Origin of the sequence: Clostridium algoriphilum (assembly GCF_020443705.1) — a bacterium.
Classification (GTDB): domain Bacteria; phylum Bacillota; class Clostridia; order Clostridiales; family Clostridiaceae; genus Clostridium_AD; species Clostridium_AD algoriphilum.
On record NZ_JAIZZK010000018.1, the window covers coordinates 1 to 57013 of the forward strand.

At 30.2% G+C, this 57013-nt stretch carries 68 protein-coding genes, 4 pseudogenes and 1 riboswitch (1 of these 73 cut by a window edge); of the genes and pseudogenes, 24 read left to right on the forward strand and 48 right to left on the reverse strand.

Features of this window, described 5'->3' with window-relative positions:
* Window positions 1-132: 132 nt before the first annotated feature.
* The 3 genes from LGK95_RS13275 to LGK95_RS13285 form a co-directional block, all read right to left on the reverse strand.
* Window positions 133-303 (reverse strand): hypothetical protein, encoded by a 171-nt coding sequence (locus tag LGK95_RS13275; RefSeq protein WP_226125273.1) that lies wholly within the window; start codon window positions 301-303, stop codon window positions 133-135.
* Between the two features lie 311 nt (window positions 304-614).
* Complete coding sequence (locus LGK95_RS13280) at window positions 615-803, reverse strand: hypothetical protein (protein ID WP_226125274.1); 189 nt, start codon at window positions 801-803, stop codon at window positions 615-617.
* 267 nt (window positions 804-1070) lie between these two features.
* Complete coding sequence (locus LGK95_RS13285; protein ID WP_226125275.1) at window positions 1071-1301, reverse strand: hypothetical protein; 231 nt, start codon at window positions 1299-1301, stop codon at window positions 1071-1073.
* A gap of 574 nt (window positions 1302-1875) precedes the next feature.
* On the opposite strand from LGK95_RS13285, the gene LGK95_RS13290 reads away from it, so the two are divergent.
* From LGK95_RS13290 to LGK95_RS13305, 4 genes are all read left to right on the forward strand, one after another.
* Window positions 1876-2061: a hypothetical protein gene (locus LGK95_RS13290; protein WP_226125276.1), complete on the forward strand. Its 186-nt coding sequence runs from the start codon at window positions 1876-1878 to the stop codon at window positions 2059-2061.
* Between the two features lie 182 nt (window positions 2062-2243).
* Window positions 2244-2417 (forward strand): tyrosine-type recombinase/integrase, encoded by a 174-nt coding sequence (locus tag LGK95_RS13295; protein WP_226125355.1) that lies wholly within the window; start codon window positions 2244-2246, stop codon window positions 2415-2417.
* Window positions 2417-2605 carry a hypothetical protein gene (locus LGK95_RS13300; protein WP_226125277.1) on the forward strand — a complete coding sequence of 63 codons (189 nt, stop codon included), beginning with the start codon at window positions 2417-2419 and terminating at the stop codon, window positions 2603-2605. The genes LGK95_RS13295 and LGK95_RS13300 overlap by 1 nt, the downstream gene beginning before the upstream one ends.
* Window positions 2574-2951 (forward strand): VOC family protein, encoded by a 378-nt coding sequence (locus LGK95_RS13305; RefSeq protein ID WP_226125278.1) that lies wholly within the window; start codon window positions 2574-2576, stop codon window positions 2949-2951. The genes LGK95_RS13300 and LGK95_RS13305 overlap by 32 nt, the downstream gene beginning before the upstream one ends.
* A 102-nt stretch (window positions 2952-3053) precedes the next feature.
* Here LGK95_RS13305 and LGK95_RS13310 read toward each other — a convergent pair whose 3' ends face one another.
* The 7 genes from LGK95_RS13310 to LGK95_RS13335 form a co-directional block, all read right to left on the reverse strand.
* Window positions 3054-3554 (reverse strand): DNA methyltransferase, encoded by a 501-nt coding sequence (locus tag LGK95_RS13310; protein WP_226125279.1) that lies wholly within the window; start codon window positions 3552-3554, stop codon window positions 3054-3056.
* A gap of 351 nt (window positions 3555-3905) precedes the next feature.
* The gene (locus LGK95_RS13315; protein ID WP_226125280.1) at window positions 3906-5555 is read right to left on the reverse strand and encodes a diguanylate cyclase domain-containing protein; all 1650 of its coding nucleotides are present in this window, start codon (window positions 5553-5555) and stop codon (window positions 3906-3908) included.
* Between the two features lie 43 nt (window positions 5556-5598).
* Entirely contained in the window at window positions 5599-5721 is a 123-nt protein-coding gene (locus LGK95_RS22445; RefSeq protein WP_264174560.1) for a hypothetical protein, read from the reverse strand.
* A 69-nt stretch (window positions 5722-5790) separates the two neighbouring features.
* Window positions 5791-6195, reverse strand: coding sequence for a helix-turn-helix domain-containing protein (locus LGK95_RS13320; protein ID WP_226125281.1), 405 nt, complete (start codon window positions 6193-6195; stop codon window positions 5791-5793).
* Window positions 6196-6343: 148 nt separating this feature from the next.
* Window positions 6344-7801, reverse strand: a complete 1458-nt coding sequence (locus tag LGK95_RS13325; protein WP_226125282.1) for a glycoside hydrolase family 32 protein — start codon at window positions 7799-7801, stop codon at window positions 6344-6346.
* Between the two features lie 60 nt (window positions 7802-7861).
* Window positions 7862-9322 carry a PTS transporter subunit EIIC gene (locus tag LGK95_RS13330; protein ID WP_226125283.1) on the reverse strand — a complete coding sequence of 487 codons (1461 nt, stop codon included), beginning with the start codon at window positions 9320-9322 and terminating at the stop codon, window positions 7862-7864.
* Window positions 9323-9359: 37 nt separating this feature from the next.
* Window positions 9360-11546 carry an alpha-galactosidase gene (locus tag LGK95_RS13335; protein ID WP_226125284.1) on the reverse strand — a complete coding sequence of 729 codons (2187 nt, stop codon included), beginning with the start codon at window positions 11544-11546 and terminating at the stop codon, window positions 9360-9362.
* Window positions 11547-11819: 273 nt separating this feature from the next.
* On the opposite strand from LGK95_RS13335, the gene LGK95_RS13340 reads away from it, so the two are divergent.
* Complete coding sequence (locus tag LGK95_RS13340) at window positions 11820-12650, forward strand: AraC family transcriptional regulator (protein ID WP_226125285.1); 831 nt, start codon at window positions 11820-11822, stop codon at window positions 12648-12650.
* Between the two features lie 360 nt (window positions 12651-13010).
* On the opposite strand, the gene LGK95_RS13345 is transcribed toward LGK95_RS13340, so the two are convergent.
* Window positions 13011-14114, reverse strand: a complete 1104-nt coding sequence (locus LGK95_RS13345) for an alpha/beta hydrolase (protein ID WP_226125286.1) — start codon at window positions 14112-14114, stop codon at window positions 13011-13013.
* Window positions 14115-15387: 1273 nt separating this feature from the next.
* Here LGK95_RS13345 and LGK95_RS22450 point away from each other — a divergent pair.
* A complete protein-coding gene (locus tag LGK95_RS22450) occupies window positions 15388-15510 on the forward strand; it encodes a hypothetical protein (RefSeq protein ID WP_264174561.1) in 123 nt (40 codons plus the stop codon).
* Here the strand turns inward: LGK95_RS22450 and LGK95_RS13350 are convergent.
* Entirely contained in the window at window positions 15507-15935 is a 429-nt protein-coding gene (locus LGK95_RS13350) for a universal stress protein (protein WP_226125287.1), read from the reverse strand. The genes LGK95_RS22450 and LGK95_RS13350 overlap by 4 nt on opposite strands.
* Window positions 15936-16067: 132 nt before the next feature.
* Window positions 16068-16340 carry a hypothetical protein gene (locus LGK95_RS13355; protein WP_226125288.1) on the reverse strand — a complete coding sequence of 91 codons (273 nt, stop codon included), beginning with the start codon at window positions 16338-16340 and terminating at the stop codon, window positions 16068-16070.
* Between the two features lie 571 nt (window positions 16341-16911).
* On the opposite strand from LGK95_RS13355, the gene LGK95_RS13360 reads away from it, so the two are divergent.
* Complete coding sequence (locus LGK95_RS13360) at window positions 16912-17154, forward strand: hypothetical protein (RefSeq protein WP_226125289.1); 243 nt, start codon at window positions 16912-16914, stop codon at window positions 17152-17154.
* 1260 nt (window positions 17155-18414) lie between these two features.
* Here the strand turns inward: LGK95_RS13360 and LGK95_RS13365 are convergent.
* The 7 genes from LGK95_RS13365 to LGK95_RS13395 all read right to left on the reverse strand — a co-directional run bounded on the left by LGK95_RS13365 (window position 18415) and on the right by LGK95_RS13395 (window position 24243).
* Window positions 18415-18789 (reverse strand): DUF956 family protein, encoded by a 375-nt coding sequence (locus tag LGK95_RS13365; protein ID WP_226125290.1) that lies wholly within the window; start codon window positions 18787-18789, stop codon window positions 18415-18417.
* Between the two features lie 332 nt (window positions 18790-19121).
* Window positions 19122-20033 carry a PTS system mannose/fructose/sorbose family transporter subunit IID gene (locus LGK95_RS13370; protein WP_226125291.1) on the reverse strand — a complete coding sequence of 304 codons (912 nt, stop codon included), beginning with the start codon at window positions 20031-20033 and terminating at the stop codon, window positions 19122-19124.
* 19 nt (window positions 20034-20052) lie between these two features.
* A complete protein-coding gene (locus tag LGK95_RS13375) occupies window positions 20053-20859 on the reverse strand; it encodes a PTS mannose/fructose/sorbose transporter subunit IIC (RefSeq protein WP_226125292.1) in 807 nt (268 codons plus the stop codon).
* 36 nt (window positions 20860-20895) lie between these two features.
* Window positions 20896-21873, reverse strand: a complete 978-nt coding sequence (locus tag LGK95_RS13380) for a mannose/fructose/sorbose PTS transporter subunit IIA (RefSeq protein ID WP_226125293.1) — start codon at window positions 21871-21873, stop codon at window positions 20896-20898.
* Window positions 21874-21949: 76 nt separating this feature from the next.
* Window positions 21950-22246: a PTS sugar transporter subunit IIB gene (locus LGK95_RS13385; RefSeq protein ID WP_226125294.1), complete on the reverse strand. Its 297-nt coding sequence runs from the start codon at window positions 22244-22246 to the stop codon at window positions 21950-21952.
* Between the two features lie 291 nt (window positions 22247-22537).
* Window positions 22538-23995 (reverse strand): cobalamin-dependent protein, encoded by a 1458-nt coding sequence (locus LGK95_RS13390; RefSeq protein ID WP_226125295.1) that lies wholly within the window; start codon window positions 23993-23995, stop codon window positions 22538-22540.
* Window positions 23996-24048: 53 nt separating this feature from the next.
* Window positions 24049-24243, reverse strand: coding sequence for a helix-turn-helix domain-containing protein (locus LGK95_RS13395; RefSeq protein ID WP_226125296.1), 195 nt, complete (start codon window positions 24241-24243; stop codon window positions 24049-24051).
* 272 nt (window positions 24244-24515) lie between these two features.
* On the opposite strand from LGK95_RS13395, the gene LGK95_RS13400 reads away from it, so the two are divergent.
* On the forward strand, window positions 24516-24701 hold the full coding sequence (locus LGK95_RS13400) for a hypothetical protein (RefSeq protein WP_226125297.1): 186 nt from the start codon (window positions 24516-24518) through the stop codon (window positions 24699-24701).
* A 134-nt stretch (window positions 24702-24835) separates the two neighbouring features.
* Here LGK95_RS13400 and LGK95_RS13405 read toward each other — a convergent pair whose 3' ends face one another.
* The 3 genes from LGK95_RS13405 to LGK95_RS13415 form a co-directional block, all read right to left on the reverse strand.
* Window positions 24836-25057, reverse strand: coding sequence for a class II fructose-bisphosphate aldolase (locus LGK95_RS13405; RefSeq protein WP_226125298.1), 222 nt, complete (start codon window positions 25055-25057; stop codon window positions 24836-24838).
* 91 nt (window positions 25058-25148) lie between these two features.
* Entirely contained in the window at window positions 25149-25571 is a 423-nt protein-coding gene (locus LGK95_RS13410) for a DUF6465 family protein (protein ID WP_226125299.1), read from the reverse strand.
* A gap of 200 nt (window positions 25572-25771) precedes the next feature.
* Window positions 25772-25957 carry a winged helix-turn-helix transcriptional regulator gene (locus LGK95_RS13415; RefSeq protein ID WP_404814456.1) on the reverse strand — a complete coding sequence of 62 codons (186 nt, stop codon included), beginning with the start codon at window positions 25955-25957 and terminating at the stop codon, window positions 25772-25774.
* A gap of 46 nt (window positions 25958-26003) precedes the next feature.
* Between LGK95_RS13415 and LGK95_RS13420 the strand changes: the two are divergent.
* Window positions 26004-26216 (forward strand): annotated as a pseudogene (locus LGK95_RS13420) (nitroreductase family protein); the annotation flags it as partial.
* Between the two features lie 225 nt (window positions 26217-26441).
* Here LGK95_RS13420 and LGK95_RS13425 read toward each other — a convergent pair.
* Complete coding sequence (locus LGK95_RS13425; RefSeq protein ID WP_226125300.1) at window positions 26442-27212, reverse strand: GNAT family N-acetyltransferase; 771 nt, start codon at window positions 27210-27212, stop codon at window positions 26442-26444.
* An 825-nt stretch (window positions 27213-28037) separates the two neighbouring features.
* Window positions 28038-28133, forward strand: a riboswitch (guanidine-I (ykkC/yxkD leader).
* A gap of 105 nt (window positions 28134-28238) precedes the next feature.
* Between LGK95_RS13425 and LGK95_RS13430 the strand changes: the two genes are divergently transcribed.
* The 3 genes from LGK95_RS13430 (at window position 28239) to LGK95_RS13440 (ending at window position 30074) form a co-directional block, all read left to right on the forward strand.
* Window positions 28239-28559 carry a DMT family transporter gene (locus LGK95_RS13430; RefSeq protein WP_226125301.1) on the forward strand — a complete coding sequence of 107 codons (321 nt, stop codon included), beginning with the start codon at window positions 28239-28241 and terminating at the stop codon, window positions 28557-28559.
* Window positions 28560-28655: 96 nt separating this feature from the next.
* Window positions 28656-29363 carry a B3/B4 domain-containing protein gene (locus tag LGK95_RS13435; RefSeq protein WP_226125302.1) on the forward strand — a complete coding sequence of 236 codons (708 nt, stop codon included), beginning with the start codon at window positions 28656-28658 and terminating at the stop codon, window positions 29361-29363.
* Window positions 29364-29384: 21 nt separating this feature from the next.
* Window positions 29385-30074, forward strand: a complete 690-nt coding sequence (locus tag LGK95_RS13440) for a radical SAM protein (protein ID WP_226125303.1) — start codon at window positions 29385-29387, stop codon at window positions 30072-30074.
* Between the two features lie 446 nt (window positions 30075-30520).
* Here the strand turns inward: LGK95_RS13440 and LGK95_RS13445 are convergent, their stop codons facing one another.
* Window positions 30521-31339, reverse strand: a complete 819-nt coding sequence (locus tag LGK95_RS13445) for an alpha/beta fold hydrolase (RefSeq protein WP_226125304.1) — start codon at window positions 31337-31339, stop codon at window positions 30521-30523.
* Window positions 31340-31526: 187 nt separating this feature from the next.
* Here LGK95_RS13445 and LGK95_RS13450 point away from each other — a divergent pair, with 187 nt between their 5' ends.
* The 3 genes from LGK95_RS13450 to LGK95_RS13460 all read left to right on the forward strand — a co-directional run bounded on the left by LGK95_RS13450 (window position 31527) and on the right by LGK95_RS13460 (window position 32283).
* Complete coding sequence (locus LGK95_RS13450) at window positions 31527-31715, forward strand: hypothetical protein (RefSeq protein ID WP_226125305.1); 189 nt, start codon at window positions 31527-31529, stop codon at window positions 31713-31715.
* Window positions 31716-31755: 40 nt separating this feature from the next.
* Window positions 31756-31911: a hypothetical protein gene (locus tag LGK95_RS13455; protein WP_226125306.1), complete on the forward strand. Its 156-nt coding sequence runs from the start codon at window positions 31756-31758 to the stop codon at window positions 31909-31911.
* Between the two features lie 162 nt (window positions 31912-32073).
* Window positions 32074-32283 carry a hypothetical protein gene (locus LGK95_RS13460; RefSeq protein ID WP_226125307.1) on the forward strand — a complete coding sequence of 70 codons (210 nt, stop codon included), beginning with the start codon at window positions 32074-32076 and terminating at the stop codon, window positions 32281-32283.
* Window positions 32284-32794: 511 nt separating this feature from the next.
* Here LGK95_RS13460 and LGK95_RS13465 read toward each other — a convergent pair.
* Window positions 32795-33061, reverse strand: coding sequence for a hypothetical protein (locus LGK95_RS13465; RefSeq protein WP_226125308.1), 267 nt, complete (start codon window positions 33059-33061; stop codon window positions 32795-32797).
* A 320-nt stretch (window positions 33062-33381) separates the two neighbouring features.
* On the opposite strand from LGK95_RS13465, the gene LGK95_RS13470 reads away from it, so the two are divergent.
* Window positions 33382-33819 (forward strand): YsnF/AvaK domain-containing protein, encoded by a 438-nt coding sequence (locus LGK95_RS13470; protein ID WP_226125309.1) that lies wholly within the window; start codon window positions 33382-33384, stop codon window positions 33817-33819.
* Window positions 33820-34110: 291 nt separating this feature from the next.
* Here LGK95_RS13470 and LGK95_RS13475 read toward each other — a convergent pair whose 3' ends face one another.
* The gene (locus tag LGK95_RS13475; RefSeq protein WP_226125310.1) at window positions 34111-34503 is read right to left on the reverse strand and encodes a hypothetical protein; all 393 of its coding nucleotides are present in this window, start codon (window positions 34501-34503) and stop codon (window positions 34111-34113) included.
* 363 nt (window positions 34504-34866) lie between these two features.
* Between LGK95_RS13475 and LGK95_RS13480 the strand changes: the two genes are divergently transcribed.
* Complete coding sequence (locus LGK95_RS13480; protein ID WP_226125311.1) at window positions 34867-35025, forward strand: lmo0937 family membrane protein; 159 nt, start codon at window positions 34867-34869, stop codon at window positions 35023-35025.
* Between the two features lie 70 nt (window positions 35026-35095).
* Here LGK95_RS13480 and LGK95_RS13485 read toward each other — a convergent pair whose 3' ends face one another.
* The 3 genes from LGK95_RS13485 to LGK95_RS13495 all read right to left on the reverse strand — a co-directional run bounded on the left by LGK95_RS13485 (window position 35096) and on the right by LGK95_RS13495 (window position 37045).
* Window positions 35096-35368: a Ku protein gene (locus LGK95_RS13485; protein WP_226125312.1), complete on the reverse strand. Its 273-nt coding sequence runs from the start codon at window positions 35366-35368 to the stop codon at window positions 35096-35098.
* A gap of 114 nt (window positions 35369-35482) precedes the next feature.
* The gene (locus LGK95_RS13490; RefSeq protein ID WP_226125313.1) at window positions 35483-35746 is read right to left on the reverse strand and encodes a hypothetical protein; all 264 of its coding nucleotides are present in this window, start codon (window positions 35744-35746) and stop codon (window positions 35483-35485) included.
* 15 nt (window positions 35747-35761) lie between these two features.
* A complete protein-coding gene (locus tag LGK95_RS13495; RefSeq protein WP_404814457.1) occupies window positions 35762-37045 on the reverse strand; it encodes a DNA polymerase Y family protein in 1284 nt (427 codons plus the stop codon).
* A gap of 110 nt (window positions 37046-37155) precedes the next feature.
* Between LGK95_RS13495 and LGK95_RS13500 the strand changes: the two genes are divergently transcribed.
* On the forward strand, window positions 37156-37362 hold the full coding sequence (locus LGK95_RS13500; protein WP_226125314.1) for a hypothetical protein: 207 nt from the start codon (window positions 37156-37158) through the stop codon (window positions 37360-37362).
* Between the two features lie 89 nt (window positions 37363-37451).
* Here the strand turns inward: LGK95_RS13500 and LGK95_RS13505 are convergent, their stop codons facing one another.
* The 12 genes from LGK95_RS13505 to LGK95_RS13560 form a co-directional block, all read right to left on the reverse strand.
* Entirely contained in the window at window positions 37452-38138 is a 687-nt protein-coding gene (locus LGK95_RS13505; RefSeq protein WP_226125315.1) for a cytochrome c biogenesis CcdA family protein, read from the reverse strand.
* Window positions 38139-38537: a thioredoxin family protein gene (locus LGK95_RS13510; RefSeq protein ID WP_226125316.1), complete on the reverse strand. Its 399-nt coding sequence runs from the start codon at window positions 38535-38537 to the stop codon at window positions 38139-38141.
* Between the two features lie 142 nt (window positions 38538-38679).
* Window positions 38680-38985 carry an ArsR/SmtB family transcription factor gene (locus LGK95_RS13515; protein ID WP_226125317.1) on the reverse strand — a complete coding sequence of 102 codons (306 nt, stop codon included), beginning with the start codon at window positions 38983-38985 and terminating at the stop codon, window positions 38680-38682.
* 139 nt (window positions 38986-39124) lie between these two features.
* Complete coding sequence (locus LGK95_RS13520; protein WP_226125318.1) at window positions 39125-40291, reverse strand: MFS transporter; 1167 nt, start codon at window positions 40289-40291, stop codon at window positions 39125-39127.
* Window position 40292: 1 nt separating this feature from the next.
* Window positions 40293-41057, reverse strand: coding sequence for a cation diffusion facilitator family transporter (locus LGK95_RS13525; protein ID WP_226125319.1), 765 nt, complete (start codon window positions 41055-41057; stop codon window positions 40293-40295).
* A gap of 46 nt (window positions 41058-41103) precedes the next feature.
* Entirely contained in the window at window positions 41104-41637 is a 534-nt protein-coding gene (locus LGK95_RS13530) for a permease (protein ID WP_226125320.1), read from the reverse strand.
* 5 nt (window positions 41638-41642) lie between these two features.
* Window positions 41643-42119: a permease gene (locus LGK95_RS13535; RefSeq protein WP_226125321.1), complete on the reverse strand. Its 477-nt coding sequence runs from the start codon at window positions 42117-42119 to the stop codon at window positions 41643-41645.
* A gap of 303 nt (window positions 42120-42422) precedes the next feature.
* Entirely contained in the window at window positions 42423-43217 is a 795-nt protein-coding gene (locus tag LGK95_RS13540; RefSeq protein WP_226125322.1) for an arsenite methyltransferase, read from the reverse strand.
* A 92-nt stretch (window positions 43218-43309) separates the two neighbouring features.
* Window positions 43310-43864, reverse strand: coding sequence for an RNA polymerase sigma factor SigZ (gene sigZ / locus LGK95_RS13545; protein WP_226125323.1), 555 nt, complete (start codon window positions 43862-43864; stop codon window positions 43310-43312).
* A gap of 66 nt (window positions 43865-43930) precedes the next feature.
* Entirely contained in the window at window positions 43931-44158 is a 228-nt protein-coding gene (locus tag LGK95_RS13550) for a thioredoxin family protein (RefSeq protein WP_226125324.1), read from the reverse strand.
* A 30-nt stretch (window positions 44159-44188) separates the two neighbouring features.
* Window positions 44189-45205: a permease gene (locus LGK95_RS13555; protein WP_226125325.1), complete on the reverse strand. Its 1017-nt coding sequence runs from the start codon at window positions 45203-45205 to the stop codon at window positions 44189-44191.
* 45 nt (window positions 45206-45250) lie between these two features.
* Entirely contained in the window at window positions 45251-45598 is a 348-nt protein-coding gene (locus LGK95_RS13560) for an ArsR/SmtB family transcription factor (protein ID WP_226125326.1), read from the reverse strand.
* A gap of 489 nt (window positions 45599-46087) precedes the next feature.
* Here LGK95_RS13560 and LGK95_RS13565 point away from each other — a divergent pair, with 489 nt between their 5' ends.
* Complete coding sequence (locus tag LGK95_RS13565; protein WP_226125327.1) at window positions 46088-46291, forward strand: hypothetical protein; 204 nt, start codon at window positions 46088-46090, stop codon at window positions 46289-46291.
* Between the two features lie 228 nt (window positions 46292-46519).
* Here LGK95_RS13565 and LGK95_RS13570 read toward each other — a convergent pair whose 3' ends face one another.
* Window positions 46520-46684 carry a hypothetical protein gene (locus tag LGK95_RS13570; RefSeq protein ID WP_226125328.1) on the reverse strand — a complete coding sequence of 55 codons (165 nt, stop codon included), beginning with the start codon at window positions 46682-46684 and terminating at the stop codon, window positions 46520-46522.
* 121 nt (window positions 46685-46805) lie between these two features.
* Between LGK95_RS13570 and LGK95_RS13575 the strand changes: the two are divergent.
* Window positions 46806-47207: pseudogene (locus tag LGK95_RS13575) on the forward strand (prolipoprotein diacylglyceryl transferase family protein); the annotation flags it as partial.
* Between the two features lie 17 nt (window positions 47208-47224).
* Entirely contained in the window at window positions 47225-47362 is a 138-nt protein-coding gene (locus LGK95_RS13580) for a hypothetical protein (protein WP_319001928.1), read from the forward strand.
* Window positions 47363-47619: 257 nt separating this feature from the next.
* On the opposite strand, the gene LGK95_RS13585 is transcribed toward LGK95_RS13580, so the two are convergent.
* Complete coding sequence (locus tag LGK95_RS13585; RefSeq protein WP_226125329.1) at window positions 47620-48336, reverse strand: ferritin-like domain-containing protein; 717 nt, start codon at window positions 48334-48336, stop codon at window positions 47620-47622.
* A 162-nt stretch (window positions 48337-48498) separates the two neighbouring features.
* Here LGK95_RS13585 and LGK95_RS13590 point away from each other — a divergent pair, with 162 nt between their 5' ends.
* Window positions 48499-48693, forward strand: coding sequence for a YgaP family membrane protein (locus tag LGK95_RS13590; RefSeq protein WP_226125330.1), 195 nt, complete (start codon window positions 48499-48501; stop codon window positions 48691-48693).
* A 136-nt stretch (window positions 48694-48829) separates the two neighbouring features.
* Here LGK95_RS13590 and LGK95_RS13595 read toward each other — a convergent pair whose 3' ends face one another.
* Both LGK95_RS13595 and LGK95_RS22840 read right to left on the reverse strand, forming a co-directional pair.
* The gene (locus LGK95_RS13595) at window positions 48830-49096 is read right to left on the reverse strand and encodes a cytochrome b5 domain-containing protein (protein WP_226125331.1); all 267 of its coding nucleotides are present in this window, start codon (window positions 49094-49096) and stop codon (window positions 48830-48832) included.
* A 72-nt stretch (window positions 49097-49168) separates the two neighbouring features.
* Window positions 49169-49237, reverse strand: a pseudogene (locus LGK95_RS22840) (rubredoxin-like domain-containing protein); the annotation flags it as partial.
* 363 nt (window positions 49238-49600) lie between these two features.
* Here LGK95_RS22840 and LGK95_RS13600 point away from each other — a divergent pair.
* On the forward strand, window positions 49601-52315 hold the full coding sequence (locus LGK95_RS13600) for a UPF0182 family protein (RefSeq protein ID WP_226125332.1): 2715 nt from the start codon (window positions 49601-49603) through the stop codon (window positions 52313-52315).
* 75 nt (window positions 52316-52390) lie between these two features.
* Here the strand turns inward: LGK95_RS13600 and LGK95_RS13605 are convergent, their stop codons facing one another.
* Together LGK95_RS13605 and LGK95_RS13610 are read right to left on the reverse strand one after the other, a co-directional pair.
* Window positions 52391-54115 (reverse strand): phospho-sugar mutase, encoded by a 1725-nt coding sequence (locus LGK95_RS13605; protein WP_226125333.1) that lies wholly within the window; start codon window positions 54113-54115, stop codon window positions 52391-52393.
* Between the two features lie 465 nt (window positions 54116-54580).
* Window positions 54581-55525, reverse strand: a complete 945-nt coding sequence (locus tag LGK95_RS13610; protein ID WP_226125334.1) for a serine hydrolase — start codon at window positions 55523-55525, stop codon at window positions 54581-54583.
* A 299-nt stretch (window positions 55526-55824) separates the two neighbouring features.
* Between LGK95_RS13610 and LGK95_RS13615 the strand changes: the two are divergent.
* Window positions 55825-57013, forward strand: a pseudogene (locus LGK95_RS13615) (urease accessory protein UreH domain-containing protein) (its annotated part continues 173 nt past the right edge of the window); the annotation flags it as partial.

Genomic DNA, 57013 nt, shown 5'->3' on the forward strand with positions numbered 1-57013 from the left:
TCAGCGATATCTATTAGGTAATGCAGCATAAACAAAGCGCCTACCAAATGATAGACGCCTTACTTGAAATCTTTAATTATTTCCACTGTCTACTTGACAGGGGGCAGTTCATTTACAGAGTTACCTTTTGGCTTACTTTTTTAAACAAGATACAAAAACCGCCACTAAAAAAATTTGAGCTGTCCAATTAGCAATGGAACCTATATTCCCTAATAAAAGGTCAAAATCAACAACCACTATGTTGTAATACAAGCATATTACTAATACGGATACGAAAGCGACCCCTACTTTTAGATGCTTCATAATACAACCTCCTAATAAATAATCTCTTGAATTATTCATTGGTTCATTGGATGTAGAATCATTTTTACATATTTTGCTGTCAATTTCATAATCTTTTGTAAATAAATTTATGATCTTAAGTAGATATTTAAATTATTGACAGTTATAAAATAATTATTCAGTAAGGTTGATATATTAAACACTTACTCTATAAATCTCGTATCATGGTGTCATTGATACTTTCACCAGTAAAGGTGTATACAAAATGGTGTAAATATTTTTTCACTACAATTTTAAATTCTCAATCAATTGGAGCAGCGATACAAAATATGCTACTTGCTGGATTGGCCAACCATTGGCTTTGCAGCTGATTTTAATTGTCTATTTTCTCTGGTATCTCTCATACTTTTGCCGTTTCCATTAACTATAATACTCGATATTTTACCTTCTTCCTCAAAGGAATATATTAAAAAAGGTATATTATAATTATTAGCAGAATCTTTATCTATTTGCTCCAGCACCTACAGGGATTTGTAAATTTTCAACTAATTCTCCCTTTGAGCCTATAAAACATATAATAAAAATAAGTGTAACCGCAATTAAAATATAAATTTTATTTTTTTTTATAGTTAACAACCTAACATTTCGGTAATGCTTTTGCATTACGTTTGTATTAATCTGAAATTACACAAAAGTACCCCCTGAGAAATTATTCTCAGGGGGTACTGACTATTTATTAATGGTTTTATAATTTTAATTTTTATGTCCTCTTTTATTCAAACTAATAACTAAGTTAACTTTCTCCCACACATAGGGCAATAATTAATCTTAATAGTTTGAACTGATATATCATCATTATCGGAATGAATTTCGTTTTTGGAATCATTAATATACCACTGATTACCCCCTGTTGTACCTAATAGTTGTTTACCATCTTTACAATAAGTGCAACCCTTTGTATTAGTTAGCTGAATATTGTAACGCTCTTTATGATTATCCATAGTAAAACTGTAACCCACAATCTACACCCCTTTTAATATATTTAAATATTAACTCATAATTATTTTTGTGCTTTTAATTTGGTTATAAAATTTCCACCATCCTCAATTTTGATTTGATAATATAATTCAAAACATCATTTTATTTATCTCTCAACTAATTGATTTGCAAATTAGTTGCAATTAATACCAATAAATAAAAAATGCAAAGGTAATAGACCACTTTTGCAAGATTCTATACCACAGGTATAAAGATTAAGTTCTATGTTAGAATAATATTTTTCATTAGAAAAAATAAAAGTCATTTCTTACACCTCTTATAATAAAATAGTTGTCACATGACAACTTTAAATGTCTACATTATGCTATATAAATATAGCATGTAAACCATTAAAATAAAAGTAGTATAAACTACTTAATTGCATATAGGATTAATTATGTTGTATGTATTTTATTAGGTATCTAGTAAGCTTCCCCTATATACACTTCAATATTTATGTCTGTACACTTAAGAATATTGTTGATGTGTACGATATAGTTATAGGTTAACTTTTGGGGGTTTACATAGAAGGATTGTTGGAATGAGGTGATGTTATTGGAATTAGAGTGGACCCAACAAATAGTAACAGATGAGATTATGAAATATAAAGAATTATTAGATGAGGGAATTATAACAAAAGAAGAGTTTTTTGTTAAGGAAGAAGAATTATTGAGAAAAATAGCAAAGAAGAAGTCAAATTCTTGGTTTAGGAAATCACACCCTTTCATAACATCGAAATAGAGGAACTTACTAATGATTTGTGGAACTAGTTTTATGGAGCAGAAATGCACACCTGTGGGAACATTACCTTTATACTGGAGACAAGTACTTTTTAGAAAACCCCGCAGAGTTTGTTTTAGATTATTTGACATTAGACCCTAAAAGTGTAAAAGAATGAAAAGGGAGTAATTATATCTGGAGAAATAGGCACTCACACCCTACGTAAAACTTTTGGCTACCATGCATATCAAAATGGATCTTCATTAGAATTACTTATGGACATATTTAACCATTCTTCAAAAGCACAGACTTTAAGATACATTGGAATTACTGAAGAACAAAAGAAAGAAGTTTATTTACAGTCTAATTTAGGCTAGTGGAATGGCTTTTAAGGGTCGATACAAATATCGGTTGTAAAAATTCATTACAAAGTGTGGTAAATAATGATAATATTATATATAGGACTTACGACGTAGTCGTAGAAAAATGTGATGTAAGACTATTTATATTTGTAGAAATGGGGAGATTGTTTAATGAAATTAAGAGCGACTGTTTTGGATTCTGATAATTCAGAAGAACTATCGAATTTTTATCAAAATTTATTAGGTTGGAAGAAAAAAGTATATCACATGGATGATAAATATATTATTGTATACAGTGATAAAAACGAAGCGACATCTTTGGTATTTCAAGAAATTCCTAATTATAAAAGACCAGTGTGGCCACCTGAGGATGAAAAACAACAACCAATGGCTCATTTAGACTTTTTTGTTAAAATGGATGAGTTAGATAAAGAAATTGCCCATGCAATTTCCTGTGGTGCAAGGTTAGCAGATATTCAATTTTCAGCAGAATGGACAGTTATGATTGACCCTGCTGGGCATCCTTTTTGTCTTATTTTGATGCATTAAAAATCTAATGATTAAATTAAACGAGCCTAACCCTACCACGCAATCTTCATTTATTGTTCATCAACTTTAAAAGGCAGCAATGCCTTTTTTCTATATAATCTACTAATATACCTTTTTGGCGGGATAGGCAAAAACACCCATAATATAATCCAGTTCATTCTTTTTAACGACATGTTCCCAATTTACTCTAAGTGCATTTCTATGAATTATATTAGCTTTTTTCTTAATAGGGAAATCTATTAAATTCATACCAAAATAGTTTGAAACTTCCTTGTCCATCTGGTGCTTCATTAATAACATTCCTACTTCAGCAATTTGTGATGGGAACTCTTCAATCTCAATACCATAGAACTGTTCAACAGATACTTTACACAAGATATCAATAAGTATCATTTGTCTATTATCATATATCATTTTTAGTATTTCAAATTCTAACAATCTAAGTTCTCGATATGCAATTATAAGAGAATTTCCGCAACCACAAGCTGGGTCTAAAAACTTTAGCTTTGCAATTTTATCATGCAACTCCATTAATTCTACTTTTGTATTCTTCCTTTTTTCAAATTCATTCCATAACTCATCAAGGAATAATGGTTTAATCAACTTTAAAATATTCTCCTCACTTGTATAATGTGCACCTAATGACCTACGTTCTTCCTTACCCATTATACATTGCCAATTCCGATTGAGTTAATAATAAAAAATAAATATTGTAAAAAAATTGAGAAATAGTTGATTATCAAGGTTATAGTGAACCAAAAGAAAGACCCATCTGGATCCCAGATGGGTCTTTAATAGTGCGCCCGGTGGAAAAACATGAATCGTGAAATCTTAATTTTAATTGAGAATATACACTCAATTTATGCATTATCTTTCACTTTTCACATTAAATTAAAAATATTAATCTTCCCTATTTTTAATTTAATATTTATATATAATAATCGTTTTCGTTCATTATGAGGAATATATCTTATATCCATTTCTACCATTGCGCTTAACTTCATACATAGCTGAATCAGCCTTCTTACTTAATGTGTCTTCATCAATTCCGTGCTCAGGGAATATACTTATGCCAATACTTGCTCCGATAAATAATTTGTTTTCCTTATAGGTAAAAGCTGTGCTTAATGTTTCCAAAGCAGCTCCTGCAATTTTTTCAGCATTTGCAGAGACTTTCAAATTTCTTAATATTATTATGAATTCATCACCACCAATTCTATAAACTTCATCCGTTGACCTAATAATGCTTTTTAATCTCACAGCTACAGTTTTAAGAATATTATCTCCAGCTTCATGGCCATAATTATCATTAGCACTCTTAAATTTATCCAGATCTATAAAAAGGAACGCAAATTTTTCGCGTTTGTTATCTAATAGTATGTTAACATCTTCCCGCATTTTTTTTCTATTAGAAAGTTCTGTAAGGGCATCATAATATACCAAATGGCATATTTGCTCTTCTGCAAATAGTCTATCTGTAATCTCATTTTTAAGTTTAAGATTTGATTCTTCTAATTTTAAAGTATATTTCTTTTGTATTTCAGCCATCTTTTTTCTTTCAGAAACATCATGTAATAGAGTAACGATTCCTAATATATCTTTATATTTATCATATATAACTGTTGCTGATAGTTCACAGATAAGAGCTTCTTTATTTTCCCTGTGTAAATCAACTTCAATATTAATAACATTTTCTGCTTGAATTATAGTTTTGATATTAAAATTTCTGAAATTTATTATAGCATGGAGTGAATTCCCCTTTAATTCCTTATAATTATAACCTGTTACATTTAATGAAGCTTCATTACAATTTTTCACAAGAAAATCTTCACCCAATAAGAAAATCGGTTCGTTTACAGCTTCAAAAAGATATTCTGATACTAATTCATAAGAAATTGACATCATTTTATGTTTATTAATTGCGTACCACATTCCACTCATCCAAATAAAGATTGCTATAATCCCAGACGGAAAAACCTTAATACCCAGTGCAGGACAAATCAAATCTGATATTGCCGTTAAACAAAAAGTTATTAACGTGGTAATTAAAATAATTTTCATCTGTTTTCTGACTCTATTCTTTTGAGAATTTCTCATGTGAAAATATATTATTACAAAACCTGCTATAAATGAACCTGCAATATATATACTAAAAACAGTACCAATAGTTGTAGAAGAATATAAATTATCTACAAATCCATAAGCTTCTCTACTTACTACTTTAGAGGGTCCATATATTAAATTACTTATAAAAAATATCATTGAGGCAATATATAGTGAAAATTGTATTTTTGAGTTGGAGTTTTTTCGCTTTGTATCTTTAAGAGAAAATGCGAAGGATACCCATAACCCATTTATAAAACACCAACCTAATGCAGAAACTATTCTCCATATATTTGCAATTTCCTCATTAGGAGAAATTAACATAAACGCATATCCTATCGCCCTAAGGCTAACAGAAATACATAAAGCAAAAAATATTATGTTGACTTTTGATTTATTATCTCGCTGATAGCTATAGACACCCAAAAATAAGTAGAAAATAAAACATATACATAATATTATAAACAACATCGTTTTAATATAATCCTCTAGTAGCATCATCTATTCCCCCTATAATCTCAGAACTTTCATGATCCATATGTACCTACGTAAAGCTTGGATTTATAACCTCTTCGCCTAATGGCTTTATGCAAAAAATTATAGCTTTTTTATTCTTCCTTCTAATTTTATTTTTAACTCCTTCTGTAATATATGAATTGAATGGCAAAAAGCATACAACATAATTAAAATTGAACTGCTCCCTGTCAAGTAGACAATGTAAATAATAAAAATTGACTTATGCGGCTAAAGCCCTAAATTCCATTTCTAGTTTTTTCATTGAAAGTTTTGTTCTATCTTCAAGTGTTAGTTCTTCTTCAGATTTATTCCTACCTCGTCTATCTTTAAGTGCAATTTCTTTACCAGATTCATATTTTTTAACCCATCGATATACTTGCTGGTAGGATACGTGATAAAACTCAGCAGCATGTTGATAGTCATTGCTGTAAGCAATACAGTACAATACAATTTCAATCCTTTCTTTCCAAGAGGTAGTTCTCCCGTTTGTCATAGATTGGGTCATTCCTTTCGTAGTTGCATTTATTCCTCTATGACAATTATACTTGTTTATCCATTTTACTAATACTGTATTATTAGATATTTCATACTTTTCCTCTGCAGTATATTTAGTTCTTTTAGCCACAAAAATGCCCCCCTTTTGGTAACAGATTTTTATTATTTAATCTGTCTACTTTAAGGGGAGCATATCAAATTATCTTGAGTGCTTTTGCTTTTAATGAACACCTTTTACATAATCATGAAAGTTAAAATATATGAAGATAAATAATATACTAATTATAATTTATCTTCTTTAAATTCCATAAATCTAATTCAGATATAAATAGATTTTCCTGGCTTTTTATTTCTATACTTAACTCATTATTTTTAGGAAAATACATTACTGTTGTTGCTTCGATTCCATCTTGATAGTAAATTTCTATAATAGAATTATCAATGAATATATGAAACTTTAAACTGTTTGACGCTTTTAACTTAAATTTTCTAATTCCATTTGGCTTAAGCTTCATGTGATTTCTGTCAATAATACATACTTGAGTATTTTTATTATACATTAATGATATATATTCATTTTTAAATTTAAATTTAATTTCCACAAGAGTATTTAAATTTAAATCTAGATTTAACTTCATTTCTAAAGTTCTTGAACTTGGATTTATTGTATATTCTTTAGTCTCTATATTTCTCAATTCTAATTGCTTATCTTTTCTTAATTTTTCTAAAGCTTTAAACGGTCTTTGATATAGCACTCCATCTTTTTCTTCTAATACTCTAGGCATAGATAATGCAAAAACTCTTCCATCCCTATTATTACTTGGATATTCCTCTTCCTTTTCAGGCATTCCCACCCAAGCTATCATTATATTTTCATTATTGTATTTAAAGACTTGCGGAGCATAAAATTCAAATCCCATATCTAGTTCTTTAAATCCTTCATGATTTAAAGTTAATGTATTTAAATTCAAATTTCCTATTACATATCCTGATTGATATATATTTTGATATTTAAATTCTTCACCTTCTATTCCTTGTGGTGAAAAAATAAATGCATACTTTTCATTATCTAATTTAACCATATTAGGGCATTCCCACATATATCCAAAATCATTCATATTAGTTTTTAATTCACCAACAAAATTCCATTCTTTTAAATTCTTCGAATTATATATAACAACTTTCCCTTTTAAATCATTAGTTTGAGTTCCTATAATTGAATAATAAATTTCATTTTCAATAAATACATATGGATCTCTAAAATGCGCTGTATACCCTTCTGGTTGACCATCAATTACAACTTCATTTTTTGTACAAATCCCATTTTTATCATACGTAGCAATACATTGATAAGATGATCTTTCATTATTTTCATCTTTTACATTACCCGTATAAAATAAGTTTAATTTATCATCTCTAACTATCCCACAACCTGAATAACATCCATTCTTATCAAACCAATCTACTGGCTTTAAAACTACTTTTGGTTTTGAAAAATTAATAAAATCCTTAGTCCTAACCAAGCCCCAGTGTTTATTATTATGTTCACAATCAAATGGATTCCATTGATAAAATATATAAAACTCTCCATTGTAATAACTTAGTCCGTTAGGATCATTAACTAAACCAAAGGGCATTTCAATATGAAAATTATTTTTCCAAATACTACAATCTTCTTTTTTGTAATATTCATCTATCTGCTTTTTAACTTTATCGTATAAATTTTCTTCTATCATAAAAATCCCTTTCCTGCTAAACATATTATTATAGCTAACTCTCTAAATTACTTTAATTTTTTAATATGATTTTTCAATACCATTATTTTTTTTATATACTTTATTTTTTAATATTATTTTCCCGTATAATATTGTAAATAACGCTCCACATGATATTGCAATTGCATGTGCTATTATATAATTAACATAGCCATTATTTGAACCTGATGCTATTGCAAAACCTGGAACACCGGTTGTTCCAAAACCTATTGATACAAGTTTACTACTGTATACATAAGCTCCTGCAATTGACGCTCCAAGACATCCTGCAACTAGTGGATATTTATTTCTTAACGTTACACCAAATATTGCTGGTTCTGATATACCAAATAATGTTGAAATAAATGCTGGAATTGCAAGTTCTCTTGTTTTTACATCTTTCCAACGTAATGCTAAATATCCTAAAACTGCTCCACCTTGAGCTGCTACTGCAACTGACATTAATGGATTTAAGAAATTTGTACCTGTATCTGCTAAAAGTTGACTTTCAATAGCTCCTATAACGTGATGTAATCCTGTAATGACTATTATTTGTTGTACACCTCCGAAAATCATATATCCAAATATACCAAGATTTTGAGTTACCCATAATAGTCCTCCTGTTACTCCATTAGCCAACGTACGTCCAACTGGTCCAACTATTGTAAATAATAAAAATGAAGAAACAAACACAGTAAGCATTGGTGATACTAATAGTTTTAAACTATTAGGAATTTTTTCATCAAAGAAATTATCAAGTTTTGCAACTACAAATCCCATCATTAAAGCAATAATTATTCCACCTTGAAAACCTACTAATTTTATATTAAGACCTATAACGTTTATTACTTCTGGACTTACAACTCCTCTTGCTGCTTCATAAGAATTTGCTAAATTGCTATTTAGCATAACTGCTCCAATTACTAGACCTAATACAGGCTTTCCACCATATCTTCTAGTAGAAGAATAAACAACTATTAATGGTAAAATGGCAAAAACACTTGATGAAACGATACCAACAAATCTATTTACACCTGCTAAAGCTGGATACATTTCAACAATTGATTTTTCTCCAAATAGCCCCGTCTGCCCAAGCAATCCTGATAATCCCATAAGTAATGCTGCCGCAAGTATGCCCGGCATTATATCTATAAATACATCAGATAAGGATTTAATTCCCTTTTGAAATAGATTTTGTTTTTGTGCTGATTTACCTTTTGCATCTGCTAAAGACATATTTTCGATTCCTACTAATTTTGAGAAAACTGCATAAATTTCGTTTACAAGCCCCGGCCCAAAAATAATTTGAAGTTGATCTCCAACTATAAATACACCTTTAACTAATTCAATATTATCTAAATTATCCGTATTAGCTTTGTTCTTATCTTCTAAAACAATTCTAAGTCTTGTTGCACAGTGAGCAACACCTTGTATATTTTCTTTTCCTCCAACATTTTGTAAAATTTCTTCAGAAATTTTTAAATGCTTTTCTTGTTTACCCATAATTCATCATCCTTTCATATTTTATCTTATATATATCCTATATTTTTTTAAATCTCCATTGAATACTTTGAAAGTCTTGTTTTATTCTTGGAATTGTAATTCCAACATTCATAAGTTCATCTCCACCAAAAATTTCTCCTGTAGAAACATCTTTATAATCATAATCTAGATTTAATCCTTTAAACTTTATTGTTCTAATTGGAGCTCCTGGAAGTGATAATACTTTAACGTATGTTGCTATAAATTCACTTTTATCCTTGGATATAAAGTTCCAAGCAGCTTCGTTTCCATCAAACGGATTAAATATCCTATATAATTCTCCAAATTGGATTGTTTCTCTTATTTCCTTGTATAATTTAACTTGCTCTTTAATTACTTGTTTTTCTTCTTTTGTAAGCTTTGTTAAATCTAATTCATATCCAAGATTTCCTGCCATAGCTACATGCCCTCTTGTATCAAGATGTGTAATTCTTCCTACTTGATGATTAGGCACTGTAGAAACATGGGAGCCCATCGTAATCGCTGGATATATTAAGCTTGTACCGTATTGAATTTTTGTTCTACATATTGCATCCGTATTATCACTTGTCCAAGTTTGTGGCATGTAATATAGCATTCCTGCATCAAATCTTCCTCCACCACTTGAGCAACTTTCAAATAATACCCTTGGAAATCTATCTACTAGATAATCCATTACCTTATATAACCCTAAAATATATCTATGACTTGTTTCTTCTTGTCTTTCGTAAGGTAATAATTCTGAACCAACATCTGTAATATTACGATTCATATCCCATTTCACATAAGTTATTGGTGCATTTGATAATATATTTGAAACTGATTTCACAATATAGTCGCAAACGTCATCTCTTGATAAGTCCAATACAAGTTGATTTCTTCCTAGAGTGTAAGGTCTATTTGGCACATGTATACACCAATCTGGATGTTGTCTATATAAATCACTATTTACAGAAATCATTTCTGGCTCAAACCAAATTCCAAACTCCATACCAGTACTTGTTATTGTATTTGCTAACTTTTCTAATCCATTTGGGAGCTTACGTTTATCAACAACCCAATCCCCTAATGAACTATTATCATCATCTCTTTTTCCAAACCATCCATCATCTAATACAAACAGTTCTATGCCAAGCTCTATTCCTTCTTTAGCTATGCTTTTAATCTTTTTTTCATCAAAATCAAAATATGTTGCTTCCCAATTGTTTATAAGAATAGGTCTTACTTTATTTTTAAAATCTCCACGACATAAATTTTGACTATATAATTTATGATAAATCCTAGACATTTCTCCTATTCCGTTTTGTGAGTAAACCATTACTACTTCTGGTGTTTGAAAGCTTTCATTAATTTCTAACAGCCATGAAAAATCAAAAGGATTTATTCCCATAGATACTCTAGTATTTTTATATGGATCAACCTGAACTTGTGCTGTGAAATTCCCACTATAAACTAGATTAAATCCATATACTTCTCCGCTATCTTCATTTGTATCTTTTCTGACTAATGCTAAAAAAGGTGCTTGTTGTGCGCTACTAGTTCCTCTACTGCTATCTATTAATTGTATTCCTGATACAATTTTTCTTCTTTCAATATTCTTTTCGTTATTATGCGCACCATATAGACTTATCATTTCAAAGTCATCATCTCTAAAATCTACACTCATACTAAGTGCTCTAGTAAGTCTTAGACTTTCTTGTCCTTGATTTGTAAACTTTACACTTCTAGTTATTACATCTAAGTCCTTAAATAAAGTGTAGGTTAAAGTAACTAGTAAGCCAATTACTTCATCTTCCATGAGTATTTCGAGTGTCTCAGACTCTTCACAATCCTTTACATAAGTGGCAGGTAATCCTTTAAGCTTTGGTTTTCCTTTATATAACTTATGACTTTTATATCTAAGATCTGAGATTCTAGATCCATTATTAAGTCTAATTTGATATGCTGGAATTCTAAAATCTCCATTACCAAAAGCTTGATATTCTTGTGGTACAGTATCTAGTGAAAAAGTTCTATCTTTATCGTTTGGATTAGGAGAAAAACCCCTATCTATAAAAATTATTTTATTGCTACCTCTGTACTTATTAATTTTTTTGCCCCAATATAAGTGTGCTAAATAACCATCTCTTATTACTTGCATTACGTAGCTAGTGTTCTTTCCTTGAATATGAAATAATAACTTTTCATCATCTACTTTTATGCCCATATCTTCCTCCTAATTTAAAAATTTAAAATAATACACTTAGAAATTTACATAATTTAAGTACCCTATGATGGATTTTAAAGCTAAAAAATAATTGTTGTAAAATACTACTTAAATTTATATAAGTTCTGAAAATCCTTCACTAACTTTTAAATCCTATATGCAATTAAGTAGTTTATACTTTTATTTTAATGGTTTACATGCTATATTTATATAGCATAATGTAGACATTTAAAGTTGTCATGTGACAACTATTTATTATAAGAGGTGTAAGAAATGACTTTTATTTTTTCGAATGAAAAATATTATTCTAACATAGAACTTAATCTTTATACCTGTGGTATAGAATCTTGCAAAAGTGGTCATTCATATGGTCCAGCTATTAGAAGTGGATATATGATCCACTATATATTAGAAGGCAAAGGTATATATAAAATTAAAGGAAAGACTTATCATCTTGAGAAAAATCAAGGGTTTTTAATAGAACCTAATAATTTAATATATTATGAATCTCATAATGATTTTCCTTGGCAATATATTTGGATTGGCTTTAATGGAACAAAAGCAAAAGATTATTTGAATAGAACTACTCTTTCCGCAGAGAATCCGATTTTTTCTTTTTCTGAAAATAGTAATTTACTAAACTATATGAATAGCATTGTGATTGCATCTAAAATAACCTCAAACAGAAATTTAATTATTTTATCTAGGCTTTATGAATTTTTATATTTATTATGCGAGAATTTTCCAAATCATGAATCTATACTAATAGATAGGCCAAAAAGTTATATTGATGAAGCGTTACTTTTCATTCAACAAAATTATGCTGATAATATCACTATACAAGATATAGCAAATTATATTTGTATAGACCGTTCTTATCTACATAGATTATTTAAAAAATTTACTAATAAATCTCCACAGGAATATCTTCTTTCTTTAAGAATGGAAAAAGCAGCTTCATTACTTATAGATTCAAATCTTAAAATTAGTGATATATCTCGTTCTGTTGGATATACTGATGCACTTTCGTTTTCTAAAACATTTAAAAAATTAAAGGGATTAAGTCCCTCAGAATTTAGATTTAAAAATTTGAAAACAGAATAATGTTTTTACAAAATGTGTTATCCAGGACCTGCGCCTGTACAATTTCCATTTATAATTAATTCAGAAAAAACACATGTTCTCCGATTTATACGATAATGCTTTTGTAATACTTTTGTATTTGTTTAAAATTACACAACAGTAACCCCTGAGAAATTATTCTCAGGGGTTACTTAAAGCCTAGCGTACACTAGGCTTTCTTATTACTCATTGGGTGTTTTTGCCCATCCCCTCCAAAAGGGGGAATAAGGACTATTTCATAAAGTGTACTTTTTGAAATAGTCCTTATTCGTTGTTTTTGTATGTCAAAAGTACATCTTATTTACTTTTGACATAATTCAGATAGTTACTACACATTTTTCCTTATTTTTTATTCAGGTATTTATTGAAGAACTCCGTGAGTTTATCGAACGGAATGACATCTGTACGATCATAAAGATCAACATGCCCGGCATTTGGAACGAGATACAATTCTTTCGGTTCAGCAGCTTTTGCATAAGCGTCCTCACTGAATTCGAGCGAATGAGCCTCTGTACCAGCAATGAAAAGCAATGGACGCGGTGAAATTGTTTCGATATCATTGAACGGATAGAAATTCATGAATTTCACATTGCTCGTAAGCGTCGGATGCGTAGTTGTATTAGCAGATCCTCTGGAAGTGCGATAGAAATCGTAAAATTCCTTAGCAATTGGCGAAGATTTCTCATCGATTTTTTCCGGTGTACCGCTTGTATATTCCCGCTGACCGCCTGCATATTCGATATCACGCTGATGTGCTGCATCTGCCATAACCTGTTTACGCTGTTCTAACGTCTGGCTGTGATGCAGTGCATTGCGACTTACACTTCCCATATCATACATGCTGACCGTAGCAATCGCCTTCATACGTGGATCAATTTTAGCTTCACTGATGGCAAAACTACCACTGCCGCAGATACCGATGACTCCAATGTTCTCACGGTCTACATACGACAAAGTATCAAGAAAATCAACGGCGGCGCTGAAATCATCCGCATAAATGTCCGGTGAAACACTGTTGCGAGGTTCCCCTTCACTGTCCCCCCAGAAGGACATATCGAACGAAATCGTTACATATCCCTTATCTGCCATTTTTTGAGCATAAAGATTTGCACTTTGCTCTTTTACTGCGCCCATAGGATGTCCGACAATGATGGCTGAATGTTTTTTGCTTTTATCCAAGTTCTTTGGCACAAACAAATTACCAGCTACCTTCATATTGTAACTGTTATGAAACGTAACTTTGTGAGCATCTACTTTGTTGCTCTTGTAAAAGTTGTCTGCACCACGGGACATATCGCCTGCTGGCAGGCTCTTATCTGCTTCAATCCGCGGCTGTTTCATATGCTGCGCCACCATAGCAACTGCAGCACCACCGCTCACAATAGTAAGTGCAAGCCCCAACATAATAGCTTTTGCTAATTTATTACTGGAAAGCTTCATTTTCATAATAATCTCCTCTTTCTTTTATTGATTACATCTTTATTTTATTAGCATTCCTCTTTTTTTCATTTCTTTATTTTACAATCAACCGCTTTTTTTCCGTAAATACTCCAAATCTGTCAATTGAATCAGTTCTGTTATCTAAGTGCTACTACAGTTTAAAACTTAAAGTTAACTTTAAGTCAAGTCTTTTTTAGAAAAAGTTAATTAAGACATTGTCAAATTGACAAATCTTCTATATTTCCCACAATAACTATTATGCAGTTTCCTGTCTATTTTCTTTACTATGTATTTTTTCTATTCCTGCTTCAAAATCAGTTTGTGGTAGGGTTCGCAATTTGTGCAAAAGTACCGTTAAGAAAAGTTGACTAACATTTCAGTAAATATAGTAGGTTACCTAAAAATTCTAATGTAATAAAATACAATAAATATTACATAGAATAAAAGAGAAAGCGAGTGGAAAAATTTGATAGTAGAACCTATACGAGATAAAAAGAAAATAAATGATTTACTTATATTTTTAAAATGTAAAATTGACAGAGATTGGTTGTTATGTAAATTTCAATTGAATACTGGATTAAGAATTGGTGATGTAGTTAAAGTTAAAGTTTCTGACATATTATATTATCTTCTAATTCAATACCACCTAAATCAACAAACATACACGATTTATTAATAAATATACCCTTACCTAATCTAATAATTCTCAAGTATTTCATTAATTTCAGTAAATATTGGGTCTTCATTTGAAATAAACTCACTTGTTTGTATCTTCTCTAATAACTCTTTATTCATTGTATCTCCTAAAAAATTCACTTTGTTGATTATTTTAACTAATCAATCTTTTTACATTCAAAACTTATGGTTAATTATACTATTTTTACTACAAATTCTATATAAGAAAAATAAAATTGTTTTATTATATTCGGATAAAAAACACGTTATATATTAGGGATGTAAAAAATAAAATGTCGTGAAACCATAATTTTACGACATTTTTATATTATAATTTCAAACCTATTGCTTAGCGTATTAACTACTTTAATATTGATATCATTTGAGACGAAACATTGAAGCAAAATATAAGGGTATATCCATGTTGGATATACCCTTGTTTATGTTTAATATTAATTAATATAGTTAAGTTTAATCCTAGCGGTTGCTATTTTAGAGTTTATAAATAAGACTAAGAATATTGTATCCCTGCACCAGTTCTTATACTTATACCGTCTCCTGTTGCTGCACTATACTGTGTTTTGTATACTGTTGGAGGTGTTAAATGCAAAAGGCAAGACGAACCCTAAAAAGGCCTAGTAATTACGCTAGGCCTTACTGGTCTTCTCTTTTAAGTAATGAATATATTAGTGAATTTACACTATCTTCTGTTAAGAGCAAATACTAATCAGGAATAACTACTACTGATACTTTAGCATTTCTAACAACCTTACTTGTTACAGAGCCAATTATTCTATATAAACCTTTTTTACTACACTTTGTCATTATTATTATGTCAGAGCTATCTTTTTCAGCCTTTTTTAATATTTCATCTCCAGCGTATCCCAAAATTGAAAATTTTTCAACTTCATAGCCTTCCAGTTCCTTTATTGCTTTATCTAAAACCAATTTACTTTCCTCTGCTAAATAACCAAATTCATTTGGAATTGAATTTGGCGTTGGAACTATCATCTTGTTAGTTAAAACTGTTTCTACTACATTCATTAGTGTAATGGAAATAGCATCCTTACTAAAGAATTTTTTTAACCAATTAATAGAGTGCATACTTCTTTCCGTACCATCTAATGGCACTAATATTTTTAATTTTTTCATATACAAAGCCTCCTTAAATTATTTATATACTATTTTTATACTATTCTATATGATAGATCTATAATCCTTTTGAAATATTAATTAAAATACGAATGTCGTAAAAATTGTATTTCACGACATTGACTTTAATATTCAACTTTCAAATTCACAATCAATATTATTTTGAATGAGTTTATATTGTTTTAAGCTGATACTATTTATTATTATTTTCATATGATTTTGATACAAACAAATTAGCATATCTTCAGTCATACTTAAACCCATAAACGCATCGTTGTGATTTGGTTTTTCAGAATCTGGAATTCCATCAACCATTGGCGCTTCATCTTTATGAGGTCCTAAGTCAGATAGATACGAATATAATTCGTAATATAGTTTTAAATCTTGAGCAATTATATTGCTCATTTTTTATACTACTATGAATAGTTATTGGAACTCTCAGTGATATACTTAAATGTGTAACACAATTAAGAATAGAGGAAAAATCGTATGAAGATCTTACACAGGCTTTTTTTATATTCTCCAACTGAATAAATATAGTTTTTTCTAACAATCTTTTTAGGTACTAATAAAATTGGTGAATTATTTATTAAAAGAGCATTACTAAAAATGTCTTGCCATTCTTCTGATTTAGAATTCCAAGCTTTACCAATGTTTATACGGGTATCGTTTAATTCAATTTTATTGAACTTGAATTGATCGATAGTAAAATCATTTAATTTTTCTCTTAAAATATTTTCCTTACACCAATCATTATTGGTAGCTGCGTCAATTAATGAAGGATCTATAAATAACTTGGTATCATCATTTATATTTATGTCTACAAAATCTAAATTAGCATGTAAACATTATATTGTATGGTTTTTTTATGTATGATTAAGGGTAATTATAAATAATAATAACGAAAAAAGAGGAAAAAAAATTTATATATAGAATATATATTTTATGAAATTAATTAACTGGGAGGCGTTTTACGATGGAAGAGATAATTGATAGGAATTTAACTGATTTTGATATTAATACATGTATTAATAAATTAAGAGATTTGAGGATAGAAAGATTAATTATTAACCGTCAATTGAATGATCTTATAGATGAATATAACATCCTAAATATACAACAGGATTTAGAAACAAATATTGTAAACGCTAACACTATAACTGAAGCTCAAGCAAATAAAATTAGAGCTATCATAATGAATAGAACTAAGAAAATCTAAAAGGGAACTAGGTAAGCCAAAGAATAGTACATAATAGGATTTTTGAGGGGGATAATACATGAACAATAAATTAATTAAGAGAGATACTTTATTAGTATTCATAAGTATTCTCCCTTCGAATACAAAAATTGCTCAATTTCTGAAACAAGCTATTGAACACTAGTATCAATTAGCCTCTTTTAAAAAAAGATATTAAATTTTTATGTCTTTTATATCTTGTCCACTTTTTTAGAAATATTCATTGTTTTAAAAATTAAATTATTTAATTAGTCTTCAGTTAAAATTCATAATTGGATTTTAACTAATTAATCGTTATTGATACTGTAAGAATAGGTTAATAGACTTAGATCAGACCAGGTAGCCCGTAGGGAAAGTCCCATTAGGGAATGCGGTAGTAGCAATCGAAAGTGCGGTAGTTAGATTTTAGTTGAATTTAATTATGGGTATGATGAGGATAAAAACAGTGTACCTATAGTTTATAGGCGTGTACTATAAAAGTGATTTATAATTCTTTAGTTTGTTTTATCTGAACAAACAAATAAAAATACAAAATTATATTTTGAGTATTATTTAATTATATTTAATTTTGAAATATCAGTTAACCTCTGTTTTACAGTCAATATTGTCGCCATTATAATAAACTATTATCGAATTACCATTATCTAAATTAACTTTAATTGATAGATTAGCAGATAATAATTTTTTACTCGATCTTCAACAAAATGGGTATGCGTTTTCAGTTGATTTAAATAGGCTGAAAGAAAAGTTTAACAAACCTACTCTTATACTATTAGGACGTCAAGATTCAAGTGTAGGTTATAAAAACGCATGGAGTATTTTAGACAACTATCCAAGAGCAACCTTTGCCGTATTGGATAAAGCAGGGCTTAATTTACAGATAGAACAGGTGGAGCTATTTAATTCATTAGTTACTGAATGGATTGTAAGAGTCAATGAGTCATAATATTATTAGATTACGCAGTAATTGAATGTACGATTTATTATAAAACCTTACATTGTTTTTTTTGTATATACTGTTGATTTATAAGGCTTGTTAAGCATTCAGTTAAATTTAACTAAGCAATTGTCTCTTTGAATGTATTGTTTTACATGGTATATTATAAATATAGTACATTCAAAAATGGGGATTAATACTTGTTTTATCTAATTTCATCTCAATGGTGGGAACTTTTATTAACTACGAGCCGAAATCAAATTACTTTTCACCTAATTTATACACATGATAGGTTCTTTAGTTGATCAACTCTTCTTAAATCTCGATTGCATCGCTCGTTTGACCACATCAAAAAAACTTAACGACTGAAGCATATGATTTGGCTCAACATATTTTCGAACAGCACGAAGTACTTTTTTTGCTTCTTTAGAAGAAAAAGTATAGGTAACATTTTTCTTCGTTTGGAACGCATATCGTGGAATCCACTTTCCTTTTAGCAATACGGACGCAATGACATAGTCAACCTCTTCCCAAGGAATTTGAATATATTTGCGAGAATCACGAGAACTATAAAACTCAAAACCTTTGTCGCCGATCATGACTTTTCCATAATCTGTAAACCCTGTAAAAGCTGTTGCATCAATTACTAGATCCACCTTTGTATTGAGTGATTGAACCATACGATCTACCTCTTTTCTATTTATACACGCATTTGTTTCTATTAATTAATAGTTATCTTTTAAAACTTCGTGGGAATTTTTGAATACCTTCAAAATATTTACCACGCTCTCCAGACAGAAACTGCCCTGCTTGTGCTAAATTAATAAATCATTGTACTTCTTGACTATAGTATATAATATACATTCTTAAGATGAAATAATCAAGTGCCGGCACAACCGTCAAAAACAGTTTTACTAGACATAAAATTAAATCATCTCCTGGGTCGATGCAATATTAACATAGAAGGTAATAAAAAAACCCAGGCCCAAAAGCCCAGGTTGAATAAAAAATATTACATTAAACCGATTAAGTGGAAAATAATACCGATTGCGAACAGCCCAAAAATAATTGTAATTGGAGATACTTTCTTCTTAAGCAACCACATACAAAGAAGTGTCAATGCTAATCCTGCAAGTCCAGGAATCAATGAATCCAAGTTATTTTGCAATGTTGTAACCTTAACATTAGTTAATGACAAACCAGCTGTTTGTTGCAACAGAGCTTCTTTAATACCATTCGATCCAGCAGGAAGTTTGCTCCAATCAATGTAGGCACCGGCAGCTAACTTAACGGATGATACTGTCGGTGTAAATATAACAGTTACCCATCGGTTAACTAATGATCCCAAAATGAACATACCAAGGATGGATGCTCCTTTTGTAACATCTTGTAGTAAACCACCCGATACATCATCGGTAATATGAGAGCCTGCTTTGTAACCAAACTCTTGTGTATACCACATAAATGACATACGGATGATATTCCAAGCGAAGAAAAAGATAATTGGTCCAAGTATGTTACCACTCATAGCAAGAGAAGCAGCTAATGCCCCTAAAATTGGCCTAACAGTAAACCAGAAAACTGGATCTCCGATACCAGCTAAAGGTCCCATCATACCAACTTTAACACCTTGAATAGTTACGTCATCGATTGGTAGACCATTTGCACGGTCTTCTTCTAAGGCTAATGTTACACCAATGACTGGTGAAGCTACATATGGGTGAGTGTTAAAGAACTCCAAGTGACGTTTCAATGCAGCTGAACGATCTTCTTTAGTCTTATATAATTTTTTGATTGCGGGAATCAATGCGTATGCCCAACCACCGTTTTGCATTCTTTCGTAGTTCCAAGAACCTTGAAGGAAAAATGAACGGAACCAAACAGAAATACGATCTTTTTTTGTTAATTTTAATTTATTTGCCATTTTCGTGTTCTCTCCCTTCTTAGTAAGTGTCAATAATATCGCCTAACGGATCACCAGTATTTGAGCTTCCACCATTACCTGAGCCGCCTTGTTTAGTAAGCTTTAAGTAAATAAGAGCCACACATACACCGATTGCACCTAGTCCGATAAGTGTAATTTCTGAAATAGTTGCTAACACAAAACCAATTGCAAAGAATGGCCATACTTCTTTTGTAGCCATCATGTTGATTACCATTGCATAACCGACAGCTACGACCATTCCACCACCGATTGCTAAACCACCTGTTAACCAAGTAGGCATAGCTTCAAGTAATGAACGAATCGGACCAGCACCAATTGCTAAGATCAAGGCTGCTGGAATTGCAATACGTACACCCTGCATACAAATAGCAATGATATGCCACATTTCAACTTTTCTGATATTTCCTTGATTAGCAGCAGCATCCATTAAATGTACAAACGCTGTAGCGATGGTACGACAAATAATTGTTAATAATAGCCCTGCAACTGCTAGCGGAACAGCAATAGCGATAGCTGAAGAAACTCCTGCTCTACCTTGGCCACCAAGAACTAGAATAATTGCAGATGCAACAGATGCTAACGCTGCATCTGGTGCTACGGCAGCACCGATATTTGCCCAACCTAAAGCAATCATTTGAAGAGTACCACCTAAGATTAGGCATGGTATTAAGTTACCTGTAACTAAGCCGATTAACGTACAAGCAATTACTGGTTGGTGGAATTGAAATTGATCCAAGATACCTTCCATACCAGCTAGAAATGCCACGATAACGACTAATATCATTTGGACAATATTTATATCCATGATTATTAATCCTCCTTTTTCATTTAAATAGTTAGATTATTTTAGTTTATTTAATTCCCCTTGTGCTTTTTTAAGAATTTCGGCCATATTTCCTTTTGAATCACTTGGAACTTTACGAACATCAAAATCCAATCCAGCTTGTTTAAGCTTATTGAAGGTATCAATATCTTCTTGATTGAAAGCAAGTACTTTGTTTGGTTGAACTTTACCCAGAGAGTGAGCCATAGAGCCAACATTGATTGTCTTCAAAGGTACTCCACCTTCTACCGCTCTAAGTACATCTTGTGGATTTTCAAAAAGAAGCAATGCACGTTGTCCGCCAAAATATTGATCATTTTTTGCAAGTTTAATCATTTGATTAATTGGAACAACATGAGCTTTAACACCCGGAGGAGCAGCCTGTTGGATCAATTTCTTACGAAGCTCATCTTTGGCTACTGCATCTGACACGACAATAATTCGTGTAGGTAGCACAGTTTTTGTCCAAGCAGTTGCTATTTGTCCATGAAGTAAACGAGAGTCAATACGAGCTAAAACATATTCGAATGATCCAGGTGCACCTGCATTAGATCGCCCAGCGGTCGTTGCAGAAGATTTACCATTATCTGCTGGTTCTAATTCTTCAGGCTTAACTTTAATTCCTTCTTTAGCTGTTTTTAAGATATAAGCCGCAATTTCCTGTGCGGATTCCATTGAAAAACGTGAAGAATAAGCTTCAATCACCATTGGTAGATTCATACCAGCTACGATTGCCCATTTGTCTTTGTGTTCTTCAAATAGACTACTCGCTTGGTTGAATGGTGTACCACCCCAAAGATCAACTAAGAATAAAACCTCATCTTGGTTGTCAAAGGATGCGATTGCATCTTTCATTTTTGCTTTAACATCATCAGGGCCTTCACTAGGCATCAACGTAACAGCTTGTACGTTTTCTTGTTCTCCGAAAATCATCGCACCAGATTGCAAGATGCCTTTAGCAAATTCTCCGTGACTAGCAAGAATAATTCCTACCATCTTTTATACCTCCTATTTTTTATTTGTTACAGTAAAATATATATATATAAAAGTTTTGAAAAACCTGTAACCAAAATTAATAATTATGATATATTTCAATTAATTTACGAATTGTAATGACATTTGATTTCACTCCAGGTGGAGATGCTTGTTTTAACAAAAATTTTTGGAGCTCATCACAAGCAACCATAACGATTACAACTAAAACCCATTCAATCTTAGTTGCTTTGGCCCATACGGTAGCTACTGGCCCGTGAATCAAGCAATCATCAATCCGATATCCATCACCATATAATAAGTACCTCCTATATGTTTTACCTATTGAATTTATTACTATTATTTCTAGTATATTCTTATATGCAATATTATACAAACAAATTTTTAATTTTTAATTCATAATGAACACTTGTTATACATGATATAAATATAAGTTTATTAATAGGATGAATAACTTATTTATCCTATTATGCCCTTGTTTTAAATATTTATAGCCCTATTAAGGGTAGCATACGCAAAAATGATATTTCGTACGTTAAGAAAAACATAGCCCTATAAATGTAATACAGTGGCAGTAATGGTTTGAAGGGTATAAGGGTGGAAGGATTGACTGTAGAAAGTGGAAATTGACTTTCTACAGTCTACATGTAATAATATACCTTTCCGCCTATGAAACATCACTCTTAAAAGTATTAGCTACTAAATTACAAGTTTCTATTGCATTAGGAGCATAAAGATCCGCGCCCATTTTTTTCCACAGTTCTTTATCCATATTAAATGGATACCCACCAACGAGTATTTTGATGTCTTTAAGTTCCTCAATATTTCTTACCTCTTCAATGATCTCTTTTACATTTTGTAAATTGAATATCATTGTTGCACTTAGACCTAATACATGTGGTTTCTGTTTTATAAGAAAACTTATCAAATCTCTTTTGGGTACATTTGCTCCTAAATAATATGTGTCCCACCCGTCTACCTCTAACATATCTGTTACCATTCTAATTCCAACTTCATGAATTTCCGCACTCACACAAACGGCAACAAATTTTAAACCATTTCTATTATTTTCAATTATTCTTGAATATAACTGAGCCATTATAAGCTGTGTAGTTGCTGTAAAATAGTGTTCCTCAGCTACAGTTATTTTATTTTTATGCCATAGGTTGCCTATTTCTTTTAAAGATGGTTCAAAAACATAAACATATATATCTTTAATTGGTATTCCTTTTTCCACCTCATTCATTATCAGTTTACTTGCTTTTATTCGTTCCATTTTTAAAAGCAAGTCTAAATATTCAACTGAAATATTATAACAAGCATTATTTTTATCAACGAAAGTTTTAGAAGATGTGTCTGTAGACAATAGATTTTTATTAGCAGCATCTATAAAACGGTTAACAATGATGACCATTTTTTTTGAAAGTTCAGGGTATAATATATCTTTTATACAATTTAAATTAACCACAATATGTTCTGCTCCACTATTTAAATCTTGAGTTGATGCCTTTGTCCATAAAATATAATCGTTAAAAAGTTCTAAACTATTTAAATTTATTGCTTCACAAAGATAACTAAGATGATATGAAATATCCTTTAGATATTTTTTGTAATTATCATCTATATATTCAAGCTTTAACTCCGGTTGATAAAAGAATTGCCTAGATAAGATTTTTTCTGCTAACTCTTTTTTATTGCTTGATATAAATCTATAAACTTCTTGATTAATATTTTTTAAACTATTATATGAATCCAAAATTTCATTAGTTTTATTTTTTATTCGTAAATCCTCAAAGGGTTTCAAAATATAATCGGTAGCACCTTCAAAAATTGCTTTAATAAGAATTTCACGATTATTATTAGCTGTTAAAATTATAATAGGTATATTTGGGTTTTTATTTCTTATTTTTCTAATCACTTGAAATCCATCTTCACCCTTTAATTTTATATCCATAATAATTAAATTCCCATTATATTTATTTTGTGAAAAAGCATTGAAAAACTCACTGGAATTAGATGCTTCAATAATATTTATATCATCTGTTTTAAAAAGTAATTGTAATCTCACTCTTACTGATTTAATATTATCTAATATAAAAATGAAAACTTTAGAAAGTTCCTTCATTTCTCACCATCCTTAAAAATCTAACAGTATTACATACTGCAGCAAAAATATTATTATAGACATATCAATTCGTGTACTGGAGTTTCTAACGCTTCTGATATTTTAGTTAATACATTTAAACTAGGATTACTTTTAGCTTCACCCTCTAAATAAGATATATACTGACCAGTTTTTCCAATTCTTCTGCCTAACTCTCTTTGGCTTATGTTTAACCTTTCTCTGTTTTTTTTTATGTTTTCACTTAACATTATTTCACCACCTAAATGTATTTAATATTATTATGGTATACAAAATAATATTTGTCAAATGTTACCATAAATATGGATGAGGTATACTATAGTTTATTGATACACTGAACCCAAATTGCATCATTAACAGCTCTTTGTATCAGCTATATATAAATTACTACCTAACTTCTTTACCAAATCCAAATAAATATGCTCATAATCATAAATCTTTTACAATATCCTTTTGTTATTTGTTGCCATGTGGTAAAATTTGTTAAAGGGTGGTGATAATTATGCCTGATAATAATGAAATAGCTCGTGACTTAACTGTGATATATCTTCAACACCGTTATAATAAGAATGTTTCCGATCAAGATTTAGTAAAAAAATACAAAGAAACATATGAAAAATTTAAAGTTCTACTTAATCCAGTATCTAAAGTTACATTTCTTGATCAAAATGCTTTATTTCACCGCTAGGATTAAACTTGACTATATTAATTAATATTAAACATAAACAAGGGTATATCCAACATGGATATACCCTTATATTTTGCTTCAATGTTTCGTCATATTCATATATTTCGTCTCAAATGATATCAATATTAAAGTAGTTAATATGCTAAGCAATAGGTTGAAATTATAATATCTTCTTTAGTACCACCGTGGTCTAAATGAATTACGACAGGCACTTTAGCCTCATACGCGATTCTCTTTATAGTCTCTGCAAATGCATCTGTTAAATATTCTATTTGTGTTGGATGAATTTCAAAAATTACTGGAGCATTCAGTTCTTCAGCCCCTCTATTACAGCTTTTAATATTTCTAAGCTTCATATATTAAAGGCTGGAACTGCAAATTGATTATTAAATAAAAGTTCTTTCATATTAATTAACATACTTCTTGCCCACTAATTATTATAATAGTTTATTCAAAGTCTATAATTATAGAAAATGATCCATTTACAACAAAGTATGCTTTCTTAGCTTCAATGTTTAGATAAATTTTTAGATCCTTAATCTCATCAAGTCTATATTTTTTGCACCATTCAAATTCAAATTTTTTTACTAAATGATCTTCCTCAATTTGTTTTCCTTCATATTGAATATAAATTTTTCTAGGTATAGTTATTGATTTAGTTTCTACTATAACTTTATGTATCATAATATCATCAGGTACATTTATATCCCAATTCAATTCATCATTTATCTCTCTTACAAAAGGTTTTGTTTGTTTAAGTTCTCTGTCAATAGCGGACTGTAAATCAGCTTGTGTAAATATTGAATTCTTAGCGTCTAAGATAGATTTTGAAGACTTATCAAGATACATTGTTTCTTTATCAATTATCATATGTTTTCCACCCCTCTTATTTATATATATTAACAAATAAGAGTTATAATGTAAACCATTAAATGCTAAAACAAAAACTATTAAGTAAATATAGGGAACAACAAATGTCGTGAGAAGAGGCTTTCACGACATTTGTTTAGCTTATACACCAATTTAAATATAATTTAAAACAATAAAAAACGAGCAAATATTAATAATTATTAATATAGCTCATTCTCAATAGGTTCTCTATTTTCTTCGCCCCATTCTGCCATAACTAATAATATAGGTATCAAAGTAGTTCCCTTTTCAGTTAATGAGTATTCGACTTTAGGTGGAATTTGACAGTATTCTTGTCTATAAATTAGTTTTGAGGATTGAAGGTCTTTTAATTGTTGACTAAGCATTTTATGTGTAATTGAAGGAATGGTTTTTTTAATTTCACCATATCGTAGTATATTATTTTTGTTTGCAACGACTCTCGGATTAGGTAGCTGTTGGGCTGGACTCTTTGAAATGTGTGCATTTGCTAATTATTATCCATTACTAGAATTGTTTAATATTCCTAAAAACAAGGTGTTAACAGGCGCAGTTATGGTTGGTTATCCCAAATATGGTTATAAGCGATTGGTAGATCGTAACCCATTAGATATTATTTGGGTTTAATTCATATACAAAATTATATATTTAAAACACAAATATCGTGAAAGAATAATTTCACGACATTTGTTGTATGCTCTTATGTAGCCTATAGACTCATAGTTGCTTTAATATATGCAATAACCTACTATTTAACTGCATAAAATGTGTCTAATTGAGAATATGCACTCTATTTATGCATTATTTTTCACTTTGCACATTACATTGAATATTTTAAAATAGCTGAAACTATTACATGTTGTTATACCTATAATAATTCATTACAGACATTTCTTCAAAACCACAAACTTTGTATAAATTAAGTGCAGTGTTGTTTTTACATTCCACATCCAATTCTACATCATTTATGTTTTCTTCATTAATTATACATAAAACTTCCATTAAAGCTCCTTTCCCATAACCTTTACCTCTAAAATCTGGCAATATTCCAAAACCACATACAAAGGCTGAGTTATCGCTGTATTCTATCTTAATTTTACCTATAATCGCTTTCTTTAATTCAATCATATATGTTATCACATTTATGATTTCCTCTTCCTCCGGCAAACTTTCACACTCTTCTGAACCATAGAAAAATATTGCATTTTGTCTCGCTATTTCCTTTCTATCTGGTTTCTCAGCTTTTCTTAAATTGATGGAATTTATGTTTTCTAAAGTAGTTTTGTTAAGTAACTTCATTCTATACTCTGAAAAATCATAGCTTCCGCTTACAACCTTTATAAACTCAATTCCCGATTTCGATTTACCATCTGATAATAGTAATATGTTATTAAAGTTTCTCTTCTGGCACTCCTCTGTTGCAAGTTCAAAAAGCTTTGTAAATAACCCTTTTCTACGAAAGTCTGGATGAGTCATACCGTTAATTTCACCATTATTACCTCCAAAGCTTGAAATACCAAGGTAGGACACTAAGACATCTTCTACATAATATAAATATTCATTGATTTTTTTTAAGCCTATATAGGCATTTTGGGACACACTTACCTTATAATCTAATTCCAATTTTAAATTGGTCTTGTCTTTCAAACTGCAAAGCAGCTCGAGTTGATTTATTTCTTTATACTCCTTTTTTGATGTGTATTGTTTTAAACAAATAGTTTGATTTAATATTTTTTCTGATATTTTAAAATCTCCTTTTTATATGAATACATTATTTGGATTATTATATTTCATTAGCCTTTCAATTAATATATAATCGATTTTAAAATCCCTCCTTAAGTCAAAATTCGGGCATAAAAATACCCTGAAATAGTTGACCTAACTACTCCAGGGTTGATAAACTTATTTTAACAATATTAATTCATAACAATTACAATAGTTACGAATCAAAACTATATTTAATAACTTTAACTTGAAATAGTTGCACACAATAATTTAATTACAAAGCTATTATTTATCTTAATCATGTTCAACCACTCCTTTCAAAATCTATATATATAAATATACCATATGTGTTTTATAATTACAATTTATTACCTAAGTAAAGTCACAAGAGGCATACAATATAACGATAATTAAATTGAATGCTATAGTAGAATAGTAAAATAAAAAAAGAAACATATATTTATATCATGTATAAAGCGATAGAATGCATAAAGTAGTGTATATTCTCAATTAGACACCAATAATAGCAATAATATAGTATTTAATTACATACATAAGAATAACATAATTCATGGTAGAAATAGTGTAATTAACTAAATATTTATGTCGTAATCGTAATTTCATATTACGAATATTATTCCGAGGTTAAAAAATAAATTGACTTAACTAATTTATTATGCTTATATTAATATATAAGTTAAAACTTATATAAAACTTAATATTTATTTAGTTTTCTAGGGTTCCGCTGTTTATGACTGGCTGGTCCGAGAGAAAACGCACAGTTATCTGTGTTCACGGAAGGATAAAAGCCTGGGAGATATTATAATAATATTTCTTTAGGCTTTTTTATTTTGCCCACTTTAAAATTATGCAACGAAATACTATTATAATTGATTGCAAATATTAGTTTAGGAGGGAGTAATTATGGAATGGTTTTATTTAGTGGTAGCTGGAATTTTTGAAGTAGTATGGGCAATCGAGTTAAAATATTCGCTAGGATTCACGAAAATACTACCCAGTTTATTAACCATTATAGGAATGTTTACAAGTTTCTATTTTTTATCATTATCACTAAAAAGTCTGCCACTTGGAACTGCATATGCAGTTTGGACTGGTATAGGAACTGTTGGTACAGTGGTCTTAGGCGTTATTTTGTTTAAAGAGCCAATTGGTATTATGCGTGTTATTTGTGTTGTATTAATTGTAGGTGGAATCATTGGCTTAAAACTGATAACAATAAAGTAGCAATTTATGTCAGCTTTATACTAATCAAATCAAGTGCTAGTTAAAAGGATTGTAGATGAAACCCAGAATAATACCTATTAATAAGGAGGAATTTTAGTGAAAAATTTTGTAATTGAAGATGATTTTTGGAGTTTATTCCCTAACGCAAAGATTGGGGTTGTTATTTGTCATGGAATAGATAACACCATAAGAAATGAAGAAGGATACCAGGATATGATTTTAAAATCTGAAAAAGAAGCTTTAAAATATTTGCAAAATGAAGAATTTAGCAATAACGAAGTAATAAAAATATGGAGAGAATCATTTCAAAAATTTAAAACCAAGAAAGGTGCTAGGTCATCTATAGAAGCATTATTAAAGCGAATTGATAAAGGAAATCATATTGGAAATATTAATCCGTTGGTTGACATATACAATTCAATTTCATTAAGATACGCTTTACCCTGCGGTGGTGAGGATATAGACAAATTTAACGGCGATATAAGATTAACAAAAGCAATTGGAGATGAAGACTTTGTTCCACTTGGAACAGATAAAAATTCACCCCCTTATGAAGGAGAAATTGTATATAAAGACAATGCTGGAGCGATTTGCAGATGCTGGAATTGGCGAGAATCATTAAGAACCATGTTAACTGAAAAGACAAATAATGCTTTTTTATGTATTGAATTGACTGATGAAAAAAGACAAGTGGAATTTGAGGATGCTTTAAAAGAATTAGAAAAATTAGTAAAAAGTAATTTAGGAGGAGAAACTCAGATTTCAATTTTAGATGCAAATAATAAGAATGTGCAAATTGATTAGATTATACAAGGAGGTTTTTAAATGAGTAATTTTAGTTATAAGGATATTTATATTGAGGATGGTAAGCGGGTTCTTGAGATGAATATATTGCCCGAAAAGTATTGCAACTTTGATTGCATATTTTGCCCTATTGGAAGGTCACACAACAAAATAGACACACAACAAACATTTTCGGATATTTCTGAATCATTAAATGAACTGGAACATAAATTAGTGAATAATGAAGCTGATTTAGTATTTATAAACTCTAAAGGAGAAGCTCTAGTTAATGATAAAATTGAAAGTGTAATTAATTTAGTAAAAAGTAAAGGATTGACAGTAAGATTACTTTCAAATGGGTATATATTGGGTAGGGTTGAGTACATGAAAATAGCCAATAAATGTGATGAGGTAATTGGAGAAATAAAAGCTATTACGGAAAAGGATTTTCAAAAGGTTCAACGCCCTATTGAGGGTTATACCTTCCATGAGTATATATCAAGTATGATCTCTTTCAATAAACAATACAAAGGTAAGTTTATATTAGAGATAACAATTCTCAAGGGATATAATGACAGCGAAGAAGCCATTTACAGGTTGAAAAATATTATTGATGAACTATCACCAGACAAGATAATTATTGAAAGAATGAACGATGACAGATTTAAAGAGAAACTCGGAATAAGTGATGAAAAATTTCATGTGATTTCAAAGGCATTACTTGATAAGTAGCATGACATTATACATTCTTAATGGTATATAAGTTAATTCAGAATATTCTTATATGTCTACACAATTCTCCCCATATCATTAGCTGTGGGGGCAGTATATTAAATATGTTAATATCTTCAAATGTCGTGAAAGTCTGTTTTCACGACATTTGATTATTTTCCTGTATTTACTTAATAGTTTTTGTTTTAGCATTTAAACTTAAACAAACAAAACCTTTTGTTCTTTCCTTTTATCTTTTATAGCTTCTACAGTCATATATTAACCCCCATTTTTGAATGTACTATATTTATCATATACCATATAAAACAATACATTCAAAGAGACAATTGCTTAGTTAAATTTAACTGAATGCTTAACAAGCCTTATAACTCAACAGTTTATACAAAAAACCGAATGTAAGGTTTTATATTAAATCGTACATTCAATTACTGCGTAATCTAAGAATATTATGAATCATTGACTCTTACAATCCATTCAGTAACTAATGAATTAAATAGCTCCACCTGTTCTATCTGTAAATTATGCCCTGCTTTATCCAATACGGCAAAAGTTGCTCTTGGATAGTTGTCTAAAATACTCCATGCGTCTTTATAACCTACACTTGAGTCTTGACGTCCTAATAGTATAAGAGTAGGTTTGTTAAACTTTTCTTTCAGCCTATTTAAATCAACTGAAAACGCATACCCATTTTGTTGAAGATTGAGTAAAAAATTATTATCTGCTAATCTTATGCCAGATAAAATTTCATCTCTATATCTAGCCCAAATTTTTTTACTTTGCACTACTTGTATCGAAGTAAAACCTTCTGCCTCGGATGGTTCAAGTTGTGATAATAATTTCTCATCCCTCTTTAAAATAATATGTGATGGAATACTGCGTTTCTTAAAGTCCATTATAATAGAAGGACATAAGAGGAATAGTCCGTCGACTCTATTTGCGATTCTATGTACTATTCCTCTTGCTAAATATCCTCCGTAGGATTCACCTGCAAGTAAAAAGTTTTCATTTGGAATGATTTTTTCAATAAAATCAATTACAATATCTAGCATTACATCTGAATTTGTAATCCAATTTTCCACCTTGGTTTTCCCCATCCCTGGTAAGTCAATATATATCCTTTTATATCCACCTCTATTGTTAAATAAAGGTTCCATACATCCTGTCATTAATCTATGGTCTACGTGAGATCCATGTATCATAATAATTGGTTTTCCACTACCTATTACTTCATAATATATAGATATATTTTTCATCTTACATTCCATGCTTTTTTTCCTTTCATCAAATACACATTCTATTACAATTAAGAAATGATTTATTTACTTAATTATACTATTAATAATGTAAATTCTATATAAAGTAGTTCCGTTTAATTATAAACCCGTATAAAATACGGTATTCTGTGCATACTAAAAATATAATACATAGATAAAAAAGGAAAAGGTGATAAAAATGAGCACAACAAAACAATATGAGGTTTGTTTTACAGAAAATAATCAGGAACAATGGTTCACAGATTATATTATTAATATTGAAACAGCAAGAATTGCAGCAAAAAGCTTTGAAAGAAGTAATGAAAAAAGTAATGTTAGAATTTTAGAAATGTCTAATTTTGATAGAACAATAAAGTTTATTCTATAAATTGCATATTAAACAGTAGTAATGAAAAGGAGTTTTAGAAATGACAGGAAAAATTTATACAGAATTACGTATTCCACATAAAAGCCAAAAAGAGAAATTAAAGTTTGAACTCAAATTAAATAAAGTATTAAAGGAACAGTGCTATAACAGTAGAATTGAGTGGATTAGAGAAAAGTATAGAGAATTAATAAAATAAAAAATAAGCTCTGAAAATTAAATAGATAACATTTTTCAATGAACTCTAATAATAGTAAGAACCTACACTATTACGGATAAACTTCAAGTTTGAAACAAATAAATTAAGATACAGATAATATTAAGATTAGGAGAAAAATCAATAGATAAAGGATGGTTAAAAATGTATAAACATGAAATATTATTTCAAGATTATTTAGAGTTAAGAAGTAAACAGTCGAAAGAGCATATTGCAGGGTTTCAAAAATATAATGAGCCTGATAGAGATATATCAATTAAAGTTAATTTAGATAATGGTAATTCAATAATAGTTTATTATAATGGCGACAATATTGACTGTAAAACAGAGGTTTACCCTTTGTCTCACTTCTAGATTTTATATTTGACTATAAGCTTTGACACCTTTGTATAGCTTTATTGTAGATTATTATTTTACATCGTCAATACCTTTAATTAATTTAATTAGCGACCTCTCACTCCAACGTATATACCGTTCGGTACACGGCGGTTCAATAGAAATTAATGTTTTAATAAATATATTTCAGATATAGAAACTAACATTTGTTAGTTAATGGTTTGGATAATATAAGGCTTTATTATTTAAATTTAATATATAATATATGTCACTTTAAATGAATTTAGGTAATGATGTAGAGTTGTAACTATAAATTATCATAGAAGGTAAAATGACTTATTTAAAATAGAATGCCTTTAATTAAAAAGGAGAAAAACCATCTAGCACTCAGATGGTTTTTTTGGTTCTTACAATTATGTTATGTTGAATGTAAAGTTTAACATTTGAAGAATAACTTAACTCATTAGTATATCCATAAGATATCAATTAAAGTATAAAAAAGAGCAAGATTATTATTTTGCTTTAGTTCTTATTTTTTTATTACATCTTTAATAGCATCTGTACGTTCATTAAATTTTTTTGTTTCTTCTAAAGTACTATAATTAATGTTACTATCCATATTAGACATACCATCGTCCTTGGCAGCCATAGCTTGTTCGTTACTTTGAACTTTTAATGAACCAACAGTAAAACTATTGTTTTCACCACTTGATTGTAACGTCGCACCAGTACTGCTGCTGTTTACACTAGCATTTTCTGAGTGCTTATTTGATTTTTCTGAATTATTTTTATTCATTGGAATTCTCCCTTCAAATATATAATCGCACTATATGTATTCAGTGCATTATTTAGTTTGCCCATTTTATATAAAATAAAACAAGTGATAAATATAAATGCGCTTTTACTCATTTGTAAGTTTGAATGTAACTAAGTGTACCTTTTATAACTATTTCAAGTTTGTTTATACTGACCATGAAAGGAGATTAATCATGGATAAAAATCTAATGATGCTATTATAATAACTTCAATTATATTGGCTGTGATGTTGGATAATATATTTCTTTAAAGGACAATATATTATGGAACAAAATTATTATTTGATGGAGGTATTTATATATGAGCATACTTGAAGGAGTTTTTAAAAAAGGTGACCATGCTATTAAAGAGAAAACAGATGATACTGCAAGGCTAAGTCTACGCAAGGAAGAACTTGATATTGCTAAAAGCCGTGTACAAAAGGGTGATGTAGAAATTGGCAAAGAAATATTAGAAGAACAAAAGAAAGTAGATGTCCCTGTATCACGTGAAGAGGTAGTAATTGAGAGAAAATCATTAAACAATGAAGCAAGTGATTCCCCTATCACAAGCGAAGAAACTATCAAAATTCCTGTAAGTGAAGAAAAGGTTAATGTAGATAAACACACAGTAGTAACAGGAGAAATATTAGCTCAAAAACGTGAAATAGAAGATACCGCACATATAGACGAAACACTTAAAAGAGAAGAGGCTCGTATTAATAAAGAGGGAGATGCCAATATAATAGACAAGGTATAAATCACCGATAATAAATTATAAAGCACCTCACATATTACAATAGTAATACGTGAGGTGCTTTTAAAGAAAATTTTTTATTATTATATTAGTTATGTACTACTAGTAATAATTTTTTATTCTTTATAATTTGATAATGTAGTGTTGGCATTTTGCAAAGCACCATCAACTGAATTAAGAGTATTTTGAATTTGTTGTTTATTCTCTGGCTTTTCTACTGAACTAATAGCCATTATTGTTAAATAAAAATAAATGTATACCCATGTTGGATATACATTTATTTTTGCCCTATTTTTAAACTGGTCTACGCTTTAACATTTCAATATCAATTTGAGGCCTACCTATTACGTCTTTCATAACATCAACGCCTTCTTTGACCTCATTAACATCTTTAGAAATGCTTTTTACTGCTGTTTCTATTAAGTCTGTTTTTTCATCAATTAGTGCATCTGTATTTTTGAATAAAAAGTCATGCTGCTCTTTATGTGCAGTTTGTACTTCTACAACTGTATTTATATTTTTACCTATAGTCTCAAGCTCTATAGAATTCTTTTTTATTTCTGTCTTCATTCCGATTATTTCTGTTTTTATTCCAGTTATTTCTGTTTTTATTCCAGTTATCTCATTTTGGACTCTGTTCTGTCCTTCTAATAACTTAACTAACATATCTTTTATTTCATTATCCATTTTATTCACCTCTCATTATGTAACTATTATATCACATTCAGCATTTCCACTACACTTATTATTTAAACAAAATGGATGAATTAATATAAAGTAACTATAGAAAAACTGTACTCTTTTCATCCACTTGTTTTGAACATAAGTTTTGAAACCCGTCTACCCCAATGTAACAATATTACAGATAAGAGCTTAGGCCTTTTTTTGTTTATGTCAAAAGCATGTTATTTAAAAATAAAGGATAGAGGATAGTAAGATATTTCATCAAAAATCAGCTGATTATGTGGATATATATTGAAGTTTAGGCCATTATAATTATTTGAAGAGATTTATAAGACAATTAAATTGTTTGTGAAAGGTAGTTTTTATATGGTTTTTTTACATTGGGTATGTGGAATATTAATATCCTTTTGGGCATGGGGGCTTGTATTTAAAATTGGTGGAGGTATGATCCACATGTTACTTGTAATAGCTGTAATAGTATTCATTATGGCTATGGATTCCGGAAAAGGTGGAAGAGCCAATTAGGCTCTTCTACCTTTATTAGGTTACGTTTTCGTGTTTGTGTAAATAATATTTACTGCATTTATCTTAACGATTATTTTTTCCAATTGCTTTTCTTTAGCAAGCTGATGAGATCATTATCTGTTACAACTACGTAATGCTCTTTAACGTATTCATACCCTTTAATAAGAGATTTTAAATTAAACTCTTTGCCACAATGACCGCAAGTATTTTTATATTTTAATTTTGAATTATCAACTTTGTGGGGCTGTTTAAAATGAATGGAATTGTATTGTGCAGCAGTATACATAGATATTGGGATAGCAACAATGCCCAAACAAGTAAATGGTTTATAGACTTTAGCCATTTGTAACACCTCTTTTCTAATAGTATAACAAAAATTTAATTTCTATAATATTCGTTTTAATAATGTAAAAGTAAAAACACCTGTAATTAAGTTTATTAAATTTACATAGCTTAATTATATTTTAAATAGAATCCACTTACAAGTTTCTAGTTCATACTTAATTTCAAATAATTTCATAACATCGTCAATTAGACTCTGACACTTATAAACAAGCATAATGTTACCGGCAAATCTCTCGGTATCTCTTGCTATAACTTTGTCTATTTTTATAACCTCCATAGGTTCATCATCTATTTGCATTCTAAACCTTATAGGCTTTATATAGCCTTTGTTGTCTGTATAAGAAACCATTTCTATAGGTAAAGCTAAAACCTTCATATACTCTCATCCTCCCTAAAGCATTGAACTCATTAAAGGATAGTCCTCTTCCCCTATTCCTCCACACATAGCGCTTAGACCTGAGTGAAGAAAACAAGATTTACTAATGGCTTTATGACCATATTTAAGTCTAATTTCATCAACTACTTTATTTAGCTTACTATCTTTCTCATAATTAAACGTATCAAGTAAAGAGCACTGATAAAAATCATTACCACAAAAGTCTGTTATGTGTATACCTAGATGCCTTATTGGGTTGCCCTTCCAAGCATTATCAAATAGATAACACGCTATTTCATATATCTTTCTAGTTGAGTCAGTAGCTACTGTTAATTTCTTTTGACGCGAATAAAATATCATGTCACTTCCTCTTATACTTACCGAAACTACAGTGCAGCAGTTCTTTGAATCTCTTAAACGCATTGCTACTGTTTCACATAAAGATAGCAACACTATGTGTGCCGTATTTTTATCGCAAACGTCAAAAGGTATTGTTGTAGAATTTCCTATGCCTTTCATTTCAATGTAATTACTTTTTCTGACCCCTGAACTTTCTATACCATTAGCATAATTATAAATTACTTGACCATGGCTTTTAAATTTATTTTTTAGAATTTTTAAATCATAATTCGCTAAGTCACCAATGGTATTAATATTTAAATTATGCAATTTCGGCGCTGTAGCTCTTCCTACCATAAACAAGTCTTCAACTGGTAGCGACCACATCTTTTGCTTTAATTCATTAGGAAATAAAGTATGGATTCTATCTGGTTTTTTAAAATCAGATGCTACTTTCGCAAGTAACTTATTATTTGATATCCCTATGTTTACTGTAAACCCAAGTTCCTTCTTTATCCTCTCTTTTATAGTTTCAGCAAGTTTCATATAGTCTGGATATAAATGCTCCATATTAGAGAAGTCTAGAAAGCTTTCATCTACACTAAATCTTTGTATTTGCGGAGTATATTCCAGAAATATTTTATGCATAGCTGAGCTACATTTCATGTAAAGCCAGTACCTTGGTGGCACTATTACTATATTGGGACATTTAGCCCTAGCATTATATAAAGTTTCCCCTGTATGAATGTTAAACTTTTTAGCTGGTATTGATTTAGTTAATACAATGCCATGTCTACTTTCTTCATCGCCACCTACTACGGATGGTACCAATCGTAGGTCTAATTGCTCACCTTGCTGAAGTCTGAATGAAGCTTCCCAAGATAGATAGGCACTATTTGCATCTATATGAAATATTAATCTACTCATAGCATAAATCATCTTCCTTTTAGGTATCTTCATTTCTGTTTTCAGAACACCAGTTCGTATATATTATATACTATATTTTTAGTTTTTAGAAGTGATTTCAAAAATTAATTTTAGTAATATATGTAAGTTTAAGAAATACTGCTTTGGAAATTAAAATAGATGTATTGAATTGTAATGGTAAGATAGAAAGCGTGTTCAAAGAATATATGTTTGGAATGGAAATATTTAAAATGCTGAATTTGATTTTGGGGGCAAGTATTATATTATTATGTTTACTAATATTTGTTATAGCAGGGGTAATATCATATTATTTAAAATATAGAGAAGTAGAGTTATATACAGCCACATAATGGAACTATTATCCATGATGTGGCTCATTTTTGCATGTATGTCGGCTGTACCCGCTTTTAAGGCTTCCGTACTGACCAATATAAATTTACTATATCCCAATGTAAATTAGGTATAATCCTAAAAACATCACAATAATTGCCAATATAGTTTTTAGTATTTTACCAACAAATAAAGTTTTCTTAGAATTGCTTATGGCTTCCACAAAGCCTACCGAGGTGCCTGCAATTAAAATCAAAGTGCAATGACCAATGGAATATAAAAGTAGCATTAATATACCTACTAGTATATTTCCTTCCCCAGCCACAAAGGCTAAGATAGCCACTAATATGGGAGTAGAACACGGTGAGGATAGTACTCCTCCAAGTATTCCGAGGAAAAAGGCTCCTAGAAGTCCAACTCTTTTATTTGGCATTTTACATGAGTTACTCTTAAAGTCTATTACACCTAGTAATTGAAGTGCAACTATAAGCATAATTAATCCAAGAACTATATACCACCATTTACCAGTTCCTGTCATAAGCTTTCCGAGTATTGCAGAAAGTGCTCCAAAGGTAGTGAAAGTAATTACAATTCCAACACAAAATATAAGTGAATATTTAAAAGCAAGTTTTTTATCTTTGCCTGCATACCCGCCAACATAACCTACTACTAAAGGAATTGTAGATAGTACGCAAGGGCTAAAGGAAGAGATTATTCCTGCAACAAAAGACATGATTAAAGCAAGCCAAATATTACTTGCTAACATACCTCCAAAATTACTTAATAACTCATTCATTTATTCAACTCCCATATTTTTAAATACTTTTGCAATTTCCTCTTTTGAGAAAAAACCTTCATGTCTAAATACTTCTTTCCCATCCTTATCTAAAAATATTTGAGTTGGAATGACCCTTATCCCATACTTATTAGCTTCTTCTGGATTATCATTTATATCTATCACATTAACAATCGCCTTACCATCATACATTTTTTTCACCTCTGCAAGTACAGGAACCATCTCTTTGCACGGTATACAAGTAGTTGCTCCTAAATCCACTAACATAGGTTTGTCTTTTCCTACATCTTCTGTAGGTTGATTAGATGCTTTTTCTATAAAATATGTTTTATAACCCCAAATTCCAATAACACTAAGTATTAGAATAATAATTATAATAATTTTAGTTATTCTTTTCATTAATGCACCCCCTTACATAATTATATAATTATATAATTAAATTTATACCATAAAATTAGTTAATATGTATAGTTCTATGCATATTAACTATAATCTATTACTAGCTACATTACTACAAATTGTAAATACAAGTAATCTGTTCTTATTTTACGCTGCTTTTCATATTGTTTACATATCCAAAAACATATTTATTAACATGCTCAATAATATCTTTCACATCATCATTATATACACTATAGTGCATCTCAAGACCAACCTTCTGACTATTAACCAGTCCTGCATCTTTCAAAATTCTTAAATGCTGTGATAAGTTTGCCTGGCTAAATTCAATCTTTTCATTTAGTTTACAAACACATTGAGGACCATCACATAGGTACTGCATTATTTTATATCTTACAGGGTTTCCAAGTGCCTTAAATATCTTTACCGTCAAATCATCTTGATTCAATTTTTTTCCTCCTTGTACTTAAAGGAAGTAATTAATTACTATTAATACTTTCTTTGAGTGATTATAATTTTTAATTAAATACTTATATAGTATATATTATTTTTATAAGTATTTCAATATTATGGCTATCAGCCCTATATTAAATATCCCTTATTAAAAAAGTACTCAATATAAGCGTTGCAAATAGTGCAATTCCATATATAATAAACAAACTATTTAATGAATATGTGGTTATAATTTTTCCACCAATGGCAGTTCCAACTCCACCGCCACCCATAAAGCAAAATGCAACCAATGACATTGCTGCACCCCTTGATTTCTGTGCAAATCCTGTTGCCCTTGTAAGTAACGTTGAATGAGTTAAGATAAATCCTAATCCAAGTAGTGCGACCCCTAAAATTAGCAAGTAGATATTACTGCCAAAACAGAAAATAATTATATCTGCAATTGCTGCAGATAGTAGTCCTGCGCTTAAAACTTTCTTCTGTCCTAATTTCTTAGAAAGCTTTCCACTTAATCTTCCTCCAATTACAGACATTACTCCAAAAGCAGTTAAGATCATGCCTATTCTGAAGTAATTATAATTATAGGTTTTAGCTATATAAGCGCCTATATATGAGAAACTCCCTACTATAAATATACCTTCTAAAAGAACTATCAAATAAGTAAATACGCTCTTTGAATTAGATAAGAGTCTAAAATAAGGTTTTAATATTTCGCTATTAGGATTTTTTTCAGAAGGTAATTTCTTATAATTTAATATTAAAAGTAAAGTTGGTATTAGTGCAAGCACTGCGTATGCTATAAATACGCCTCTCCAATTTAGAAAATACGCTATAGTTCCTCCTATTGCCATACTTAACCCCTGGCCTAAAAAAGATATTCCCATAAATGTGCCTATAGCTTGTTGCCTCTCTTCCATAGGAAATATATCACCAATAAGTGCAAGGGAAATTGGCATTACTGAGGCTGCAAAAATTCCAGTAAGTCCTCTATATATTGCTAAATTAGTTAGTGAAGATCCTAATGCACATAGACCAGTTGCAATTGAAAACATAATTATAGAAAAAGTTATAACCTGCTTTTTACCATATCTATCTGCTAATGGACCAAATATTATTTGAAATATTCCAAAAGGAATCATATACGCAGAAATTAATAACCCAGCTTTTGCTATATCAACATTCAAATTTTCAGCTATGGCGGGTAGTATAGGTGATACTACCCAGTTATCTGCCATAACAATAAATCCTGCCAAACCTAATAATAAAACAATACTATTCTTATTTAAATTTTTATTTTCCATATTAAAACATCCCTTTCTTTTTTATTATTCCTACATCTCTACAACCATCACTTTCAAATTGGATTGTTACGTGATTTATTTTAAAATGCTCGTGAAGTTCTTCTATAATCTTCTCATCTATTTTTTTTGTTTCGCTGACTAGCATATCTCTAACATTTACATGAGCTTCAAAATTTATATTATTTTCATCTAAACTCCATAAATGAACATGGTGAACATTTTCAACACCATCAATATCCTTTATTAAATCAACCACACCATTTAATTTAATTCCTTTTGGTGCTCCCTGCATTAAAATACTCATGGCATCCTTTACTATAGTGAAGCTTTCTTTCAAAATATATAGTGCTATAAGTACTGTTAAAACTGAATCTATCCAATATATTTGATAAAAATAAATCAAAATTCCTGCAATTATAACTCCTAGGGAAGATAATGCATCACTGAATAAATGCAAATAAGCAGATTTAATATTCATATTATCAACAGATTCTGAATGTAATAAAAAGGCTCCTATTGTATTTGCAATATCTTTCTTAGAAATTATTATAGCCACATAGCTAATTACTATAGCTATGGCATCACTTAAATTATGAAGGGCATCTGAAATTAGTGACAAACTGCCTGAATATATTCCTCCTATAATTTCTGCTACTGTTATAATCAAATTTAATATTACAGTTACTATAAAATTTGTTCCTTTTACATTGGAAACATCATGGCTATGACCGTGACTATGTCCGTGTTTATGATTGTCTTCATCCATTTTAACCGCTCCTTTCTATATGACTTTTCAGAAAGATACTTTCTTATTATAATTTTTCTGCATTCTTATAAACTTTACTAATTTCGTCTTTCGAGATGAATGCTGATAATAAATAAGCTATGATTATTATGCCTGGGATGTCTATTAGCAATCTTATTATTGCAAACCTACTTCCAAGTGCGGATACCTCAAATAATAACATTGGTATTTTAGTTGTAGACCAAGCTCCTATGAAAATAAGAATATTGCTAAATTTCACCCCTTTCTTCATAAAAACCGCCGCTACTGGAAATGCTCCATAGAGTGGCCCCGCTGCTGCTGAGCCAATAATTATTGAAAGAATTATACCCTTAATTCCAGAACCTTCACCCATATATTTCATCATAGTTTGTCTTGGAATCCAGATATCAAGTAACCCTAAAAGTACAAAAACCGGCGGTATAACGAGCGCCATCTCCTTAAAACTATAGGCTGCAATACTAAAGGATTTCATTCCAAGATTAGCATTAAAAATAGTAAGGATACCTACTGCAATTACAGCTACAATAAAGAATTTATATCTTTTTAATAAATTTTTCATACCCCTTAAACCACCTTTCCAATGATATATGCCACTATAAATGAAAATAGGAAAGCATACGAATTTCTAAGAATCGTTAGTTTCTTACCAAAATATTTAATTTCCACCGGTATAGTAACAACCCCTACCATCATGAGTGTTGATAAAAAGGCACCTATTTGCATGTAACCTGCGCCGTTTTGTAGTAGTAAGGCTGCTGTTGGAAATGCAACAAACCCAGGTATTAAGGTTATAGACCCAACTATAGCTGCAATTATAACTCCAAAGAATCCTGAATTATTTCCAATCATATTTGATATTACCTGTGGATTTAATATTGCTAGTAAAACACCCACCAGCATAATAATCCCTAGAAATTCTGGTAAAATATTTTCAAATGCTTTCCATGCCTTTTTCAGTGCCATTTTTGTTTTCTTCTTGTCTTTGTAATATGAAATAACTAATAATAAAATTGTTATCCCATACAAAATGTAATTGCTCATTTAAATTCCTCCTTTCTTTTAAATTTATTAGATCCAACCAGATTACTTATATCATTAACCTTATAACTATATAATTAATTACTTATATTGTTATAGTATTCTGAATCACTAATAATGTCAATGTTTTATCAAAAGTATTTTTAATAATTTAAAATTTTTAACTAAATACTCTAATTTTATAGTTTATTGTAATAATGATTTCAATGCATAAATATTTAATTATCTTAAAAAAAGTAATAAAGATATAAGTCTAGTATTTATACTAGACTTATATCTTTAATTTATGCTCCTTGTATTTAATTCTTATTTCTTCTTTGCTTCGATAATATAAGAAGCCACAAATTCCTCAATGTTTTTACCAGGAGCCCATGATTTAAGAATTTCTCTACTATTATCCTTAGGTATCATTTCAACATTACTGAACCCAACGCTTAGGAGCATTCCTCGTATATTCTCAATATATTCAGCTCCCGCAATACAACCTGCCATCATGCTTAGGTCATCTTTTACATGATGAGGTAATTCGGCAGTTGCCACAACATCAGAAATAGACAATCTTCCACCAGATTTTAAAACCCTATATGCTTCTTTAAAAACTTTTTCTTTTTCCAAAGACAGATTAATTACACAATTTGAAATAATTACATCAATCGACGCATCTGCAACAGGTAAATTCTCAATTTCACCTAACCTGAACTCCATATTGGTATATCCGCTTTTTCGAAGATTATTTCTTGATAGTTTAATCATTTCAGGTGTCATATCAACTCCAATTACATATCCCATTTCTCCCACCTGCCTTCTTGCAAGAAAACAATCAAATCCTCCTCCACTCCCTAAGTCAAGAACGGTTTCCACTTCTTTCAATGCTGCAATGGCTATTGGGTTTCCACAACCGAGTCCCATATTAGCTTCAATTGGTACACCTAAAAGGTCTTCTTCTGAGTAACCCAAATTAATAGTATTTCCTTTTATATCCATTGCATTGTCATTACAACAACCGGACCCACAGGCACAATCGCCCCCTTTAACACCTTTTATTGCAATATTAGCATAATTTTTTCGAATATGTTCTCTGATTTCTTCATTATTACCCATTTAAATCACCCTCCATTTATTTTTTAATATTGGACTATTCATATATACAGACGGAAGAAAAGAAAAAAGGACGCAAATACTTGTCATTTATATTAACAAGATTTGCATCCCTTTGTTTTATATTTGTAGTCAATAATATTTCCAGTTTTATCGAATTCCAGACTGCAACAATCTAAAATCATATCCTTAAGCATTTTACGTCCTCGTTGAACCCTGGATTTTGCACCCGATAAAGAAATTCCTAATTGCTCACTTAATTCTTTTTGAGTAATATTTTTATATTCTGTCAGTATTATTGCTTGTTTATATTTTTCTGGCAGATGGTTTATCATAGGTTTTAAACAACCTAATATTTCCTCATTCATAGAAAAATTTTCATCTGTTACCTTTATCGAATCCTCTATTAATTCGATCTCTTTTATATAATTATTGTTACGATAAAAGTCAATAATCGTATTCTTAGCAATCCTATATATCCATGCATGCAATTTTTGTTTATCTTTTAAAGTGACTATATTACTATTGATTTTTAAAAATACCTCCTGCAAAATATCCTCATTATCCTGTTGATTTGAAATCCTTTTGCTAATGAACTTTTTAAGTGGTATGCTAAATTCTTCCCAAAGGCTTGGTACTTTTATATCCAAGTTTCATCACCCGTTCCAATCAATAATTATATGAAAATATATTATATACCTAATTATAAAGATAAATTATAAATATTTTTTAATTTCATCAGATGATGGCACTCTGCCCATTATCTTCACTTTTTCATCAATTACTAGAGCAGGTGTCTTCATAACTCCATAAGCCATAATTTCTTTGAAATCAGTAACCTTTTCTATAGTTGCCTCAATACCTAACTCCTTTATTGCCTTTTTTGTGTTTTCCTCTAATTTTTTGCAACTAGAACATCCTGAACCTAAAACTTTAATTATCATAATATTTCCTCCTCTTAAACTTTTAATATTTTAAACAAGTAAAAATGAAAATGCATTGAATAAATATCCAATTATAATTATACCTGTTGCAACTATAGCTACAAATATAGTTAATAATTTAGGCTTTACAACCTTACTAAGCATAATTATTGATGGAAGTGAAAGCGCTGTTACTGCCATCATAAATGATAATACTGTGCCGATACCTACACCTTTTCCAAATAAAGCTTCTGCTATTGGTAATGTGCCAAAGATGTCAGCATACATTGGTATACCTACGGCAGTAGCAAGTAATACTGCAAAAGGATTATTGTTTCCAACTACAGTTTCTATTATTGATTGAGGTATCCAATTGTGAATTGCAGCACCGATCCCAACACCGATTAAAACATATAACCAAACCTTATGAAATACATCTTTTACCTGTTCTTTTGAATAAGATATTCGCTCAGGCCTAGTCATTTCAATTACTTCAACATCAACATCTTCAATTTCTTGTACATAGCCTTCTACATATTTTTCAAGATGTAATCTATCAATAATAGTTCCACCAATAACTGCTAAAATCAATCCTACAACAACATAGGCTATAGCAATTTTAGCACCAAAGAAAGACATTAAAATTAATAATGATGCCAAATCTACGAGTGGCGAAGATATAAGAAACGAAAAAGTTATCCCAAGTGGTAGTCCTGCGGCGTTGAATCCTATAAATATTGGGATACTAGAGCAACTACAAAATGGTGTAATGGTTCCAAGTAAAGCCCCTAGTATATTTCCCTTAATCCCTTTAATATTTCCAAGAATTTTTTTTGTTCTTTCTGGTGGAAAATAACTTTGAATATAGGATATAAGGAAAATTAACACCGATAACAGTATAAATATTTTTATAGTGTCATAAAAGAAAAAGTGTATGCTACCTCCTAGTCTTTCTTTGATTGATAGTCCAAATACATTTTCTACAAGGCCTTGAATAAGATTTGAGAGCCAAGTCATTTTTAAAATTTCATTATTGATCCAACCAAATATTTGCGAAATTACATTCATATTAGTCACCTACCTTTATAATGTTTTCTAAGTTTTTCTATAAAATTAACTGTTCGGGGTACATTTTTTTTTGAACATTTCAGTATATTCATCACCTTTTTCAAGGATTTCTAAATCCTTTTTCACCGTAGAGTAATTTTCTGGGTTTAAGATTATTTTTTCAAGTATCTCATTTAAAAGCTCATTATCTTTGTCAATGCGATAGTATATAAATTGTTCTTGCCTTTCATCTTTTACAAAGCCCATATCGCGAAGCTTACTTAAGTGCTTTGAAATTTTAGGCTGAGGTTCTTCTAATATTCCTTGAATTTGGCATACACAGAGCTTTTTATGATATAGCAAGACTAAAATTCTAAGTCTTGTTTCGTCAGATAACACTTTAAATAAATTCATTAGTTTCTCCATTAGTTTCACATCCTTTAAGTTAAATCAAATAATCCTATGCTTATATTCTCATATGGGTATATAAGCATAGTATTCCTGAATGGACTATTTGTCAACTATTTTTATTGCTTTTTTATTTGAATCTCCATTGTTAAAAGTTTATATGCTGTTAAGCATTAAGTTAAATTTAACTGAAATCTAACCAAATAGTTAACAAATATATTTGCTTGTTTTTTTTTGATGAATATATCAAAATATAGTTCGTTTGAAATATACAATTTCATAGTCATTCCTCCTTTTTAGCCTAGCATAATTGCTAGGCCTTTTTGTTTTTTAAGGAAGGCAAGGCTTTGCTATGACCATATTGCCGGAAAATTAGGAATAAAGCTTACAGAAGCTCTTTTAAAAGCCCACTATATAAACTTAAAAAATGATATATTTTATATTACTGAATTAGGTATAAATAAACTAGTTGAATTAGAAATAATAAACCAAGACATGGAAAATATAAAAGATCAAAGTGGAATTAAATGTTATGATTGGAGTGAAAATAGTTATCATATAGCTGGTAAACTGGGATATACTCTTGCCAATGGATTGATTAAATTATGTTGGATTAAAAAATCTACAATAAGTAGGGAATTAAAAATTACACAAAAAGGTAAAGTGAATTTATACAAGAACTTTGATATAGAATTGTAAAATTAGAAAAGTACGTTAAATGAATAGGTTTGGATTCAGATGCTGAGCCGATAAAAGCTAGAAGTATGCCTAAGGGTATATGGAAGCTCTTAAATATTTTGATAAAATAAAGATGCCTTCTACTGGACCCCATAATAGTGAATATCATAAACTAATTGGTATCATCAATGAATTTAAAAGAGTATCCAATGAAATCATGGGAAACATAAAATTATATAATCTGACTTGCTAATATTTTATAATTCTGCAAGAAACGGTAGTTTCGTATCCATTACTTATTAAGATAATAAATATATATAAACTACAACCTCTTTTTCTCATTTCTCTTATTAAAGTACTTTTAGATATAGTTGTTACCTCTACAACTTCTGTGTAACTGCTAGTTCTAAGCATTTTAATAGCATTATCTTAGCTCCTGAACTAAATTATCTTCTTTCAGCTTGTTCATATTTTTCGTTTTTTAACTGGATAATTAACTTAATAGTTTATATTATTTGGTTGAAAAAGCGAAGTAATTATTATTGCTCAAGCAATTGGAAGATGGGGGAGTTTTTTTAATTCAGAAGCCCATGGAGGCCCTGTATCTTATAACTTTATTAAAAATTTTCCACACTTCATACAACAAGGTATGCATATAGACGGAATTTATTATCATCCTACTTTTTTATATGAATCTATATGGGATTTTACTGTGTTTATAATACTAATGGTTATTTTAAGAAAGACTAAAAAAGTTGGAATTGTATTTTTTACTTATGTAGGTTTATATTCTATATGAAGATTTTTTATAGAAGGACTAAGGACAGATAGTTTAATGTTTGGTTCTTTCAGGATTGCTCAGCTAGTAAGTTTATTGGGAATAGTAATCTGGGTGACATACTTAATTTTATCTAAGAATAAAAAAACAGAGCTTTAATATGTGGGAGGTATATGATGACAAGTACTATATTGTTTGTTTTGATAGGAATTGTCGCAGGAATATTAAGTGGGATGTTTGGTATAGGTGGCGGAGTTATAATTGTACCTGCATTAATGTTTTTAATATCTCTTAAAATGATATTTTCAAAATAAATTTTACATAAAACGGTTGGACTTAAAAAAAGCAATATGTACACAGTTTTACTCCTTACAATGTTTTAAATCGGCATAATTATAGGCCCTTATAGTGCTGCCATACTAAGCACTAGAGAACCTATAGTGAGTATTATACTTATAGTTTGAATGTGAAATGAATATGTGTTCTGTACAATATTAGATGTGTATTAATTTTATTCTCCTTAATAACCCTTACATTGGTAAAAAGGGATGTTTAGCTTACGAATGTGGTATTATCTCATTTTACTTTCCATTAGTAATTTAGATACACCAGTTTTTTCCCACTCTTCTACTTGTTCAATTGCTTGCTGAGGATTATTACCGAGGCCCACAAGAACTCCCGATAATATAAATTCTTGAAATAAGTGCTCCATATTAATTCCTTGTTTTTGCTCTGCTAGAGCTCTTACTACAAGGGGATTTATATATTTCACCCAGTCATCAGGGCTAAATTTGCTTGTATCTATAGCAGATGCCATAATTGGGTATAAGTCTCTTTGCATGTTATTGTTGTTTAATGTATATAAGTAATTGTATTTAGCACTATGCTTTATTTCGTCAGTTATAATGTTGAAAAGTATATCTCTATACATTCTAGATGGAAGCCCTCTTCTGATTTCTCTATATCTTTCTACAGCACCCAGTTCTCCAAACAAAGCCTTTTTAATACCATCAAGGTAAGAAATCGGCTTCACAAATTCCTCATCTACACCAGGTGGTACATCTACACCAGTGATGTTTTTATATATTTGTCTAAACATTTTATTATGTCCGCGTTCATCATCTCGTATAGATGCAATAATTTTCTTTTCATCTTCTGTAGGAGCAACGCTTATTAAATAGTCATAGAATAATTCATCTTCTCTTTCACCTTGAACAGCTGCTTTAACCCCTTCCAGGGATTTTTCCAATAAATTCACATCATACATCATATATGGATTTCTGTACATATAAACCTCCTAGTGAATAATAATTTTATTATTTACCTAATTGTTAAATCGATACTATGTATAATATGAAAAACGTATTCTAATTATGACAAAGACAATATTATTACAATAAATTGCATTAGATTCAGAAATATCGGTTAAAATATCTCAGAGGTGGTTTAAATGAAATGTAATATTGGTAGAACTGAACAAATTGTTAGAATTGTAATCGGAGTTGCAGCCGTTCTATTAGGTCTATACTACAAAAGCTGGTGGGGGGTTGTTGGCATCGTACCGATAATAACAGGTTTGATTCGCTACTGTCCCCTTAGTGATGTCTTAGGAATTTCGACTTGTGACGTTAAAAATAAGCAATAGTCCCCTCTCCTACAGCATTTAATTCAATGCTAAGTTTTTTTTGCAGTCAAGCAATCCATTCTACAAGAACATAATGCATAGTAGTGTTTTTTACAACAAATAGCTTCCCCTTATATAATAAAAAGGAAGCTATCTGTTACCCTGCTACTACCCCTACCTTAGGTAATTTATCGAGTATTTTTGAATCACCATGGCAGGTATTAAACTCCTCCGTTACGTCTTTTCCCGCAGACACACCAAAATGAACACCACCAGCCCAAGCTTTAACTGAACTTACGTCATAAACTATTCCATTTATAGCTACATAGGCAGGATTACCCCCAATACCATTGTATTTTGATAATTCCTCTAATGTGAATGTTTGCTGTCTTTCACCAATATCTTCAAAAATATGATTATTCATATTTCTGTATGTGTTATACATTGAATTTCCTTCCATGTTGTTGTAGTCTTCACAATAGATTTTAAAGTAAGACTTTGGGAACTTACATAGTGGGCAAAAATTAGGGGCCTCTTTTCCTATATGAATATATCCACAATTCATACATTGCCATACTATTCATTATTTAAGAACGAGTACATGTGAACTCAACGAGTAAATGGTATACGTGTATATGGGAAGATAAAGCTCCTTTGAGCAAACTTTATTCTCGTTACACCTGTTTATTTTCATATTTGTAACCTTTCCTTATAATAGTTCCTTTTAAAATAAACTTAATGTTTAGAGAAACAAAAACATACTAAAGTGTAACATATTATGGTAATATAGTGTAAGAAATTACAATGCGTTGTAGTGATCTGTAAAATGCGTATATCTATTTTTCTAGAAGGGATTATGTCCTAAATATGCTTACGAATCAAAGCACAAAGTACTTGTAAACTTATAAAAATAAATAAGAGGTGTCCTATGAAAAAAAAGTTTGTTATATCTTCCGTAATTATAATTCTTTTTGTATGCTTATTATTTCTGAGTAACATAGTTCAATTTATAATTAATATTGAGTGGTTTAATCAAGTGGGTTACCTTTCAGTATACAAAACAAAGATTCTTACTGTGTTTAAGCTTATGATACCTGTTTTTATCATTAGTTATATTAGTATATGGTTATATTATAAAAGCATCAAAAGGAGTATCATACACTTACAAAAGGTGGTTGAGGTAAATCCCAAGAAAATGGCTATTGAAAATAAAATTTTTATAGCTTGTAATTTAATTGGTTCATTTGTATTTTCTTTTACCTTTGCATCTACATATTGGAATATGCTTCTTCAATTCATAAATGCAGTTAGTTTTAATGTGAAAGACCCTATTTTCAATATAGATGTATCCTTTTATGTTTTCAAGCTTCCCTTAATTGAATCTCTATATGGAGCTATAATGACGTTACTCGTATTCCTAGTTATTATTAACGTAACAGTTTTCTTTGTAATTAAAGCAAAGGATACTTTTTCTGTAAGGAGAATCTCAAATCCTTTTGACGACTTAAAAGGACTCATGAAGGACCTCATTAAATTTTCAGGAAAACAGCTTGCTATAATATTCTCGCTTATATCACTTTTTCTTTCACTTGGATTTTTAATAAATTCATTTAATTTAGTGTATAGCCCTAGTGGAGTTGCATATGGCGCAAGCTATACGGATATTCATACAACCCTACTATTTTATAAAATATTGATTGTGGCATGTATTATTTCTGCAATAGTAATATTTATAAGTGTTTTAAAATCAAAGGCTAAACCTATAATGATTGCAGTTGCCGCTATATTTTTGATAAGCTTTACAGAGGTAATATCAGCTGCAGTAGTTCAAAATAGTATTGTAAAACCAAATCAAAAAGAACTTGAAAAGCCATATATTCAAAACAATATTAATTTTACAAGAAAAGCCTTTAATATAGAGAATATCGCTACAACATCTTTTACTGTTAAAAATGATTTGAAACAAGAAGATATTTCTAATAATCAGAGGACGATAAATAATATTAGAATAAATTCAGCTGCGCAGGCACTTGAATTCTATAATCAAGTTCAAATTATAAGATATTACTATAATTTTAGTGATGTAGACGTAGATAGATACAAAATAAACAATAAGTATAGTCAAGTATTTCTTGCAGCAAGAGAAATTGACTCAAAGTCATTAGCTCCAAGTACTTGGCAGAATACTCATATGATTTACACCCATGGTTTTGGTGTTGTAATGAGTAAAGTTAATGCTGTTACATCAGAAGGACAGCCTGATTTTGTAATTAAAGATATGCCTATTGCTAACAGTACAAATATTAAATTAACTAATCCGAGAATTTATTTTGGTGAACAAACAAATGACTATGCATTAGTAAATACTAATGTGAGCGAATTTGACTATCCTCAAGGTGGAGCCAACAAAATAACAAATTATGTTGGGAAAGCCGGGATCAAAATGAATTTAGGTAACAAACTTTTGTTTGCAATAAAAAATGGGGAATTGAATTTCCTACTATCAAGGGATATTAAGAGCACAAGTAAAATCCTTATTAAACGAAATGTAGTCGATAGAGCAAAGACTATAGCTCCTTTTTTAACTTACGACAAGGATCCATATACTGTTATAAGTGGAGGTAAATTATATTATGTACTTGATGCATACACTACATCAAACAAATATCCGTACTCACAGCCTCAAAATGGAGTAAACTATATTAGAAATTCAGTTAAGGTTGTAATTGATGCTTATGATGGAACTTCAACTTTCTATATGGTAGATTCATCTGATCCAATAGTGAAAAGCTATGCAAAAATTTATCCTAAGCTTTTCAAAAATATATCAGATGTTCCTGCTGACTTAAAAGCACATTTTAGATATCCATCTGATATATTTAATATTCAAAGTGCAGTACTCGGAAAATACCATGTAACTGATCCTGGAGTGTTTTATAATGGAGAAGATATTTGGGATGTTTCCAAAAATGCATCTGCTGTTGGCGGAGAACTTAAAACAACCATTCCACCATATATTGTAGAAAAATTACCAGGAACAAATAATGAAGAAATGATACTTCAACAATATTTTAATATAAAAGGAAAATATAACATGACGGCAATACTCGGGGCTAGGATGGATGTAGGAAACTATGGTAAACTGTTCCTAAATAAATTTCCAGCAGAAACCACAGTATACAGCCCATACCTCTTTAAGCAGAGGATAAGTCAGGACACTACAATTTCAGCACAACTTTCTTTATGGAATACGGGCGGATCTCAAGTACAGTATGGAGACACTGTAATTCTACCAATAAAGAATTCTCTGCTTTATATTGAGCCTCTTTATTTAAGGGCTAGCGGAGAAAATAGTATTCCTGAAATGAAAAAGATAATAATTTCGTATGACAATAAGTTATTGCTAGTGGATAATATTCAAAGTGGATTAGAACAGATATTTAATTATAAGACACCAAACGCAGTAGTTCCAGGTGAAACAGGAACTACTACTGCTCCATTAAGCCAAGCTAAAACCAAACTAATTAAACAGGCAAATGATTTATATACAAAAGCACTTGATGCCCAAAAAAGTTTAGATTGGACAAAATATGGAGATTATATTAAGCAACTTGGCACTACGCTATCACAATTAAAAAAATAAAAAACGAAAAACAGATGCAATTTTGCATCTGTTTTTCGTTTTATCTACATATTCTTATAAACTTTTTTTGTGTATCTATTTAGTACTTTGAAGTTTAGCTATAATTACATCTTTCATTTCTACTAGTTTTTCTTTTGCTGCCTTTAAGCTTTTTCCTTTTGAGTACATGTATATTTTAATTTTTGGTTCAGTACCTGAAGGTCTTACAGCATACCAACTGTCATCATCAAAATAGAATTTAAGTACATTAGCTTTTTCTATTCCACTAGGTTCTTCTGTTCCCTTAATTACATCATAGGACTTTTCTAAGTCATAATCTATATATTTAACAAGCTTTGCGCTTCCTATTGTTTTTAGATTATCTTTTCTGTATTCTACCATCATTCTAGATATTCTTTCTTGTCCTTCTATGCCTTCTAGAACTAGAGAAACTAGGTCTTCTCTATAATATCCAAACTCCTCATATATCTCATCCATTATATTTAATAGAGTCTTTCCTTGTGTTTTATAGTAAGCTGCTGCTTCACATAAAAGCATAGAAGCTATTACTGCATCCTTATCACGAACGAAAGTTCCGGATACATAACCAATGCTCTCTTCATATCCGAAAATAAATTCATAACTATTATCTCTTTTAAAATCATTAATCTTTTCACAGATGTTTTTAAATCCTGTTAGTACTTCGAAGGTTTCAACACCATATTTCTTAGCTATTGCCCTACCTAAATCCCCTGTTACTAAAGATTTTACTATAGCTGCATTAGTAGGAAGTGTCTTATTTTCTTTCAATCCTTCAATGATATATTTTATTAGTATTGCTCCTGTTTGATTACCATTAAATGCAACATATTCACCCAACTTATCTCTAACCATTATGGCAAGTCTATCACAATCTGGGTCAGTTGCTATTAATAACTCTGCTCCCTCTTTTTTACCAAGATTCTCTGCATACTTGAAGGCTTTTACATCCTCTGGGTTTGGGTATCCAACTGTTGTAAAGTCTGGATCTGGATTTTCCTGCTCTGGTACTACTATTATATTAGTAAAGCCCCTCTCCTTTAAAACTCTTCTTACAGGTACATTCCCTGTTCCGTTTAGTGGAGTGTATACAATTTTTATATCCTTATCAATATTTTCTCTAATAGCTAGTCCCTTTACTTTTTGGATATATTCATCATCCATAACTTTTCCAAGCATTACTATTAATCCTTTTTCTCTTGCCTCATCCATGTCCATAACTTTTATAGTACTAAAGTCTGTTATGCTCTGTATCTTCTGCGTTATTCCCTTTGCTACAGATGATAATATTTGAGCACCATCTTCCCAATATACTTTATATCCATTGTATTCCCTAGGGTTATGGCTAGCAGTTACAACTATTCCTGAAGCAGTATGAAGCGTTCTTACCGCATAAGATAATTCTGGAGTAGGTCTTAATTCTTCAAATAAATAAGCCTTAATTCCATTTGCAGCTAAAACTTGTGCTGCTCTAGCTGCAAACTCTGCCGAGTAATGTCTGCAGTCATAAGCTATTGCAACTCCTCTATCCATATATTCCGTGCCGTAACCTTTAATATAATCTGCAAGACCTTGAGTCGCTCTTGAAATTATGTATATGTTCATTCTGTTAAGTCCTGCACCTAATTTTCCTCTTAAACCTGCAGTTCCAAACTCTAAATCCATGTAAAATCTATCCTCAATTTCTTTTGTATCTTTTGTTATTGAGCTTAATTCTTCTCGGGTCTCTTTATCAAAGAATTCGTTATTTAACCATTCTTCGTATTTTTTTATATAAGTCATCTTTAATCACGCCTTTCCAAATAATTACTATCAGATAACATTATACATGATTTTACCATTATTTTATATGTCTATCCATAAAAATAGTATATTTTTTACAATTTTATTTAATATTTGTAACAAATTTTAAGTTTCACCATAGAATATAATAGGATACATTAATGCTACTTCAGAAGAAAATTCCTCCTGGATAATATTATATTTGTTATTACTTTCCATAAGTAGTTATTAATTAATAATATATATATCCTTCTGAAGTCATTAATGAACTCTCTTTGTTGCTTTATAATTGATGGAAGCCTTCCGCGTTTTCTTTTTCTTATACATCAAATCAATATACTTATTTAGTCCAGTTACTATAAGCAGTTTGGAAAATCATTTCTTTTAAAAAAGGCTCTTGCTTTAGCAAATTTAATAATTTGTTAAAACAAGAGTCTTTCTTTTTTTGTGGGGGGTAGCTAACAATCATTTTTTCGCATCATATATCATCTTAGATACTTGTGCAATTAAATCATCTGCATCATTTATGCCCTTTGTAAAAACAACAAGAACATATGGATTATCATTGCATACAATTGCTGTGTCATTTACATATGGAGCAAAGTCCCCAATTTTATGAGCTACAATTTTTTGTGGAATATATTTATCTATCCTATCGTGGTACTCCGTGTTTTTCATGGCTTTAATTATATCTTTATAATATTTATTGTTGTTAGGATTTGAATATAGTCTTTCTAAGATTTTAGACGAATCCATTGGTGTAATATTATTACCATCATGAGTTATTGGATGTCCTACAATTTTTTCAATATAATTATATCTATTTTCAATGCCCACTTTTCTTAGAAGCATATTTATAGCTATATTATCTGAATATATTATTGAAAGATCACTTAATGTCTTTATCGCAATTGGTTTACTTAGATCCGTACCTTGAAGCACACCTGCACCATCTTCAAAATCAACTTTGTCATATTTTAATTTTTCATTTATATCAATCTTTTTCTCCTTAACCATATCATACATAAGCATGTTTATAGGTACTTTTATCGTACTCGCCGCAAGAAACTGCTTGTCCTCATTTATTGTAATAGACTTTTTAGAATTAATATCATAGTAAACCATTCCAAAATTATTTATGTTGTCACCTACAAGTGTTTTGATTCTCTTTTCTAGAGTATCCAATTGGGCTTGTTTTTTATTATCTTGATTTATTCTGTCTTGCTTGTATTCGAATAAATATTTAGTTCCAGATGCGTTTATAGGTACGACATTATTAATTTTATTACTCAAGGATGTATGACTTACCGCTTGAGTATCTACAACGGCTGCTACCTTATGTTTACTTATGTTCAGTGCTATAAAAAATGCAATTATTGCTAGCAAAATGATGCTATTATTTTTTCTCATCTAACAGTTCCCCCTTATCATCTGTGAGATCTAAGACTTACAAATGTTATCCATTTAGATTTCTATTACTACTATTTTTAAACCATAACTTTTGAGTGTCATTTTGATTATAATTATGTTAATATTTTATAAATTTATTTCTAATTTTACATTATACCTTATATTTCGTCAAGATATATATTTTTTTTACTGTTTATTGTCTAAAATAAAAATTGAATATTTGCTTTCTTCTTCATAAAATCTTCATGCTTTCTGATTATAATTTAAACCATAGAATATAATTAAAAAAGAGGTGACGTATGAGTATCAAAAAACAGAAAATTAAAGTTTACAATATGACCTGTACCTCCTGTGAATCGAGAATAGAGAAGGCTTTGATGCATATACCTGGTGTTATTAAGGTAATCGCTGATTACAAAAGTGAAAGTGTATTTTTACAATTTAACGATATATCCTGCAATATTGAACTGATTAAAGACACTATATCAAAACTTGGTTATACTACCGATAATTCTTCTAGTTTTAAACTTATCGGCATGTTAGTGATAGTTCTTGCAATCTTTCTTTTAAGCAGGGCTGGTAACAGCTTTGACATGAATTCTAAGCTTGTTAATGCTTCCTACTTAGTTTTATTCATAGTAGGCATTTTCACCTCCCTACATTGCGTAGGTATGTGTGGTGGCATTATGTTATCTCAAAGCATATCAACAGTAAATAAGAACAAGTTTGATTCTCTGAAACCCGCTATATTTTATAATCTTGGACGTGTGATATCCTACACAATCCTTGGTGGAATTGTTGGAGCTCTTGGTTCTGTTTTTTCTCTTTCATTATCGTTTAAAGCGATTCTTCAAGTGTTCGCTGGACTTTTTATGATTATCATGGGACTCAACATGTCTGGGTATAGTCTTTTTAGAAGATTTAACATAAGATTACCTTGGTCTTCTTGTAACATTAAGAAAAGTGGGAGAACTCCCTTTATTGTAGGTGTTTTGAATGGCTTTATGCCCTGTGGACCACTACAAACTATGCAGCTTTATGCTCTTGGTACAGGTAGTGCTATAAATGGTGCCACATCAATGTTTATATTTTCGCTTGGTACGGTGCCTTTAATGCTTGGATTTGGAGCTGCTTCTGGTTTCTTAAATAAAAACCATACTAAGCAACTTGTAAGGTTCGGTGGAATTCTTATTGTTGTCCTTGGGCTAATTATGGGTAACCGAGGACTTGCTCTTGCTGGCATTAATATATCCCCTATGGCTTTTGCTAGTAATACTTCTAATCAGACTAGTTCTTCTGGAAAAATTACAAAAGCTACTGTCAAAAACGGTGTTCAAATAATAAATATGACTGTGGATGCTAGTGGATACAGTCCTAATGTACTTTATGTGCAAAAGAATGTGCCTGTTAAGTGGGTAATAAATGGTGAGCAGCTAACTTCCTGTAATAATTCTATCGTGATTCCGTCACTTAATATAGAAAAAAGCT

Coding starts and splice junctions, on each gene's coding strand:
- LGK95_RS13275 (WP_226125273.1), bottom strand. CDS start 303: ATGAAGCATCTAAAAGTAGGGGTCGCTTTCGTATCCGTATTAGTAATA.
- LGK95_RS13305 (WP_226125278.1), top strand. CDS start 2,574: ATGAAATTAAGAGCGACTGTTTTGGATTCTGATAATTCAGAAGAACTA.
- LGK95_RS13315 (WP_226125280.1), bottom strand. CDS start 5,555: ATGATGCTACTAGAGGATTATATTAAAACGATGTTGTTTATAATATTA.
- LGK95_RS13325 (WP_226125282.1), bottom strand. CDS start 7,801: ATGATAGAAGAAAATTTATACGATAAAGTTAAAAAGCAGATAGATGAA.
- LGK95_RS13330 (WP_226125283.1), bottom strand. CDS start 9,322: ATGGGTAAACAAGAAAAGCATTTAAAAATTTCTGAAGAAATTTTACAA.
- LGK95_RS13335 (WP_226125284.1), bottom strand. CDS start 11,546: ATGGGCATAAAAGTAGATGATGAAAAGTTATTATTTCATATTCAAGGA.
- LGK95_RS13340 (WP_226125285.1), top strand. CDS start 11,820: ATGACTTTTATTTTTTCGAATGAAAAATATTATTCTAACATAGAACTT.
- LGK95_RS13345 (WP_226125286.1), bottom strand. CDS start 14,114: ATGAAAATGAAGCTTTCCAGTAATAAATTAGCAAAAGCTATTATGTTG.
- LGK95_RS22450 (WP_264174561.1), top strand. CDS start 15,388: ATGCAAAAGGCAAGACGAACCCTAAAAAGGCCTAGTAATTACGCTAGG.
- LGK95_RS13350 (WP_226125287.1), bottom strand. CDS start 15,935: ATGAAAAAATTAAAAATATTAGTGCCATTAGATGGTACGGAAAGAAGT.
- LGK95_RS13355 (WP_226125288.1), bottom strand. CDS start 16,340: ATGAGCAATATAATTGCTCAAGATTTAAAACTATATTACGAATTATAT.
- LGK95_RS13360 (WP_226125289.1), top strand. CDS start 16,912: ATGGAAGAGATAATTGATAGGAATTTAACTGATTTTGATATTAATACA.
- LGK95_RS13365 (WP_226125290.1), bottom strand. CDS start 18,789: ATGGTTCAATCACTCAATACAAAGGTGGATCTAGTAATTGATGCAACA.
- LGK95_RS13370 (WP_226125291.1), bottom strand. CDS start 20,033: ATGGCAAATAAATTAAAATTAACAAAAAAAGATCGTATTTCTGTTTGG.
- LGK95_RS13375 (WP_226125292.1), bottom strand. CDS start 20,859: ATGGATATAAATATTGTCCAAATGATATTAGTCGTTATCGTGGCATTT.
- LGK95_RS13380 (WP_226125293.1), bottom strand. CDS start 21,873: ATGGTAGGAATTATTCTTGCTAGTCACGGAGAATTTGCTAAAGGCATC.
- LGK95_RS13390 (WP_226125295.1), bottom strand. CDS start 23,995: ATGAAGGAACTTTCTAAAGTTTTCATTTTTATATTAGATAATATTAAA.
- LGK95_RS13395 (WP_226125296.1), bottom strand. CDS start 24,243: ATGTTAAGTGAAAACATAAAAAAAAACAGAGAAAGGTTAAACATAAGC.
- LGK95_RS13400 (WP_226125297.1), top strand. CDS start 24,516: ATGCCTGATAATAATGAAATAGCTCGTGACTTAACTGTGATATATCTT.
- LGK95_RS13405 (WP_226125298.1), bottom strand. CDS start 25,057: ATGAAGCTTAGAAATATTAAAAGCTGTAATAGAGGGGCTGAAGAACTG.
- LGK95_RS13410 (WP_226125299.1), bottom strand. CDS start 25,571: ATGATAATTGATAAAGAAACAATGTATCTTGATAAGTCTTCAAAATCT.
- LGK95_RS13415 (WP_404814456.1), bottom strand. CDS start 25,957: ATGCTTAGTCAACAATTAAAAGACCTTCAATCCTCAAAACTAATTTAT.
- LGK95_RS13430 (WP_226125301.1), top strand. CDS start 28,239: ATGGAATGGTTTTATTTAGTGGTAGCTGGAATTTTTGAAGTAGTATGG.
- LGK95_RS13440 (WP_226125303.1), top strand. CDS start 29,385: ATGAGTAATTTTAGTTATAAGGATATTTATATTGAGGATGGTAAGCGG.
- LGK95_RS13445 (WP_226125304.1), bottom strand. CDS start 31,339: ATGGAATGTAAGATGAAAAATATATCTATATATTATGAAGTAATAGGT.
- LGK95_RS13450 (WP_226125305.1), top strand. CDS start 31,527: ATGAGCACAACAAAACAATATGAGGTTTGTTTTACAGAAAATAATCAG.
- LGK95_RS13455 (WP_226125306.1), top strand. CDS start 31,756: ATGACAGGAAAAATTTATACAGAATTACGTATTCCACATAAAAGCCAA.
- LGK95_RS13460 (WP_226125307.1), top strand. CDS start 32,074: ATGTATAAACATGAAATATTATTTCAAGATTATTTAGAGTTAAGAAGT.
- LGK95_RS13465 (WP_226125308.1), bottom strand. CDS start 33,061: ATGAATAAAAATAATTCAGAAAAATCAAATAAGCACTCAGAAAATGCT.
- LGK95_RS13470 (WP_226125309.1), top strand. CDS start 33,382: ATGAGCATACTTGAAGGAGTTTTTAAAAAAGGTGACCATGCTATTAAA.
- LGK95_RS13475 (WP_226125310.1), bottom strand. CDS start 34,503: ATGGATAATGAAATAAAAGATATGTTAGTTAAGTTATTAGAAGGACAG.
- LGK95_RS13480 (WP_226125311.1), top strand. CDS start 34,867: ATGGTTTTTTTACATTGGGTATGTGGAATATTAATATCCTTTTGGGCA.
- LGK95_RS13485 (WP_226125312.1), bottom strand. CDS start 35,368: ATGGCTAAAGTCTATAAACCATTTACTTGTTTGGGCATTGTTGCTATC.
- LGK95_RS13490 (WP_226125313.1), bottom strand. CDS start 35,746: ATGAAGGTTTTAGCTTTACCTATAGAAATGGTTTCTTATACAGACAAC.
- LGK95_RS13495 (WP_404814457.1), bottom strand. CDS start 37,045: ATGAAGATACCTAAAAGGAAGATGATTTATGCTATGAGTAGATTAATA.
- LGK95_RS13505 (WP_226125315.1), bottom strand. CDS start 38,138: ATGAATGAGTTATTAAGTAATTTTGGAGGTATGTTAGCAAGTAATATT.
- LGK95_RS13510 (WP_226125316.1), bottom strand. CDS start 38,537: ATGAAAAGAATAACTAAAATTATTATAATTATTATTCTAATACTTAGT.
- LGK95_RS13520 (WP_226125318.1), bottom strand. CDS start 40,291: ATGGAAAATAAAAATTTAAATAAGAATAGTATTGTTTTATTATTAGGT.
- LGK95_RS13525 (WP_226125319.1), bottom strand. CDS start 41,057: ATGGATGAAGACAATCATAAACACGGACATAGTCACGGTCATAGCCAT.
- LGK95_RS13530 (WP_226125320.1), bottom strand. CDS start 41,637: ATGAAAAATTTATTAAAAAGATATAAATTCTTTATTGTAGCTGTAATT.
- LGK95_RS13535 (WP_226125321.1), bottom strand. CDS start 42,119: ATGAGCAATTACATTTTGTATGGGATAACAATTTTATTATTAGTTATT.
- LGK95_RS13540 (WP_226125322.1), bottom strand. CDS start 43,217: ATGGGTAATAATGAAGAAATCAGAGAACATATTCGAAAAAATTATGCT.
- LGK95_RS13550 (WP_226125324.1), bottom strand. CDS start 44,158: ATGATAATTAAAGTTTTAGGTTCAGGATGTTCTAGTTGCAAAAAATTA.
- LGK95_RS13555 (WP_226125325.1), bottom strand. CDS start 45,205: ATGAATGTAATTTCGCAAATATTTGGTTGGATCAATAATGAAATTTTA.
- LGK95_RS13560 (WP_226125326.1), bottom strand. CDS start 45,598: ATGAATTTATTTAAAGTGTTATCTGACGAAACAAGACTTAGAATTTTA.
- LGK95_RS13565 (WP_226125327.1), top strand. CDS start 46,088: ATGGAAAATATAAAAGATCAAAGTGGAATTAAATGTTATGATTGGAGT.
- LGK95_RS13570 (WP_226125328.1), bottom strand. CDS start 46,684: ATGCTTAGAACTAGCAGTTACACAGAAGTTGTAGAGGTAACAACTATA.
- LGK95_RS13580 (WP_319001928.1), top strand. CDS start 47,225: ATGACAAGTACTATATTGTTTGTTTTGATAGGAATTGTCGCAGGAATA.
- LGK95_RS13585 (WP_226125329.1), bottom strand. CDS start 48,336: ATGTACAGAAATCCATATATGATGTATGATGTGAATTTATTGGAAAAA.
- LGK95_RS13590 (WP_226125330.1), top strand. CDS start 48,499: ATGAAATGTAATATTGGTAGAACTGAACAAATTGTTAGAATTGTAATC.
- LGK95_RS13595 (WP_226125331.1), bottom strand. CDS start 49,096: ATGAATAATCATATTTTTGAAGATATTGGTGAAAGACAGCAAACATTC.
- LGK95_RS13600 (WP_226125332.1), top strand. CDS start 49,601: ATGAAAAAAAAGTTTGTTATATCTTCCGTAATTATAATTCTTTTTGTA.
- LGK95_RS13605 (WP_226125333.1), bottom strand. CDS start 54,115: ATGACTTATATAAAAAAATACGAAGAATGGTTAAATAACGAATTCTTT.
- LGK95_RS13610 (WP_226125334.1), bottom strand. CDS start 55,525: ATGAGAAAAAATAATAGCATCATTTTGCTAGCAATAATTGCATTTTTT.